This window comes from Leucobacter musarum subsp. musarum (genome assembly GCF_001273845.1).
Lineage (GTDB): Bacteria > Actinomycetota > Actinomycetes > Actinomycetales > Microbacteriaceae > Leucobacter > Leucobacter musarum.
The window spans coordinates 115,344-173,014 of sequence record NZ_JHBW01000087.1 but is presented as its reverse complement, the minus strand read 5'-3'; the positions used below and the strand labels follow the sequence as shown (position 1 = coordinate 173,014).

Annotated in this window: 51 protein-coding genes and 1 pseudogene (1 of these 52 only partly in view); 19 read left to right on the top strand and 33 right to left on the bottom strand. The window is 66.0% G+C overall.

Features of this window, described 5'->3' with window-relative positions; genetic code table 11:
- The 3 genes in view from CH42_RS09815 to CH42_RS09805 are tightly spaced (each overlapping or abutting the next) and all read right to left on the bottom strand, a layout consistent with a single transcriptional unit that may run on beyond the window.
- Positions 1-262: the 5' end (the start) of an SURF1 family cytochrome oxidase biogenesis protein gene (locus tag CH42_RS09815; protein ID WP_053353018.1), read on the bottom strand. 644 nt of this gene lie to the left of the window's left edge; only the first 262 of its 906 coding nucleotides appear in the window; the start codon lies at positions 260-262; the stop codon falls past the left edge of the window.
- Positions 255-500 (bottom strand): hypothetical protein, encoded by a 246-nt coding sequence (locus CH42_RS09810; RefSeq protein ID WP_239684008.1) that lies wholly within the window; start codon positions 498-500, stop codon positions 255-257. The genes CH42_RS09815 and CH42_RS09810 overlap by 8 nt, the downstream gene beginning before the upstream one ends.
- Entirely contained in the window at positions 497-892 is a 396-nt protein-coding gene (locus CH42_RS09805; protein WP_053353017.1) for a DUF3099 domain-containing protein, read from the bottom strand. Before CH42_RS09805 ends, CH42_RS09810 begins: the two co-directional genes overlap by 4 nt.
- Before the next feature lie 127 nt (positions 893-1,019).
- On the opposite strand from CH42_RS09805, the gene fabG reads away from it, so the two are divergent.
- A complete protein-coding gene (fabG, locus tag CH42_RS09800) occupies positions 1,020-1,730 on the top strand; it encodes a 3-oxoacyl-ACP reductase FabG (protein ID WP_053353016.1) in 711 nt (236 codons plus the stop codon).
- A 118-nt stretch (positions 1,731-1,848) separates the two neighbouring features.
- The gene (locus tag CH42_RS09795; RefSeq protein ID WP_053353015.1) at positions 1,849-2,658 is read left to right on the top strand and encodes an isocitrate lyase/PEP mutase family protein; all 810 of its coding nucleotides are present in this window, start codon (positions 1,849-1,851) and stop codon (positions 2,656-2,658) included.
- A gap of 4 nt (positions 2,659-2,662) precedes the next feature.
- Here the strand turns inward: CH42_RS09795 and serB are convergent, their stop codons facing one another.
- Positions 2,663-3,313 carry a phosphoserine phosphatase SerB gene (serB, locus tag CH42_RS09790; RefSeq protein WP_053353014.1) on the bottom strand — a complete coding sequence of 217 codons (651 nt, stop codon included), beginning with the start codon at positions 3,311-3,313 and terminating at the stop codon, positions 2,663-2,665.
- 24 nt (positions 3,314-3,337) lie between these two features.
- Here serB and CH42_RS09785 point away from each other — a divergent pair, with 24 nt between their 5' ends.
- Positions 3,338-4,135, top strand: a complete 798-nt coding sequence (locus tag CH42_RS09785; RefSeq protein ID WP_053353013.1) for an ABC transporter ATP-binding protein — start codon at positions 3,338-3,340, stop codon at positions 4,133-4,135.
- 130 nt (positions 4,136-4,265) lie between these two features.
- Positions 4,266-4,514 (top strand): type B 50S ribosomal protein L31, encoded by a 249-nt coding sequence (locus CH42_RS09780; RefSeq protein WP_053353012.1) that lies wholly within the window; start codon positions 4,266-4,268, stop codon positions 4,512-4,514.
- Between the two features lie 91 nt (positions 4,515-4,605).
- On the opposite strand, the gene CH42_RS09775 is transcribed toward CH42_RS09780, so the two are convergent.
- The gene (locus CH42_RS09775) at positions 4,606-5,304 is read right to left on the bottom strand and encodes an exonuclease domain-containing protein (RefSeq protein ID WP_053353011.1); all 699 of its coding nucleotides are present in this window, start codon (positions 5,302-5,304) and stop codon (positions 4,606-4,608) included.
- Between the two features lie 149 nt (positions 5,305-5,453).
- On the opposite strand from CH42_RS09775, the gene CH42_RS09770 reads away from it, so the two are divergent.
- From CH42_RS09770 to CH42_RS09760, 3 genes are read left to right on the top strand one after another with little or no spacing between them, the layout of a single operon-like run.
- Complete coding sequence (locus tag CH42_RS09770; protein ID WP_053353547.1) at positions 5,454-6,344, top strand: alpha/beta fold hydrolase; 891 nt, start codon at positions 5,454-5,456, stop codon at positions 6,342-6,344.
- Positions 6,341-7,186 carry a TrmH family RNA methyltransferase gene (locus tag CH42_RS09765; protein ID WP_053353010.1) on the top strand — a complete coding sequence of 282 codons (846 nt, stop codon included), beginning with the start codon at positions 6,341-6,343 and terminating at the stop codon, positions 7,184-7,186. The genes CH42_RS09770 and CH42_RS09765 overlap by 4 nt, the downstream gene beginning before the upstream one ends.
- Positions 7,183-7,977, top strand: coding sequence for a phosphoesterase (locus tag CH42_RS09760; protein WP_053353009.1), 795 nt, complete (start codon positions 7,183-7,185; stop codon positions 7,975-7,977). The genes CH42_RS09765 and CH42_RS09760 overlap by 4 nt, the downstream gene beginning before the upstream one ends.
- A 20-nt stretch (positions 7,978-7,997) precedes the next feature.
- On the opposite strand, the gene CH42_RS09755 is transcribed toward CH42_RS09760, so the two are convergent.
- The 3 genes from CH42_RS09755 to chrA form a co-directional block, all read right to left on the bottom strand.
- Positions 7,998-8,507: an FCD domain-containing protein gene (locus CH42_RS09755; protein WP_053353008.1), complete on the bottom strand. Its 510-nt coding sequence runs from the start codon at positions 8,505-8,507 to the stop codon at positions 7,998-8,000.
- A gap of 809 nt (positions 8,508-9,316) precedes the next feature.
- A complete protein-coding gene (locus CH42_RS09750; RefSeq protein WP_053353007.1) occupies positions 9,317-9,817 on the bottom strand; it encodes a hypothetical protein in 501 nt (166 codons plus the stop codon).
- A gap of 52 nt (positions 9,818-9,869) precedes the next feature.
- The gene (chrA, locus tag CH42_RS09745) at positions 9,870-11,087 is read right to left on the bottom strand and encodes a chromate efflux transporter (protein WP_075205330.1); all 1,218 of its coding nucleotides are present in this window, start codon (positions 11,085-11,087) and stop codon (positions 9,870-9,872) included.
- 169 nt (positions 11,088-11,256) lie between these two features.
- Between chrA and CH42_RS09740 the strand changes: the two genes are divergently transcribed.
- The 5 genes from CH42_RS09740 to CH42_RS09720 all read left to right on the top strand — a co-directional run bounded on the left by CH42_RS09740 (position 11,257) and on the right by CH42_RS09720 (position 19,497).
- Positions 11,257-11,880 (top strand): phosphoribosylanthranilate isomerase, encoded by a 624-nt coding sequence (locus tag CH42_RS09740; RefSeq protein ID WP_053353006.1) that lies wholly within the window; start codon positions 11,257-11,259, stop codon positions 11,878-11,880.
- 63 nt (positions 11,881-11,943) lie between these two features.
- Positions 11,944-13,950, top strand: a complete 2,007-nt coding sequence (locus CH42_RS09735) for a BCCT family transporter (RefSeq protein WP_082309386.1) — start codon at positions 11,944-11,946, stop codon at positions 13,948-13,950.
- A gap of 128 nt (positions 13,951-14,078) precedes the next feature.
- The gene (locus CH42_RS09730) at positions 14,079-17,093 is read left to right on the top strand and encodes a glycosyl hydrolase (protein WP_053353005.1); all 3,015 of its coding nucleotides are present in this window, start codon (positions 14,079-14,081) and stop codon (positions 17,091-17,093) included.
- A gap of 38 nt (positions 17,094-17,131) precedes the next feature.
- Positions 17,132-18,529 (top strand): LPXTG cell wall anchor domain-containing protein, encoded by a 1,398-nt coding sequence (locus tag CH42_RS09725; RefSeq protein WP_162231083.1) that lies wholly within the window; start codon positions 17,132-17,134, stop codon positions 18,527-18,529.
- 116 nt (positions 18,530-18,645) lie between these two features.
- Positions 18,646-19,497 carry a M23 family metallopeptidase gene (locus tag CH42_RS09720; RefSeq protein WP_082309385.1) on the top strand — a complete coding sequence of 284 codons (852 nt, stop codon included), beginning with the start codon at positions 18,646-18,648 and terminating at the stop codon, positions 19,495-19,497.
- Here CH42_RS09720 and trpD read toward each other — a convergent pair.
- A complete protein-coding gene (gene trpD / locus CH42_RS09715; RefSeq protein WP_053353003.1) occupies positions 19,478-20,554 on the bottom strand; it encodes an anthranilate phosphoribosyltransferase in 1,077 nt (358 codons plus the stop codon). The two genes, CH42_RS09720 and trpD, sit on opposite strands and share 20 nt — an antisense overlap.
- A gap of 196 nt (positions 20,555-20,750) precedes the next feature.
- On the opposite strand from trpD, the gene ctaE reads away from it, so the two are divergent.
- Genes ctaE through qcrB form a run of 4 tightly spaced genes read left to right on the top strand, consistent with a single transcriptional unit; the run spans position 20,751 to position 24,975 of the window.
- Positions 20,751-21,365, top strand: coding sequence for an aa3-type cytochrome oxidase subunit III (gene ctaE, locus CH42_RS09710; protein ID WP_053353002.1), 615 nt, complete (start codon positions 20,751-20,753; stop codon positions 21,363-21,365).
- A 20-nt stretch (positions 21,366-21,385) separates the two neighbouring features.
- Complete coding sequence (gene qcrC / locus CH42_RS09705) at positions 21,386-22,195, top strand: cytochrome bc1 complex diheme cytochrome c subunit (RefSeq protein WP_053353001.1); 810 nt, start codon at positions 21,386-21,388, stop codon at positions 22,193-22,195.
- 45 nt (positions 22,196-22,240) lie between these two features.
- The gene (gene qcrA, locus CH42_RS09700; RefSeq protein WP_053353000.1) at positions 22,241-23,353 is read left to right on the top strand and encodes a cytochrome bc1 complex Rieske iron-sulfur subunit; all 1,113 of its coding nucleotides are present in this window, start codon (positions 22,241-22,243) and stop codon (positions 23,351-23,353) included.
- Positions 23,350-24,975, top strand: a complete 1,626-nt coding sequence (gene qcrB / locus CH42_RS09695; protein ID WP_053352999.1) for a cytochrome bc1 complex cytochrome b subunit — start codon at positions 23,350-23,352, stop codon at positions 24,973-24,975. Before qcrA ends, qcrB begins: the two co-directional genes overlap by 4 nt.
- Positions 24,976-25,472: 497 nt before the next feature.
- Here the strand turns inward: qcrB and CH42_RS09690 are convergent, their stop codons facing one another.
- From CH42_RS09690 to CH42_RS09665, 6 genes are all read right to left on the bottom strand, one after another.
- The gene (locus tag CH42_RS09690; RefSeq protein WP_053352998.1) at positions 25,473-25,991 is read right to left on the bottom strand and encodes a TetR/AcrR family transcriptional regulator; all 519 of its coding nucleotides are present in this window, start codon (positions 25,989-25,991) and stop codon (positions 25,473-25,475) included.
- Between the two features lie 3 nt (positions 25,992-25,994).
- On the bottom strand, positions 25,995-26,438 hold the full coding sequence (locus CH42_RS09685; RefSeq protein WP_053352997.1) for a GNAT family N-acetyltransferase: 444 nt from the start codon (positions 26,436-26,438) through the stop codon (positions 25,995-25,997).
- A gap of 11 nt (positions 26,439-26,449) precedes the next feature.
- Positions 26,450-26,872, bottom strand: a complete 423-nt coding sequence (ctaF, locus tag CH42_RS09680; protein ID WP_053352996.1) for an aa3-type cytochrome oxidase subunit IV — start codon at positions 26,870-26,872, stop codon at positions 26,450-26,452.
- Between the two features lie 18 nt (positions 26,873-26,890).
- Positions 26,891-28,534, bottom strand: coding sequence for an aa3-type cytochrome oxidase subunit I (gene ctaD / locus CH42_RS09675; RefSeq protein ID WP_053352995.1), 1,644 nt, complete (start codon positions 28,532-28,534; stop codon positions 26,891-26,893).
- Between the two features lie 16 nt (positions 28,535-28,550).
- A complete protein-coding gene (gene ctaC, locus CH42_RS09670) occupies positions 28,551-29,399 on the bottom strand; it encodes an aa3-type cytochrome oxidase subunit II (RefSeq protein ID WP_053352994.1) in 849 nt (282 codons plus the stop codon).
- Positions 29,400-29,561: 162 nt separating this feature from the next.
- Positions 29,562-29,939, bottom strand: coding sequence for a HesB/IscA family protein (locus tag CH42_RS09665; protein ID WP_053352993.1), 378 nt, complete (start codon positions 29,937-29,939; stop codon positions 29,562-29,564).
- Between the two features lie 209 nt (positions 29,940-30,148).
- On the opposite strand from CH42_RS09665, the gene CH42_RS09660 reads away from it, so the two are divergent.
- Entirely contained in the window at positions 30,149-30,718 is a 570-nt protein-coding gene (locus CH42_RS09660; RefSeq protein WP_053352992.1) for a DUF3043 domain-containing protein, read from the top strand.
- A 115-nt stretch (positions 30,719-30,833) separates the two neighbouring features.
- Here the strand turns inward: CH42_RS09660 and CH42_RS09655 are convergent, their stop codons facing one another.
- The 7 genes from CH42_RS09655 to CH42_RS09625 all read right to left on the bottom strand — a co-directional run bounded on the left by CH42_RS09655 (position 30,834) and on the right by CH42_RS09625 (position 42,546).
- Complete coding sequence (locus CH42_RS09655) at positions 30,834-31,886, bottom strand: quinone-dependent dihydroorotate dehydrogenase (RefSeq protein ID WP_075205328.1); 1,053 nt, start codon at positions 31,884-31,886, stop codon at positions 30,834-30,836.
- Positions 31,887-31,889: 3 nt separating this feature from the next.
- Positions 31,890-32,375 carry a transcriptional regulator NrdR gene (gene nrdR / locus CH42_RS09650; protein ID WP_053352991.1) on the bottom strand — a complete coding sequence of 162 codons (486 nt, stop codon included), beginning with the start codon at positions 32,373-32,375 and terminating at the stop codon, positions 31,890-31,892.
- Positions 32,375-33,694 (bottom strand): histidinol dehydrogenase, encoded by a 1,320-nt coding sequence (hisD, locus tag CH42_RS09645; RefSeq protein WP_053352990.1) that lies wholly within the window; start codon positions 33,692-33,694, stop codon positions 32,375-32,377. The genes nrdR and hisD overlap by 1 nt, the downstream gene beginning before the upstream one ends.
- A 7-nt stretch (positions 33,695-33,701) precedes the next feature.
- The gene (locus CH42_RS09640; RefSeq protein ID WP_053352989.1) at positions 33,702-35,300 is read right to left on the bottom strand and encodes a DUF7059 domain-containing protein; all 1,599 of its coding nucleotides are present in this window, start codon (positions 35,298-35,300) and stop codon (positions 33,702-33,704) included.
- Between the two features lie 35 nt (positions 35,301-35,335).
- Positions 35,336-36,787, bottom strand: coding sequence for a glutamate synthase subunit beta (locus CH42_RS09635; protein WP_053352988.1), 1,452 nt, complete (start codon positions 36,785-36,787; stop codon positions 35,336-35,338).
- Complete coding sequence (gene gltB / locus CH42_RS09630; protein WP_053352987.1) at positions 36,780-41,414, bottom strand: glutamate synthase large subunit; 4,635 nt, start codon at positions 41,412-41,414, stop codon at positions 36,780-36,782. The genes CH42_RS09635 and gltB overlap by 8 nt, the downstream gene beginning before the upstream one ends.
- A 364-nt stretch (positions 41,415-41,778) precedes the next feature.
- Positions 41,779-42,546, bottom strand: a complete 768-nt coding sequence (locus CH42_RS09625; RefSeq protein WP_053352986.1) for an SDR family oxidoreductase — start codon at positions 42,544-42,546, stop codon at positions 41,779-41,781.
- 160 nt (positions 42,547-42,706) lie between these two features.
- Here CH42_RS09625 and CH42_RS09620 point away from each other — a divergent pair, with 160 nt between their 5' ends.
- Complete coding sequence (locus CH42_RS09620) at positions 42,707-43,066, top strand: RNA polymerase-binding protein RbpA (protein WP_053352985.1); 360 nt, start codon at positions 42,707-42,709, stop codon at positions 43,064-43,066.
- Here CH42_RS09620 and lnt read toward each other — a convergent pair.
- The 8 genes and pseudogenes from lnt to CH42_RS16920 all read right to left on the bottom strand — a co-directional run.
- Positions 43,058-44,740, bottom strand: a complete 1,683-nt coding sequence (gene lnt, locus CH42_RS09615; RefSeq protein WP_239684006.1) for an apolipoprotein N-acyltransferase — start codon at positions 44,738-44,740, stop codon at positions 43,058-43,060. The two genes, CH42_RS09620 and lnt, sit on opposite strands and share 9 nt — an antisense overlap.
- A complete protein-coding gene (locus CH42_RS09610; RefSeq protein WP_239684005.1) occupies positions 44,737-47,046 on the bottom strand; it encodes a DEAD/DEAH box helicase in 2,310 nt (769 codons plus the stop codon). Before CH42_RS09610 ends, lnt begins: the two co-directional genes overlap by 4 nt.
- A 45-nt stretch (positions 47,047-47,091) precedes the next feature.
- On the bottom strand, positions 47,092-47,913 hold the full coding sequence (gene tatC / locus CH42_RS09605; protein WP_193392081.1) for a twin-arginine translocase subunit TatC: 822 nt from the start codon (positions 47,911-47,913) through the stop codon (positions 47,092-47,094).
- Positions 47,914-47,962: 49 nt separating this feature from the next.
- Positions 47,963-48,985: a helix-turn-helix transcriptional regulator gene (locus CH42_RS09600; protein ID WP_053352982.1), complete on the bottom strand. Its 1,023-nt coding sequence runs from the start codon at positions 48,983-48,985 to the stop codon at positions 47,963-47,965.
- A complete protein-coding gene (locus CH42_RS09595) occupies positions 48,978-50,102 on the bottom strand; it encodes a helix-turn-helix transcriptional regulator (RefSeq protein WP_053352981.1) in 1,125 nt (374 codons plus the stop codon). Before CH42_RS09595 ends, CH42_RS09600 begins: the two co-directional genes overlap by 8 nt.
- A gap of 8 nt (positions 50,103-50,110) precedes the next feature.
- A complete protein-coding gene (locus tag CH42_RS09590) occupies positions 50,111-51,037 on the bottom strand; it encodes a hypothetical protein (RefSeq protein ID WP_053353542.1) in 927 nt (308 codons plus the stop codon).
- Between the two features lie 92 nt (positions 51,038-51,129).
- The gene (locus CH42_RS16925; RefSeq protein ID WP_053353541.1) at positions 51,130-52,212 is read right to left on the bottom strand and encodes a tRNA (adenine-N1)-methyltransferase; all 1,083 of its coding nucleotides are present in this window, start codon (positions 52,210-52,212) and stop codon (positions 51,130-51,132) included.
- Positions 52,213-52,329: 117 nt separating this feature from the next.
- Positions 52,330-52,902 (bottom strand): annotated as a pseudogene (locus CH42_RS16920) (HAD family hydrolase); the annotation flags it as partial.
- Between the two features lie 41 nt (positions 52,903-52,943).
- Between CH42_RS16920 and CH42_RS09580 the strand changes: the two are divergent.
- A complete protein-coding gene (locus CH42_RS09580; protein ID WP_075205327.1) occupies positions 52,944-53,978 on the top strand; it encodes a PAC2 family protein in 1,035 nt (344 codons plus the stop codon).
- On the opposite strand, the gene mshC is transcribed toward CH42_RS09580, so the two are convergent.
- From mshC to CH42_RS09565, 3 genes are all read right to left on the bottom strand, one after another.
- Positions 53,975-55,219 carry a cysteine--1-D-myo-inosityl 2-amino-2-deoxy-alpha-D-glucopyranoside ligase gene (gene mshC / locus CH42_RS09575; RefSeq protein WP_053352980.1) on the bottom strand — a complete coding sequence of 415 codons (1,245 nt, stop codon included), beginning with the start codon at positions 55,217-55,219 and terminating at the stop codon, positions 53,975-53,977. The two genes, CH42_RS09580 and mshC, sit on opposite strands and share 4 nt — an antisense overlap.
- Positions 55,216-56,112 (bottom strand): undecaprenyl-diphosphate phosphatase, encoded by an 897-nt coding sequence (locus CH42_RS09570; RefSeq protein ID WP_053352979.1) that lies wholly within the window; start codon positions 56,110-56,112, stop codon positions 55,216-55,218. Before CH42_RS09570 ends, mshC begins: the two co-directional genes overlap by 4 nt.
- 177 nt (positions 56,113-56,289) lie before the next feature.
- Entirely contained in the window at positions 56,290-57,612 is a 1,323-nt protein-coding gene (locus CH42_RS09565; protein WP_053352978.1) for a M20/M25/M40 family metallo-hydrolase, read from the bottom strand.
- Between the last annotated feature and the right edge of the window lie 59 nt (positions 57,613-57,671).

The window sequence follows — 57,671 nt, the reverse complement described above, 5'->3', positions numbered from 1 at the left end:
CGAACTGCGCGGGATCGGGCAGCTCTTCCGCGAGAGCTACCGGTACCGCGTCATAGTTGTTGTCGATCCGATCGATCTCCGCTCGCGCTTCAGCGCGACGAGCGAACTGCCAGTTGCCGAGCAGCACGCACGCGATTGAGAAGATCAGGAGCATCGCGACATAGCCCGCCCACCGACCGGACCGCAAGAAGCTCCACCCCACGTGCGTCGGGACGCTCTCCGGCCCCGCCGCATCGTCGACGGACGTGCGCAGATCAGTCATCGAGTTCTTCCACCGTTCGTACGTCGAGCGGGAAGCCGCGAGCTTCCAGGAAATCGTGCAGCACCTGACGGTGCTCCGTGCACGCCAGCCAGGTCTTGCGGCGTTCGGGCGTGTGAATCTTCGGATTGCGCCAGAGGATCGCAAATGCCGCGGCATCCCGACAGCCCGCCCGCGAGCACATGAATCGATGCTCCGGCGTGCCCCCGAGAGTCAGCGTCGGGGTGACCACGCCGCTCACGAGGCCTCCTCGGCAGCGCTCGAACCGGTGTCGGCCCCAGCTCCGGTCGCAGGTGTGCTCCGGCGTTCGGGATCGACATCGATCACGATGACCTCTGACGCCGCGCTCGGCGCTGCGGCCGGCCCCGGCTCCGTTGCAGTGAGTTCCAGCGGGTCGGGCGCATCGGGGGTCTGCTCACCGCCGTGGGCTACTGCGTTGCCCACGAGCACCGCGAACCACGGGAGGATGATCGCACCGGCAGCAGCGAGGAGCACCCACCACCCGCGCACCCAGAAGAGGGACACCACGCAGAGCACGCGCAGACTCATGGCGATGAAGTACATACGCATACGGTGCGCGCGATCTTCGACCGGGTTCACCCCGGCCGACGTCACGTCATAACTCTTCGCCATGCGCCCCTTCTCCGTACCCGTCTAGCCTACGCCGTCCGGCTGGATCCAAGCCCGACAACGCGCATGCGCGTCTGCCGAGTTGCGCGTCGGTAGGCTGGTGCGCAATTGTCCGTACGGAAGGAACCCCATGACCACTTCGCGCACTGTCCTCGTCACCGGCGGGAACCGCGGCATCGGATACGCCATCGCCGAGCGCATGATCGCCGAGGGACACCGCGTCGCGATTACGTCGCGTTCAGGTGAGGGCCCGGAGGGCTCGATCACCGTGCGTGCGGAGATGACCGATGCCGCATCGATCGATGCCGCATTCACCGAGATCGAGGCGCAGCTCGGGCCCGTTGAAGTCGTGGTGGCGAATGCCGGGATCACCAAGGACACGCTGCTGCTGCGCATGACCGAGGAGGAGTTCACGAGCGTCATCGATACGAACCTCACCGGCACCTTCCGAGTCGTCAAGCGCGCCGCGAAGGGCCTGCTGAAGGGTCGTTTCGGTCGTGTCATCCTGATCTCGAGCGTCGTTGGTCTCTACGGAAGCCCGGGCCAGATCAACTACTCCTCGTCGAAAGCCGCCCTCGTCGGCTTCGCTCGCTCGCTCACCCGGGAGCTCGGATCGCGCGGCATCACGGCGAACGTCATTGCCCCGGGGTTCATCGAGACCGATATGACGGCTGCGCTTCCCGAAGCACAGCAGCAGCAGTACCTCGCCTCGATTCCCGCTGCACGCTTCGGCCAGGTGGCGGAGATCGCGGGTGCCGCGGCCTTCCTCGCCGGCGACGACGGCGGCTACATTTCGGGCGCGGTCATCCCGGTTGACGGCGGTCTCGGCATGGGCCACTGATCCTCCTCAGCGTTCTCTGCATAAACGCCGTCGCCTGTTCGCGGAGAGCGAGCGGTCGACGGCGTTCTGTGCGTCTACCCCCTTTCGCGGTGTTCGATGCGCGCACTAGCCTGAGCGCATGAGCACTCCAGAGCAGCCCCGTACCGCCACTCGCGTCGCCGTCGACGCCCAAACCCTCGCCGAACTCTACGCCGCGCCCGAGGTACTGCGCGTCGTGAACGTCTGGGACGCCGCGAGCGCCCGCGTTGTCGCAGACCTGCCGGGCACCCGCGCAATTGCGACCGCGGGGCACGGCATCGCTGCGAGCCATGGCTATGCAGACGGCGAACAGATTCCGCTCGACTCCATGATCGCCGCAATCGCCCGAATCGCCGCGGTGACCGATCTGCCGGTCACGGCCGACCTCGACGGTGGGTTCGCCGACGCGGGGGAGACGGTGCGACGCGCGATCGGGGCCGGTGCCTCGGGGGCCAACATCGAAGACCGGCTGCGCCCACTCGACGAATCGGTCGCGATCATGCGCGCGGCGGTGCAGGCCGGTGAGCGCGAGGAAGTCTCGTTCGTGCTCAATGCCCGCACAGACGCGCTGGTGCGTGGGGGCGACCGGCCACGCGCCGAATCGATCGCCGACGCGATCGAGCGCGGCCGGGCCTATCTCGACGCCGGCGCGACCGCGATCTTCGTGCCGGGCGTGCTCGACGCCGACGACACCCGCGCACTGGTGGAGGGCATCGGGGAGCGCAAGGTGAGCGTGATCGGGTTGCCCGGGGCACTGACCGCCGCAGAGTATGAGGCGCTCGGCGTCGCACGGGTCTCGTACGGCCCGATGCCGCAGAATGTGGCGCTGACGGCGCTCAAGCACCTCGGTGTTTCGCTGCTCGACAACGGGGTGATCCCGAGCGATACCGAGGTACTCAACAACCTCTAGGCGGTCAGGAGAGCCGGTCGAGCAACGGGATCGCGAGCGACAGGTCGTCATCGATCGACACGTCGGCGCGCTCGCGGACGACCGGCTTTCCGTTGAACGCCACCCCGATCGCCGCGATCGCCATCATGTCGAGGTCGTTCGCACCGTCTCCGATGGCGATCGTCGCGCTCAGCGGAATATTCTCTGCCTGCGCCCACTCACGCAGGGCGGCAGCCTTCGCCGCTGCGTCGATGATCGGCCCGACCGTGCGGCCGGTGAGCACGCCGTCCACGACCTCCAGCCGGTTCGCTCGCCAGGCGTCGAGCCGCAGGTCACGCGCGAGTGGGTCGAGCACCTCATGGAAGCCTCCGGAGACCACGCCGACGCGGCCGCCCCGATCGTGCACCGCAGTGATCAACTCCGTGATGCCCGGGGTCGGCCGAACGCGTCGGTAGGCGTCGTCGAAGACCGTCTCAGGCGTACCGGCGAGCGTCGCCACGCGTGCCGCCAGGCTCTCGGCGAAGTCGAGTTCTCCGCGCATCGCGCGTTCGGTCACTTCGGCGACCTCGGCGCGGCTGCCCGCTGCATCTGCGAGCAGCTCGATCACCTCGTCCTGGATCGTGGTGGAGTCGCAATCGAGCACGACCAGGGGGCGTGTGGCGCCGAGAGAAGTCATGCTTCCCAGGATAGGCTGAGGGCCATGGTCAATGTGCTCCGCCTCACCGATGTCAGCTTTGTGCGCGACCGCCGGCCGATCCTCGACGGGATCACCTGGTCGGTTGACGACTCCGAGCGGTGGGTGATCCTCGGCCCGAACGGAGCCGGCAAGACCTCGCTCATGAAGCTCGCCACCGCGAACGATTTTCCGACGAGCGGCAGCGTCGAGGTGCTCGACGAGAGACTCGGCAAGGTCGACGTCTTCGAACTGCGCAACCGCATCGGCTTCGTCTCGTCGGCGTCCGCCCGCCGCATCCCGGCCTCGGAACTCGTGCGCGATGTGGTGCTCACCGCGGCGTACTCGGTCGAGGGCCGCTGGAATGAGCAGTACGACAGCATCGACGTGCGCCAGGCCGATCGCATTCTCGCCGAGTGGGACCTCGCACAGTTCGCCGATCACGCATTCGGCACGCTCAGTGATGGCGAACGCAAGCGCGCACTGATCGCCCGCGCGGTCATGACCGACCCCGAGCTGCTGCTGCTCGACGAGCCGAGCGCCAGCCTCGATCTGGGCGCTCGCGAACGCCTGCTCCAGATGCTCTCCGGTTTCGCGGCGTCGCCGGCGTCACCGGCAATGATTATGGTTACGCATCACGTCGAGGAGGTGCCGCCGGGCTTCACGCACGTATTGCTGCTGCGCAACGGCACGATCCAAGCTGCGGGCCCCATCGCCGAGACGCTCACCGCTGACGCACTCGAAGCCACGTTCGGGTTGCCGTTCGACCTGTCAGTGCACAACGGACGCTACTCGGCGATCGCGCGCCCCGCTCCGCAGGCGTAAGCACGCATGTGCGCACCGCCCAGAGAACGAGTCTGCTAAAGTAGAACGTTGGTGCGGTGAATCCGCCGATCCCAAGTCCTCAGAGCGTGCTGCTACACACTCACCCCCAGGCAAACACTAAGGAACTCCCATGAAGACCGAAATCCACCCCGAGTACAACGCGATCGTGTTCCGCGACCTCGCGTCGGGCGAGACCTTCCTCACCCGCTCCACGCTGACCAGCGAGAAGACCATCGAACTCGACGGCGAGACCTACCCCGTCATCGATGTTGAAATCTCGAGCGCATCGCACCCGTTCTACACGGGCAAGCAGCGCATCATGGACTCGGCCGGCCGCGTCGAGAAGTTCAACCAGCGCTTCAAGGGCTTCGGCGCCTAAATCGCAGTTCCGCACGAAGGGCGGGCGATCCGATCAGGATCGCCCGCCCTTCGTTGTACCCCCACGTTGCAGGCGGTGAGCACGGGAGCGCTCAGCGGAGCGGCCACCGCCCGTCGGCGACGAAGCTGGGGTCGCGCACGCGGCGCATGTAGTCCTGAAAACTGGCGGCCTGGGCAGCAGCCCATCCGATCTGAGCCTGGTGGAGTTCGTCGAGTTCGCCTGGAATCACGTCCGCGTACTTCGTCGCGATGTGCTGCAGCACACGGCCAGCAGCGATCGCATCATCACCGGCGTCGTGCGCATTGCCGATGACCACACCGTAGTGGCCGGCAACCGCCTCGAGGGTGCGCTTTCCCTTGCGGTACCGGTCGAACTGCTTATCGAGCACGAGTGGGTCGATCACGGGTGCGAGCTCGCGGGGGAGCGGCACACCGTGCCGTGCGGCTTCGGCGGAGAGCAGGGACAAATCGAAGGGTGCGTTGTACGCCACCACCGGAAAACCTCGCTCGATCATTTCGAGCAGCTGCTCGACGATCTGTCGCACGCCGACTGACGCCTCGATGCCGCTCGTGCGCGCGATTTCCGTGCTGATGCCGTGAACCTGCACCGCTGCCGCTGGAATCTCCACACCCGGGTCGAGCAACCAGTCGTAGCGCTCTTTGACGTCACCGCCATCGCCGAGCAGGGCGACCGTCGCGCTCACGATGCGGGCCTCGTTGGTGTCGATGCCGGTCGTCTCCGTATCAAAGACGGCAAGGTCGGTCGCCCAGAGCGGAAGCGTTGCGGTCACATCAGTCCTTTCGACGGCGAAAATTCGTCTCCATCGATGCTATCGAGTGCGGGGACGACGCGTGCCGCATCAGGAGGTTTGTCGGCGGCCACCGGTAGAATTTCCCTGTGATTTCCGACCCGACCGACTTCGCCGTTCCCACGCTCGGCATGCAGACGCGCGCGTGGCGATACGGTGCTGATGCCGGCGAGACCCTGGTGCTCGTGCACGGGTTCCGTGGTGATCATCACGGTCTCGCCGGCATTGCCGCCCGCATCGTCGAGCTGCGCCCCGAGCTGCGGGTCATCGTCCCCGACCTGCCCGGCTTTGGTGAGACTCCACCGGTTCCCGAACATGCGCACGACATCGAGCTCTACGGGGAATGGCTGTCGGCCTTTGTTACTGCCGTCGCGCCCGACGGTGCCGATGTGCTCGGCCATTCGTTCGGCACCCTAGTGGTCTCTGCCGCAGTCCGCGCTGGCCTCTCGCCGCGACGGCTGATCCTCATCAACCCGATTTCCGCGCCGGCACTCGAGGGGCCGCAGGCCGCACTCACCCAACTCGCGATCGGGTACTACCGCGCCGCCGATCTGCTGCCCGAGCGTGCGGCGCGGCAGCTGCTCGGCAATCCGCTGATCGTGCGCTTGATGAGTGAGGTGATGGCGAAAACCGGAGATCGCGACCTGCGCCAGTGGATCCACGGCCAGCACGCGCAGTACTTCAGTGCATTCGCGGATTCGACGACGCTGCTCCAAGCCTTCCGGGCCTCGGTCTCGCACACTGTCGCCGAGGCTGCAGCCGCGCTGACAATGCCGACACTGCTGATCGCCGGCGACCGCGACGACATCACGCCACTCGCCAAACAGCTGGAGTTGCGACGGCGTCTGCGCGACGCGAGGCTCCACATCGTGCCAGGCGTCGGGCATCTCGTGCACTACGAAGCCGTGGCCGACGCATCAGGTGCAATCGTCGATTTTCTCGCTCCGCTCATTCGTTCCACGGGTCGACCTGTCTCTGAGCTTCCAGCGACGCATCCCCACACGGGGGAGCGCACCGCGTGAAGTTGACACGAATCGACGATCTCACGGCGCCCGAGCTCGCGGACTATACGCAGCTCACCGACGTCGCACTGCGCCGCGTGCGCGAGCCCGAAGAGGGCCTCTACCTGGCGGAGTCGCCCAAGGTCATCGAGCGCGCCCTGCGCGCCGGCCACCGCCCGCGCTCGGTACTGCTGCTCGAGGAGTGGGTGCCGAAGGTCGAGCCACTGCTCGCGGCCTACCCCGATGTTCCGGTGTATGTGGGTGAGACCGATCAGCTCGCCGCACTCACCGGGTTCCACCTGCACCGCGGCGCCCTGGCGTCGATGCATCGCCCTGCTCCGCTCGACCCCGGCGAGCTGCTGCAGCAGGCGCGTCGCGTCGTGGTGCTCGAAGACCTCGCAGACCACACGAACGTCGGCGCGATCTTCCGATCCGTTGCCGCGCTCGGTGCGGATGCCGTACTCCTTACCCCGGCATGCGCCGACCCCCTGTACCGCCGGGCTGTCCGCGTCAGCATGGGTGCCGTGCTGCAGGTGCCGTGGGCCCGTCTGCCCGAGTGGCGCGAGGCTGGCCCGCTGATTCGCGACGCCGGGTTCGAGCTGACCGCCTTCGCGCTGCGAGACGACGCCGAAGATCTCGCCGACTACGCGGACGCACTCCCGGACCGGTTGGCCCTCATGTTCGGCACGGAAGGCGCAGGGCTCAGCAGGCGCGCATTGGCGGCGTCCACACGATCCGTGGTCATTCCGATGGAACACGGCGTCGATTCCCTGAACGTGTCGACTGCCGCCGCATTGGCGCTGTGGGCTGTGCGCACCGCTGATCAGCGAGCGGCCCCTCAAGAACTCGGCGCGACGCGGTGACCGGGATCCGGGTGAGCGGCCGCCGCAGAGCCGTCTGGTTCCTCATCTTCTGGTCTGCCGTCGGCATCGCCTCGTATGTGCTCGGCGTACGCAATGCGCTCGGGCAGCGCGCAGAAGACAGCGTGCTCGATGCGGCGCAATTCACCACCGACCCGCCGCCGCCACTGAATCTCGTCTCCATTCCAACCGTCGCGATTGCGCTGATCATTGTCGGCGTCATCGCGTGGATCTCGCACGGCTTCACTCGAGCGATCGCGGTGACCGTCATTCCTGCAGCCGCGATCGTCGCGTCACAGCTCCTGAAGCTCCGCCTCCTCACGCGACCCGAACTGTTCGAGCTTGATGCAGCGAACACCTTCCCGAGCGGCCATATGACGGTCTTCGCCGCACTCACGGCGGCCCTGGTCTGGGCCGTCCCTGCGGCCGCTCGGGGCTTCGTCGCGCTTCTCGGCACCGCTCTCGTTGCGGCAGTCGGTTGGCAGTTGCTCGCCTATGGCTGGCACCGCCCCAGCGACGTCTACGGCGGAATCGCGCTCGCCGTCATTGCATTCTCGCTCGCTGCCCTGGTGCGTCCTGCCGCATCTCGAGGTGCAGTGGTGCTCGGCGCAACGACATCGATCGGGCTCGCACTGGTCGGGTGGATCACGGTCGGGGGGGCGCTCCTCCTCGCTGCGATCGCGGCTGCAACGAGTAACCCCGCATTGATGCTGAGCGCAGGCGAGTTCGGGGGAGTCGCCGCTGCAGCCCTGGCCATGCGCTCGATGCTGCACTTGGCCGCCGGGCGCGTCTAGGCTCGTTCGCGGTCGCGCACTCAGTGGGCGTCTGACGGCACGTCTTCGGCGTCTCGCCAGGTCGCCGGCTCCCACGCCCGGTGTGCCAGGGGGAGTCGGTGCATGTCTTCGAATGCGAGCTCGGCCGCGATCGGATCGCCGGTGAGCAGTGCCGTGCGCATGCCTGACCATCCGTGCAACAGCAGTTGCCAGTTCGGTGTGCGCTCCTCGAGTTTGCGACCGTATCGGATCCGCATTTGGGCGAGGGTTGTCGCCGCGAGTTCCGAGAGCGTCGCATTCGGGCACCGCGTGATGAGCCAATCGTAGAATTCGAGCGCGACAGCGGTGTGCGCCGCAGCGTCTCGTTCCTCCGCGGCGATGCAGGCGCGCTCGATGATCTCGAGTACGTGGAGCTCACCGTCGACGTCGAGCTTCGGGGTCACGATACGCACGACGCCACCGAGCACGACGCCGAGTGTCTGAATAGCATCCTCCGCGTTGCGGCGGTCGTAATGGGTCGTGACCGCGCGTCGCGCGCGTTGTGCGGGCATGGAGCAGGTTCCTTCCGGTGGGGTGTCCACTCACATTCGGGTGGGTGTTGATTCAGGAAATGCAGCACTAAGGTGTCGCAGTGCGCACACCGCGAGTGCATCGTCACGCGCACCGAGAGCCACACGAAGAAGCCTCGCGCCATCGGTGGCCTGACGCGCCACGTAGGTCGACCAGCCGGGCAACAGACGTTCATCCGCGGCGAACCGCAGTAATTCTTCCGCGGCTCGGGCCAGGTCACTGCCGAACTGGCTGTGCGCAACGATCCGCATCGCGAGTCTCATGACATTGTGCGAAATTTCACTTGAGACGGCACCCGAGATTTCTCTGCAGAGCGCGAAACAATCACGCAGCAACTCGTCGACCGATACCTGAGGCCACGAGCCATCGTGTCATCCACGAGGTCAAGCGCGTCAGGTCGGCCGCGCAGCAGCACCGACATCCTTGCATCCATTCACTCACTTGTACTCTATATTTCAGATCCTAGTGCATCGGACGCACGTTGGCTACCGCAGCACACGGCGACTCGGAATACGAAACCCGGAAACTTGGCCGCTCACGACGCGCCGGCAGTCAGCACCTTCGAGACCAGCGAGCCGGTGACGCGCGTCTCGAATCGGGTGACCCGCAAGTACGGCTCCGGGCGCGACGGTCGCCAATCAATCGGCGGGATACGAACGCACCGGCCAGCGATCCGCCCGGCATGCAATTCGCACGATAATCTATATTATGTCAGCTTAAGTAAACAAAGCCTTCCCAGAGAGCTGCTCACGCCGCTCTGCACCCGCAGAGCGCACAGCGGACGACGAGCTCAGAGCAGATCGTCTGCAGCCTCCTCCAGCGGACCAGACCACCAGCACGAATCGTCGAGCGCCGCAGGGTCAGCCGCGCCCAGAGCAGCCCTGAGCGCCGCAAGACGCTGATCGTGTGATGCTGGCGCGACAACCGGCGGCGCGGGCACAATGGCGCCTGCTCGAAAGGCGGCAAGTTTCGCCGCAGCTTGTTCCGCCGTCATCATTGCGGGAGCCGTTGTCGGTGCACCGGAGTTCGCATACCTGCTAAACGCGGCGAGACAGACTTCCGCAGCGTCGCGATTGCGATTGAGGTGGTGCCACTCCCCGGTGCCGGCGTCAACGATGCGCATGGTCCGGTCGTCGATGACCTCAACGACCAGGTGTTCGCCGCCCCAGAGCGTACCGACGACGCGACCTTCCCAGGTCTCCTCGTGGTCGCCCCCGAACACTGCTGGGTACTCAGCGTCTCGGTTCAACCAGGTGAATCCGAGCACGGGTGAAAATGCATCGTCGACCATGGTGTCATCGTAGTCCGAGCATCATCGCTCCTCCCCTGGTGACCGCCCCGACTTACCCCAGCCACCCGAGCGCGCCGCTGAGCGCGCCGCCGAGCACCACACCCCAGGGCGGCACGCGCGCGTGCAGTGCAGCCACAGACGCGCCGGCCAAGATGACGGTCTGAAGACCGTCGACACCGTGCACGAGCACCGGATCGAACCACGCGGCCGCCAGCACTCCGACAACCGCCGCGTTGATACCGCCCAGCGCACCGCGCGCACGCGGCGAACGCAGCATCCGTGACCACACGGGTGCAACGGCGGTGACGAGGAGCATCCCGGGAAGGAAGATCGCGATGGTCGCAGCGCCCGCGAGCGCAATGCGCGCACCCCACGCGGCATCGGGTTCGAACACCATGCCCAGGTACGTCGCGAGGGTGAACATGGGCCCCGGCACCGCTTGCGCCGCGCCGTAGCCGAGGAGCAGGTGATCCTGAGCAATGCTCTGCCCCACGGCTGGTTCGCTGTACAGCATCGCGAGCACCACGTGCCCGCCGCCGAACACTGTGGCACCCGCCCGCGTGATCGCGTCGAGCAACTGCACCGTCGGGTCGCGCGTCAGCACGGCGAGCAGCGGGAGCGTTCCGAGCAACACGACCAGTGCGATCGCAGCACCCACCGCACGTCGAGGAGGCGCTGCGAGCGGCGACCCCGACACCGCTTCGGTCGCATCGGTGCTCCCCCGGAGCCAGACGAGGCCGGCGATGGCACCGATGACCACCGCGCCGAGGGATGCCCCAGGGCTCCCCCAGACGAGCACGAGCGTGCCGCACAGGATCGCGATGAGGGCGCGAGCCAGATCCGGCGCGAGCGCAACCGCCATGCCGCGCACGGCCAGCGCGATGACCGCGACCGCGACGGCGAGCACCCCGCGAATCGCCCCCTCACGCGCGCGTTCGAGACTCGGATCACTGAGGTCGCCCTCCGACGTCATCACCCCGAGGGCCAACGCCCCGAGCAGCAGTGCGGATGGCAATGTGAAGCCGACCCAGGCCGCGGCTCCGCCAGCGACGCCGGCGCGATACCGGCCGATCGCGAATCCCACCTGGCTCGAGGTGGGCCCGGGCAGCACCTGGCACAGAGCCACACACTCGGCGTACGCGGCATCGGTGACCCAACCGCGACGCACCACGAACTCCGTGCGGAAGTACCCGAGATGCGCGATGGGCCCGCCGAATGAGGTGCACCCGAGGCGCAGACACACGATGAACACCTCCCAGACCGCGCGCACGAGCCGATCCTAAGGTGCGAAGTAGCGCTTGCGTATTGCATTCACGAGGAGTTCATACGCGCTCTCCGGCGCACCGCCCCGACACGAACCGGAGCGATCGGGCTACGCTGAAGTGTCGAAGACGCCCGGCACTACGAGTGCAGGGCCAGGGCCAAACGAGAGACACCGGATGTACGTCAAAATTTGCGGACTGCGCGAACCGCAGCACGCCGCCCTCGCCGCAGAGTTCGGCGCCGACGCGGTCGGGGTGGTCATGAGCCCCGCGAGCCCGCGCCACGCCAGCAGTGACGAGGCGCGCAACGTACTGAGTGCTGCGCGCGCCGTCCGCGCCGGCATCGACACGGTGCTGGTCGTGAATACGTTGCCCGCCGACGAGGCCGCTCGTATCGCCGCGGACCTTGGGTTCGACGTGCTGCAGCTCCACGGCGCCTACACCGCGCGCGACGTCACCGTGGCCCAGGAGATCATTCCGCGGGTCTGGCGCGCGACGTCGCTCGCCGACGCTCCGCAGCTCCGCGCCGGCGAGCTCGGCGAGGAACGACTGCTGCTGGATGGGGCCGTGCCCGGATCGGGATCCTCCTGGAATGTCGCTCCCCTTGGCGTCCCGGGCGAACTGCGCGAACGCATTGGCGACTCGTGGCTGCTGGCCGGCGGCCTCTCCCCCGAGAACGTCGCCGACGCCATCGTCGCGGCGCGGCCGGGTGGAGTCGATGTTTCGAGCGGCGTGGAGTCGAGCCGCGGGGTCAAGGACCCGGATCGCATCGCCCGCTTCATCGCCGCCGCCCACGGCTGAGCACGCCGCAATCGACTTGCTTCACCCCGCACCGACCGCTTCGAACGGAGAGGGATCCCACGCATGAGCACCTCGCAGCCGCCCGGCAAACGCACTCGCAAAATCACACTGCCCGCGCCGCCGCCGCTCCCCCACCCCGGCCTGATTCCCGGCATCGGCGTGGAGCAGACGGGCGTGCGTTTCGCGACGAACTGGGTTGTGTTCGGCGTCGCCATGACGTTCACTCTCGGGGTCATCGTCTGGGCGTTCATCGCTCCAGATTCGATTGCGGTCGTCGGCGGCTCGTCACTCCAATGGGTCACCGAGCACTTCAGTTGGCTCTTCGGTGCACTCGCCATTTCGGTGGCGGGCTTCATGCTGGTCGTCGGTTACGGTCGCACCGGCGGAATCCGACTGGGCGCCGATGACGAAGAGCCCGAATTCACGACGACGTCGTGGATCTCGATGCTCTTCGCGGCAGGGCTCGGAATCGGTCTCCTCTTCTATGGGCCGCTCGAACCGCTCACGTACTTTCTCAACCCGGCACCGGGAGTCGACGTCGAACCGGGCAGTGCCGATGCCGCATTGCCCGCTCTGGCGCAGACCATTCTCCACTGGGGCCCGATCGCCTGGGCGTTCTACGCCCTCGTCGGCGGCGCCATCGCTTACAGCGCGTATCGTCGCGGGCGCGCGCCGCTGATTTCCGCGCTCTTCGAACCCGTATTCCCGGGCAGCAGTCATCGCGTGCTCGGGCGCGTGATCGACATTTTCGCCATCATCGTGACACTCTTCGGCACCGCGGTTTCGCTGGGTATCGGTGCGCTGCAGATCGAGAGCGGGTTCCGCCTGGTCACCGGACTCGGCCCGATGGGCAACGCGTTCATCATCGGCGCGATCGCCATTCTGACGGCGTTGTTCATCGCCTCCGCGGTCTCCGGCGTGAAGAAGGGCATTCGGCGGCTCTCGAACCTGAACATGGCGTTGACGGGCGCGCTCGGAGTCTTCGTGCTGATCGCGGGCCCGACCGTCTACATCCTGAATTTCATGCCCGCCTCACTCATCGAGTTCTTCGCGCAGGCGCCCGCCATGCTCGCCCGCAACCCAAACCAGGGAGAAGCCGCGACGACCTTCCTCTCGAGCTGGACCACGTATTACTGGGCATGGTGGGTCTCGTGGACGCCGTTCGTCGGCATGTTCATTGCCAAAATTTCGCGCGGTCGCACGCTTCGAGAGTTCGTGACCACCGTTGTGCTGGTGCCTTCGGCAATTGTGGTTGCCTGGTTCGTGATCTACGGCAGCACCGCGATCTTCCAGACGTCTCGGGGTGCCGATCTCGAAGCCGGCGGTTCGGGTGAGGCGGTCCTCTTCGAAGTGCTCCATGAGTTGCCCCTCGGCGCAATCACGTCGGTGGTCGCGATGGTCGCCGTGCTCGTATTCTTCGTAACCGCGGCCGACTCAGCCTCGATCGTCATGGCTTCGATGTCGCAGGGTGGGCGCCCGGAGCCGGCGAAGTGGGTCACGATTGTCTGGGGTCTCCTCCTCAGTCTGATCGCTGTGTCGCTCCTGCTCGCCGGCGGGCGGGATACCCTCTCAGGTCTGCAGTCACTGATGGTCGTATCGGCGCTCCCGTTCGCCGTGATCGTCATCGGGATCATGATGTCGTGGGCGAAGGATCTGCGCACCGATCCGTACCTCATCCGCCGAGCGTATGCCCGAGCCGCCATCGCGCAGGGCGTGCGTCGCGGCATCGACGAGTACGGAGACGACTTCGTTTTCGGCACCGATCAGGTGCCCGCCGACGAGGGCGCCGGTGCCGGCTTCGACAGCGACGACCCAGCCCTCACCGACTGGTACGTCGACGCGACCACCGGTCCGATCCAGCAGATCACTCCGCCAGATGTGCAGCGGACGCTCGACCCCGGGCGCATCCAGCCGCGCGGGCCCGAACGCGCTGACCACACGGCTTCGGGCGACGCGTCGCTCGCCACGGGTCGCCGCTCCCCCGACGGTCGCCCCATTGCGAAGCGCGATCTCTCCACGGCATCTGAGCACTCGCACGACATGCGTGAGGACGACGACACGCGCTCGTGACTCCCCCGAAACGTTGACGTCGTTTCCGGCCGTTCACTAAGCTGGGAGGCGCACTGTTTTGAAACGATTCAACTCAACGGCGAGTGCAGAGGTGCATTGACGCCGTTGTCGCAAGGGAGCGCACACGCATGTCTTCACCCGTCCACGGGCAGCCGTCTGGCCTGACTCGCCGACAACTGCTCAGATACTCGGCGATTACGGCCGCTGGGGTCGCGGCCGCGACATCCGCGAGCCCTGCCTGGGGCGCGCCGCCCCTGGGCGCGGGCGATAGTGCCGCCGCCACGCCCACCCTCGAAGGTTTCACGGCGCCGACGGCGGCGACCGCGCCCCGATTCCGCTGGTGGTGGCCGAATGGTCAGGTCGACCTCGATGAAATCGCTGCAGAGGTGCAGCAAGCAGCCCGTTCGGGGTTCGGCGGCCTGGAGATCTCTGACGTGCACCACAGCGTCAAGGGCGGGCTCGATCTCGACACGTATGGCTGGGGCGGCGAGCACTGGGTCGCCGCCGTCGAACGCGCGTTGCAGACCGCGGCCGAAGAAGGCATCGAGATCGATATCACACTCGGACCGTCATGGCCGGCGGCGACGCCGAACATCACACCGCAATCTGCGGCCGCGATCAAGGAGCTCGCGCACGGCAGCGTAACCCTCGCACCGGGCGCCGAGTTCAGCGGCGCACTGCCCGAACCGATCACTCCACCGGATACCGGCGTGACAGAGCGCCACTTGATCGCAGTGCATGCGTTCGAAATCGTCACCGTCGTGACCAACAAGCCGACGGTGCTCAAGCGGGGCAGTTTCATCGATCTCACCGCCCAGGCTTCCGGCGAGACGCTCTCGTGGACGGCACCCGGCACGGGCGGCAACTGGGTACTGCTCACCTATTGGGAGCGCGGCAGCGGTCAACGCCCCGAAGGCGGCGATCACACGAACCCGACGTCTTATGTCGTCGATCACTTCAGTGCGGCGGGCGCCCAGACGCTCATCGACTACTGGAAGACGAATCTGCTGACCCCGCGCATCATCGAACTCCTCGGTTCGGTGGGGGGCACGTTCTTCGAAGACTCTCTCGAAATCGAGACGCACGCCACCCTGTGGACTCCGGCGATCGCCGCCGAGTTCCAGACCCGCATGAGCTACGACATCCTGCCATTCCTCGCCGCCATCGTCGAGACCAAGGAGAAGTACCAGTACGATTTCGACGACATCGTGACGACCCGGGTGCGCGACGACTACAACCAAGTCATGAGCGAGCTGTACTCGGAACACCATCTGATCCCGCTTCGCGATTGGGCGCACTCATACGGCCTCGAGTACCGGGTGCAGGCGTACGGCCTCGAGCAGGATTCGCTCGAGCAGGCCGGCATCGTCGACATTCCTGAGACCGAGTCACTCGGGGCGAAGAACATCGACGACTACCGAGTGCTCGCGAGCGGCCGCGACATCGCCGGACGCACGCTGCTCAGTTGCGAATCCTCCGCATACCTCAATAAGGCATACCTCACGACCTGGCGTAATGAGGTGCTGTTCACACTGGCCGAAACCTTCTGCGGAGGCGTCAATCAGACCGTCCTGCACGGGTTCCCGTATGCGGCGGCACCGGGTGCCGGATGGCCGGGTTTCGCAGCGTTCTCCCCGTATAACGGAGGCGTTGGCTATTCGGAGGCCTGGGGACCCCGCACCCCGGTGTGGGGGCATCTCGATCGCGTCGCGGCAGCGATCGCACGGACGCAGTGGGTACTGCGTCAGGGGCGCGCCGAATACGACATCGCGTTCTATCGCCAAAAGGGCTGGGCGCAAACCGGCATCGGCGCGCCGTGGGCAACCGCCTCGGGAATACCGATTGGCTGGACGCACGGATTCCTGAACGAATCCGGCCTCTTCCAGGAGGCATCAGTGCTTGCCGGCGGTCGCTTCGCTCCCGACGGTGGAAACTATCGGGCCCTGATTCTCGACATCGACCGGTTCCGCGGCAACGAGGCGACGATGTCGGTGCGAGCCGGCGAACGCCTGCTGGAACTCGCGCAGGGCGGGCTTCCGCTGGTGTTCTTCGGTGACTGGAGCAAGCCGGCGTCGACAGGCTACCGCGACGCGGCGACGAACCAACGGGTGGCCGAGATCATCGCCGCGCTGCACGCGCTGCCCAATGTGGCGTCGGCTGCTGGCAACGACGACATCCCCGTTGCGCTCGCTGCGCTCGGCGTGCAGCGCACCGCCAGCTATGCGTTCTCAAACCTCAAACACATCCACCGCGTCGCTGATGGAGTGGACTACTTCTACCTCGTGAACGCGAAACACAACCCCGCAAAAGACAAGCTTGTGCGCATTGAACAGGAGGTTGCACTCACCGCCCGCTCCGAGTCGCACGTGCCGTACGAACTCGACTCGTGGACCGGGGAGGTGCGACCGATCGCGCGCTACACCCGCGACGGTGCCACGGTCTCACTCACTATTCGTCTGAACCCTGCGCAGTCCACCGTGGTCGTGCTCGCGCCGGAAGGCTGGGCCGGAACCGTCACACCCCGAGCTGTGGTCACAGCCACAACAGGTGACGCCATTGCCGTCGAACGCGACGGAACGGTTGTCTTGCATTCCACGCAACACGGAACCCACACGGTCGCGTTTGCGGATGGCAGAGAGAAGCGCACACTCGTCCCCGCCCTTCCCGACCCCATTGCGCTCAACGACTGGTCGCTCGCGCTTGAAGATTGGCATCCCGGCGGGGACGGGGTGAGTACGGAGCGTTCGACGACGCAGATCGATTCGACGCCGCTCGGCGCCTGGAAAGATCTCGGGTTCGCGGACACTGCAGGCGTCGGCACCTATCGCACCACGTTTACCCTCGACGGGGCGTGGCGCGCAGGAACCGGTGGCGTCCGACTCTCACTCGGTCAGGTGCTCGACACGTTTAAGGTCTGGGTCAACAGCGCACCAGTCGCCCACGTTGACCTCACGGACACCGAGCTCGACATCTCGGAGTATGTACGTTCGGGTCGCAACACGCTTCGCATCGAAGTCGCCTCTCCGCTCATCAATCGCCTGCGTGTAGTCAACCCCGCGGTGTACGGCTCCATCGCCAGCCAGTCGTACGGGCTCATCGGCCCGGTGTCCGTGGTCCCCTTCGGAAAGGCGCGGGTGGCCTGATCATGCATCTCATTCAGTTCATCAACAGAAAGCGCACGATGTCACTCTCCCGCACAGCGCCCCGCATCGACCACGTCATCGGCCGCCTCGCGGCGGCGTCGGGACCACGGCGGGCGATGCACAGTTCGGGTGCCGGATCGAACCGGCTCGTCGGCACCGCCGTGGTCGTCGGTCTCGCGCTGGCTGGCATCGCACTCCCGTGGAGTTCGCCAGCCGCCCACGCGGTTGATGCCACCATCGGCGGAATCGTCCGTGAGGGTGATACGGTGCTCGATCGCGTCGAGGTATCCGCCTACCGATGGGATGACGGAGTCGGGGCGTACGTGTTCGAGCAGGAAACCGAATCCGACGCCAGCGGGGCCTGGCAGCTCGGGTTCCTGCCCGACGGCGCGTACACCCTGAATTTCGCCACCGATGTCTCGAACGCCCGGTTCGCGCTGGGTGAGTCACTTGGCGGCAACGCTGACTACTCCGACGATTCTCCAGAGTTCACGATTGCAGACGGAGCAACGAACGATGGTGCATTCGCTGATGTCAGCCTCACACGACTCGGAGGCGAAGCGGTGCTGCGCGTCGTCGAAGGCGATGACACCCTCATCGACCTCGATGACGCGGCCGCACAGTTGCGCGGCATCGATGCAGCGGGTGCCTCTGTGACTTCGGCCCGCGTCTTTGCCGACGCGGATGGCACCGTGACCATTCCCCGGATTCCTTCCGGAGGGTATGTACCTTGGGTGGCAGCCCGCGGCAGTGACTTCGCACCGTCGACGACCGACGCGCTCATCTTCTCCCAGGATCACATCGATTTCGGCGACCTCGAACTCGGAACCGGCCCCGAAGCCACCCTCGAAGCCGCCGCGCCAACGCTGTCAGGCGATGCCCGAGTCGGAGCGGTGCTCACCGTCATCGACCCGGAGTTTGCCGCGGCGCCCGACTCGATCTCGCACCGTTGGAGCGCCGTCGCCCTCGAGCACGCGAGCACGGAACTCGCACTCACTGATGCACACGCCGGCGCGACAGTGTCCGCCTGGGTCTTTGCACATGCGGCCACCAGCGTCCCGTACATCGGGGTCGTCTCATCTCCCCCGGTCGCTCCGTCGACCTCGGGTGCTGCGGACGCCGGTTCAGACGCCGACTCGGCCAACGCCACCGCCGATGCCGACGCTGCAGTCGACGGCGGATCCGGCTCAGCGGGAGCCGCGACTGCCGCCAGCGACGCTAGCGCCGCGGCGAGTTCGAACGCCGCCGGAGCCGGCTCACGCGGTGCGGACGGTAGCAGCGACGGGCGTGGATCGGGAAGCGACGATCACGGGACACTCCCCATTACCGGCGGCACGGTCGCGGCAACGGCACTTCTGGGCGCGGTCCTCATCGCGGTGGGAGCTCTGGTCTTCGTACGGCGACGGCACATGCGCAGACTCGAGGAGTCCGCATAACTGCAGGTCGGGGCGGGTTTTCCGCCCCGACCTGGCACGAGGTCACCAGATCTTGTAACCTGAACGTTATCTTTCGGGTTGAAGATCAGCACCCCGATCCCAACCCGAAAGCCCGCATGACCGATCCTGAACCTCGCCCGGCGCAGCACGTTGGTACGTCCGGCACGACGCTCGGTCCTGGCGACTCCGTAGTCAGCCCGCGCGTCGCCCACGTGCCCGACGATGCCCCACTGGCAGATTCCCCTGTGCCTCGGCCGCGTCATCGCATCGCACGACTTGCCGCAGGTATCAGCGTCTGCGCACTCGTGGGCACGCTCGCACTGCCGCTGGTGCAGCAGTCGAACGCGCTCGAAACGCCTGCCGCACAGCAGAAGCTCTTCTCGGAAGTCACAGGTAACGACGTGCCTTCGACGCTCACGGAAGTCGCAATCGTCGACACGGACGAGCCCTCAACGATCGGATACGAGTTCCGCGCACGCTCCCTGGTCAACTATCCTTTCGCGTCACCGGTTCCGCTGACGGACACGTTCGGGTATCGCACCGCACCCGTCGCGCAGTTTCATGACGCGCAAGACTTCGGGGCGGGCGCTGGCACACCCGTACTCGCCATCGCCGATGGAACGGTACTCGAGGCGGGCTACGCCACCGACGGCTGCGGGTTCGGCCTGAAGCTCGAGCACGAGATCGACGGCCAAGAGGTGACCAGCCGCTACTGCCACATGCAGAACGACTCGCACACGTGGAAGGTGGGAGACACCATCAAGATGGGCGATCCCGCCGGCAAAGTCGGCGCGACGGGAATCGCCTTCGGCGCACACCTCCACCTCGCACTCCGCGTGAACGACAAACCCATCGATCCGATGCCGTTCCTTGCGAAGTACTACCGGCTCGACCGCGACGCTCCCGCTCGGTCGACGCAGAGTGCCACGGCAACAACCGAGCCAGCAACTACTGGGAAACCGGAGTAGCGCCAGCCGCCGAAGTCGCCCCGGCCCATGCTGCGAGCTTCGCCGCAGCTCGTCCGGAATCGATGGCGTCAGCGGCGACCTGCAGTTTCTCCGCGAGGCGATCGAGCAGTGCTCGCTCGACCGACTCGGGGTTCTGGGCCAAGTCGAAGGCGACAAGGCCTGCCGCCGCATTTAGCAGCACGATGTCGCGAACCGGGCCGGTCTCGCCCGCGAGAACGCGGCGCACGACCTCGGCGTTCTCCTCCGGGGTGCCGCCGACCAAGTCGCTGATCTGCGCGCGCGGGATCCCCAGATCTCTCGGGTCGATGTCGTGCTCGGTGAGCCCGCCTCGACTGACCTCCCACAGTCGGGAGTGACCGGTAGTCGTGAGCTCGTCGAGGCCATCATCTCCACGGAAGACCAGCGCGGAGGCACCGCGAAGGCGGAACACACCGACGAAAATCGGGACTCGGTCGAGATCCGCGACGCCGACTGCCGACGCCTCTGGGCGCACCGGATTGCACAGCGGCCCGAGGAAGTTGAACACCGTTGAGATGCCGAGATCTTTGCGTGCTTCGGCCACGTGACGGAAACCGGGGAGGAATCGCGCGGCGTGCACGAACGCGATCCCGGACTCTTCGAATGCGGTCACCAACTGCCGTGCGTCAAGACCGAGATAGATGCCGAGTGCGCTCAGCACATCGGACGCCCCCGACAGACTGCTCGCTGCACGGTTGCCGTGCTTGACGACCGGCGCACCAGCGGCCGCCGCGGTGATCGACGCCATGGTCGAGATATTGACGGTGCCGAAACGATCGCCACCGGTGCCCACAATGTCCAGCGACATTGCCGGAAGCTCAATCGGTAGCGCTTCCGCAAGAATGGCGTCGCGGAAACCGATGGTCTCATCGACCGTCACGCCCTTGGAGCGGAGCGCAACCAGAAACGCCCCGATCTGAGCCCCGCTGGCCTCACCCGTCATGAACCTTGACATTGCCCACTCGGCCTGAGAGACGCTGAGATCGTCGCCCTCGAGCAGTGTCGTTAGTACAGTCGGCCAGGTACGTTCGTCGATCATGGCTCGATTCTATCGAGGGCCCGAAAACCGCGTCGTGGCGCCACTTCATCGGATGAATGCGGGTCGCTTGAGGCGCTTCAGGGCCCCCGGAAGACGGTAGGCTACCGGGGAAGGATGCAGAAAGTTCGGCGCGCCGTGTCCGAGTGAAAATGCACACCTGACTTTCAGCCATAATGGAGGGGTGACAACGACCACTATGAATACCAAGTCAGCCGTGCCTGCGGTGAAGCGACCGAATATCGTCGCCGTCGGCACGATCGTGTGGCTCGGCAGCGAGGTCATGTTCTTCGCGGGCCTCTTCGCGATCTACTTCACGCTGCGCGCAATGAACCCCGAGCTGTGGGCAGAACAGACCGAGAAGCACAACTTCACGTTCGCGCTGATCAACACGCTGATTCTGGTCGCGTCTTCGTTCACTGCTCAGGCCGGCGTCTTCGCCGCCGAGCGCATGCAGCCGCGCGCCACCGGAGCGAGCCCGAAGAAGTGGGGCACCGTCGAGTGGTTCTACCTCACGTTCTTCATGGGAGCGATCTTCGTCGCGGGCCAGTCGTTCGAGTACGCGACGTTCGTTTCCGAGGGCATCACCCTCGCTTCTGATCCCTACGGTTCAGCCTTCTACATGACCACCGGCTTCCACGGCATCCACGTCTCGCTGGGTCTGGTCGCATTCCTGCTGGTCATTGGTCGCATCTACGCGGTCAAGAACTTTACGCACAAAGAAGAGACCACTGCTGTCGTGGTGTCGTACTACTGGCACTTCGTCGACATCGTGTGGATCATCCTCTTCATCGTCATCTACGTCCTCAAGTAGGGTCAGGAGTCATCGACAACATGGTTCGCACCAAGAAGAACCTGCGCAAGTCCGGCCGCCGGCACCCGCTGGCCACAGCCGCTCTCGTCGCAGTCGGTCTGCTCGTGACCGGCGCCGCGTACGCCGGCTTCAGCCAGACGTCGGCAACGGCAGAGGTCGATCTGACCTCGCCCGCCACCATCGAAGCCGGCGAGAAGCTCTTCGGCGCCAACTGCGCCACCTGCCACGGTGCCGCAGCTCAAGGAACGAACGACGGCCCGACGCTGATCGGCGTCGGCGCGGCCTCGGTGAACTTCCAGGTCGGCACGGGGCGTATGCCGCTTGCTTTCCAGGGCCCGCAGGGCATGGTGAAGCCTCAGCAGTTCACCGAGGAGCAGACGCTGCAGATGGCGGCCTATGTCGCCTCGCTCGCTCCCGGCCCGGCACTGCCTGAGACGCAGTACCTCCAGGCCGACAGTGACGACGAGGGCGTTGCGAATGGCGCCGAGCTCTTCCGCATCAACTGCGCGATGTGCCACAACGTGGCCGCGGCAGGCGGTGCGCTCACCGAGGGCAAGTTTGCGCCGAAGCTCACCGGGGTGGCCCCGACGCACATCTATGAGGCCATGATCACCGGTCCGCAGAACATGCCCGTGTTCAACGACGCGAACATCTCTCCGCAGGACAAGGCCGACATCATCTCGTACCTCAAGTACATCGAGAACCAGCCGGCCGTCGGTGGATTGACCCTTGGGTCGATCGGCCCGGTCGCAGAGGGCCTCTTCATCTGGGTGATCGGACTGGGTGCCGTGATCGGCCTCACGGTCTGGGTCACCGCGAAGTCGAACTAGTCGACGACGCACACAGCATTCATGAGTCAGGAGTCAAGGAGCAACATGGCAGAGGAAGCGAAGCACAACGGCGAACACGCCGTTGTCGCCGCGGACGGCCACGGCTCGGTCGAAGCCGCCGTCGGTACCGCGGTGATCTCGTCCGACGCCGTGCAGAATCCGGGCCTGCCCCCGCATCGCAAGCGCGTCACGGATCTTGATCCGAAGAAGGCGAAACGTGCTGAACGCACCGTTTACACCCTCTTCTACCTCTCGATCGCCGGCAGCCTCGGCGCCGTGCTTGCCTACATGTTCTTCCCGATTGAAACGGGAGATCTCATGGCGGTGCGCCTGCACACCATGTTCGTCGGCCTCGGCATGGCACTCGCCCTGCTCGCCGTCGGCATCGGTGCGGTGCACTGGGGCAAGGCCATCATGGCCGACCACGAGTCGATCGACATCCGCCACGACGTTGCCAGCGATACGCCGACCCGCGAGGCGTCGGCCGAGGTCTTCAAGCTGGCCGATGAGGAGTCGGGCTTCTCCCGTCGCTCGCTGGTGCGCAACAGCTTGATCGGCGCATTGATTGCGTTCCCGCTGCCGGGCATCACGCTGCTTCGCGGCTTGGCGCCGCAGGATCGCGACGCCGTGGAACTGCTGCATCACACGATGTGGACGGAGGGCGTGCGTCTTGCGCGCGATCCCTCTGGCGTTCCTATCAAGGCCAGCGAAGTTACGATCGGTTCCGCCTTCCACGTCATTCCCGAAACCCTCAATCACGAGGATTTCGAGAAGATGACGCTCGACGAGCGTGGTGGCAGCACCCATCTGCTTGATGCCAAGGCCAAGGCCATCGTTCTGCTCATGCGACTCGATCAGAAGGACCTCAAGGAGCTTCCCGAGCGCGAGGGCTGGTCGTACAACGGCATCGTCGCCTACTCGAAGGTCTGCACCCACGTCGGTTGCCCGGTGGCGCTCTACGAGCAGCACACGCATCACCTGCTGTGCCCCTGCCACCAGTCGCAGTTCGATGTCTCCGAGCACGCCAAGGTGATCTTCGGGCCGGCGAAGCGACCGCTTCCCCAGCTTCCGATCACTGTTGACGACGAGGGCTACCTCGTCGCGCAGAGCGACTTCCACGAACCCGTCGGCCCGAGCTTTTGGGAGCGTCTCAAGTGAGCAGCACCGTCACCGAAACACCGTCGAGCCAGCAGGCTCAGAGCGGATCGAGTCGCTTCACCGCCGCTGCGGCGAACTACATCGACGAGCGCACCAAGATTGGTGTCGCCGTCAAGGAGTTCGGACGCAAGGTCTTCCCCGACCACTGGTCGTTCCTGCTCGGTGAAGTCGCGCTCTACAGCTTCGTCGTCATCCTGCTCTCGGGCACCTTCCTGACGCTGTTCTTCCAGGCGTCGATGGTTGAAACGCACTACACCGGCCCGTACGTGCCGATGAAGGGCGTGGAGATGTCGGCCGCGATGGCGTCGACGCTCGATATCTCGTTCTCCGTGCGCGGCGGCCTGCTCATGCGTCACGTGCACCACTGGGCAGCGCTCCTCTTCGTCGCCTCCATCGGCCTGCACATGCTCCGTATCTTCTTCACGGGCGCATTCCGCAAGCCGCGCGAGCTCAACTGGGTGATCGGCTTCGTGCTCTTCATCCTGGCCATGGCAGAGGGCTTCACCGGCTACTCGCTCCCCGACGACGTGCTCTCCGGCAACGGCCTCCGCATCATCGACGGCATCATCAAGGCGATCCCGGTCGTGGGCACCTACCTGTCGTACTTCTTCTTCGGAGGCGAGTTCCCGGGTACTGCCATCGTCGGTCGCCTCTACATGCTGCACATCATGGTGCTGCCCGCCCTGGTCATCCTCTTCGTCGCGATGCACCTCGCGTTTGTGATCATTCACAAGCACACCCAGTACCCTGGCCCGGGCAAGACGCAGCAGAACGTGGTCGGCTTCCCCATCCTCCCGGTCTACGCAGCGAAGGCCGGCGGCTTCTTCTTCATCGTGTTCGGTGTGATCGCGTTGATCGCATCACTCGTCGGCATCAACCCGATCTGGAACTACGGACCGTACGACCCATCCCCCGTGTCGGCGGGTACGCAGCCTGACTGGTACATCGGCTTCGCCGACGGCATGCTCCGTCTCGTACCTCCGGGCCTCGAGACCGAGTGGTTCGGTTGGACATGGTCGTGGAACATGTTGCTGCCGCTGGGCATCATCGGCCTGTTCATCGTGCTCGTCATGGTCTACCCCTTCATCGAAGCTTGGGTCACCGGCGACAAGCGTGAGCACCACATCCTGGACCGCCCCCGCAATGCGCCGACGCGTACCGCAATCGGCGCTGCCGGTGTCACGTTCTACGCAGTGATGTGGGCCGGTGCGAGCTCCGACCTGATGGCGACGCACTTCCAGCTGTCGATGGAAGGCGTCATCCACGCGCTGCAGTTCCTGCTCATCTTCGGGCCGATCTTCTCCTACCAGGTCGCGAAGCGCATTTGCCTCGCCCTGCAGAAGAAGGACCGCTCAATCGCGCTGCACGGCTACGAATCCGGTCGCATCGTCCGAATGCCCGGTGGTGAGTTCATCGAGGTGCACAAGCCGCTCGACGCATACGAGTCGTGGCAACTGGTGAGCTACCACGACTACGCGCCGCTGATGCTCCGCCCGAACGATGATGGCCGCATCCCGTTCTCCAAGCGACTGCGAGCCGGTTTCAGCCGTTGGTTCTTCGAAGACCGCATCGTTCCCCCCAGCAAGGGTGAACTCGAGCAGGGACACCACGAGGGCCACTAACCCCTCAGTCCCGCTCCGCGGCTCACAAGAACGCCCCATCCGAACATTTTCGGATGGGGCGTTCTGCGTTCTCCACCCCCACGGCGAATGCGGTTCACGAAGCCGCAGTACCGACTCAATCCAACATGCCGAGCCGCCAGAGGTGCACACGTTACCGGCTGCCGGCAAACGAACCCCTCGCGCACGCGTGACATCATCCAAACCACTACAGCGCGGTAGCTTCGCGAGCAGCTGCTGCCCTGGCTCATGCACACCGCCGAGTACGGTACGTGGCAGGTCAGTCTGGCTCCTGCGCTGCGCGGGGACGACCCGGGGCCGACACACGATTCGACGGTAAAGCACTCCTCCGCATACCTTGCGCGTACCGAAAGTTCCGCACCAGCTTTGCCGCACTCGTTCAAGACACGGGCGGGCGCCGCACGGTTCAACTCGCGATCAGTGACCCTCGCGTCCCGCTTTGAGGCACGCGGATACGTCGTTCGAGCGATGTTGAGGCGTCAGCTGATGTCGCAGAGGGCACGATCCAGAGAATCGATCGCAACACTCCCGAACCGAGCAGTCATCCAAGCAGATCCGAGACGATCTCGTAGTTCTGCGAGAATCCGTGCGAGTGGGGCACGAAGCTCGGCGACACCTAACGCTGCGAATGCCTGCAACACGCACTGAAGCTCGGCCGGCGTCGTGATATTGCTGACTACTTCCATGGCGCCACAATGCGCCTGAGGGCTGACTCGAGGAAGCTCTGCGTCTTGCCCAGAGACGTCGACGTCCCCTATGACGAGGCTGGGCACGACGAGCCCGGTGAGTATCTGCGATGCGAGGGTGCAGCATTCGAGAAAAAGAGCCTGCTTCGTCGCAAAGCTCGCGTAGACGTGTGGTTGGGGCACATCTGCCCGCGCGGCAATGCCGGCGGTTGATGCCCCTTGAAAGCCAAAGAGGCCGAACTCGATGAGTCCGGCCTCTCGGAGACGTTGACGGTTCTCGCCGGGCTTTCGCCGCGCACGACGTTCCGTCATGCGCTATCCCAGTTCGAGAATCTTGCGATAGTGCTCACCAACCGCTTCAAAGCCGCGGTGATTGTAGAAGGACCCGAATCGAGCGGTCGAGGCCGACAGCTGTCGCACGCCACGTCCCATGCAGTAATGCTCGTTAGCCTGCATCAGTCGATCGCCGACTCCGTGGCCGCGTGAACCTTCGTCGACCACGATCTCTTGGAGATGTGCGGTAAGACCCGGGGCGTGCAACAGCCGAGAGACCGTCATCAACGAGTAGCCGACCACACGATCTTCGAGCTCCGCAACGAAGAGCACGTTCGCTTCCTGGTCGCGGTGCCGCAGCACGTTGTCGAAGGCGACGGTGAACTCATCGCGACCGATGGGCTCGCGGCCCGTGGTGAACTGGCGCGCCAGTCCAAGAACGTCTGCGCCGTCTTCGCTGCGACCGCGTCGAATGATGATTCCCAATTGCAACCGCCTTAGCGCGCGAAGTTACCGCGGTAGTACTCGTACACCCAACCGACGACACCGACGATGACGATGGGCAGAGTCAAGAACGACAGCCAGAAGTTGAACCCGATGCAGAGGCCGAGTACCACGATTGCGGCGCCGAACGCGAGCACGAGCGGCCACCAGCTCCAGGGGCTGAATTCGCCGAGCTCCGGGTCTCCATCGTCGATATCGGAGTCCTCGAGATCTTCGACGAGCACGCCGCCCTGCTTGCGCTGCACAAGCACAAGGTAGGAGGCAATGAAGCCCGTCAAGGCACCCGACAACAGAATCGCGGTGGAACCGACCCATTCGACATAACCGTGAGCAATGATGTTCCACACGGTGTACACCGCGGCAAGCACGACCAAGTAGACCGTGAGAATCCAGAAGATAACGATATTGGATTTCATAACTGGTGACTCCTCAGCTCACTGCTTGTCAGCGAGCTCGCGCTCGGTCTGCCGAATCGGCTGCTCCACACCGCTGATCTCGGGGTGGTTGAGATCGAATGCGGGCGACTCCGAACGGATGCGCGGGATCGACGTGAAGTTGTGGCGCGGCGGCGGGCAGGAGGTCGCCCACTCGAGCGAACGTCCGTAGCCCCACGGATCATTGACCGTGACCTTCGGTGCGCGGCGCGCGGTGATGTACACGTTCAGCAGGAACGGAATCATCGATGCGCCGAGAATCATCGCGCCAACGGTCGAGAGCTGGTTGCCCCAGGTCACGCCATCAGAGGGCAGGTAGGTGTAGTAACGACGCGGCATCGCCATGACGCCCAACCAGTGCTGCACGAGGAACGTGGTGTGGAACCCGATGAAGAGTACCCAGAAGTGGATCTTGCCGAGACGCTCGTCGAGCATCTTGCCGGTCCACTTGGGCCACCAGAAGTAGAAGCCCGCGAACATCGCGAACACGACCGTTCCGAAGACCACGTAGTGGAAGTGCGCGACCACGAAGTACGTATCCGACAGGTGGAAGTCGAGTGCCGGCGACGCGAGAATGACGCCCGTGAGACCGCCGAAGACGAAGGTGACCAGGAAGCCGATCGACCAGAGCATGGGCGTTTCGAACGTGATCGATCCGCGCCACATGGTGCCGAGCCAGTTGAAGATCTTCACGCCCGTCGGCACGGCGATGAGCATCGTCATCAGTGCGAAGAACGGCAGCAGTACCGAGCCGGTCACGTACATGTGGTGAGCCCACACGGTCATGGAGAGCGCGGCGATCGCAATGGTTGCGTAGATCAGCGTCTTGTAACCGAAGATCGGCTTGCGGCTGAATACCGGGAAGATCTCGGACACGATGCCGAAGAACGGCAGCGCGATGATGTACACCTCGGGGTGACCGAAGAACCAGAAGAGGTGCTGCCAGAGAATGGCACCGCCCTCACCGTTGTAGATCTGAGCGTGGAAGATTCGGTCGGCGGCGAGGCCGAACATCGCCGCAGCGAGCACCGGGAACACCAGCAGCACCAGGATCGAGGTGATCAGCGTGTTCCAGGTGAACACGGACATGCGCCACATCGTCATGCCCGGAGCGCGCATCGTGATGATCGTCGTGATGAAGTTCACGCCGCCCATGATGGTACCGAAACCGGAAACGCCGAGGCCAAGCACCCAGAGATTGCCGCCCACACCTGGCGAGTACGTCATGTCTGACAGCGGGGCATACGCGAACCAGCCGAACGAAGCCGCTCCCTGCGGGGTGAGGAAGCCACCGACGGCGATCAGCGAACCGAACGTGTAGAGCCAGAACGCGAAGGCGTTGAGTCGCGGGAAGGCGACGTCAGGAGCGCCGATCTGCAGAGGCATGATGACGTTGGCGAAGCCTGCGAACAGCGGGGTCGCGAACATCAGCAGCATGATGGTGCCGTGCATGGTGAACAGCTGGTTGTACTGCTCTTTGGTCGGAATGACTTCGAGGCCCGGCGCAAACAGCTGCGCACGGATGACGAGAGCCATGAGGCCGCCGATCAGGAACCACACGAAGGAGCTGATCAGGTACATGTACCCGATCACCTTGTGGTCCGTGGACGTCAGCCACGAGACAATGACATTGCCCTTCTTCATGTTTTCGTATCCCTCGTTACTCGTTCTGAGCCTTGGCCTGGTCGCTCTGGAACTTCTCCTGGTTCGGGTTCAGATCTTCAGAGACCTGCCCCTCGTTCCCGGCTTCGCGGAGCGACTTGACGTAAGCGTCGTACTCGTCTTGTTCGACGACCTTGACCTGGAAGAGCATCATCGAGTGGTACTCGCCGCAGAGTTCGGCGCACTTGCCCATGAAGGTGCCGGTCTTGGTCGGAGTGAAGCTCATGTAGTTCGTCTGACCCGGGATCATGTCCTTCTTGTAGAGGAACTCCACCACCCAGAAGGAGTGAATGACATCGCGGGTCTCGAGACGGATCTCGGTGGTCTTGTCGACCGGCAGGTAGAGCACCGGCATGGTGTCGGCCTCGGCCTCGCCGTCGTCATCGGTCTGCACCTGGACGCCCTGGAAGTAGACATCGTCGTTGACGTAGTTGAAGTCCCACGACCAGCGCTTGCCCACAACCTCGACAATGTTCTCGGGGTTGTCGTAGCGCGCCTCGATCTTCGACTGTTCCTGTGCGGTGAACGCGAAGAAGCCGATCACGAGGATCACGGGAACGACCGTGAAGAACGTCTCGATCGGCATGTTGTAGCGCAGCTGCACGGGCAGACCGGTCTGACCCTTCCGGCGCCGGTACGCGATGGTGGCCCAAATGATGAGCCCCCACGTGATGACGCCCACTGCAAGCAGCACGATCCAGGAGGTGACCCAGAGGCCCGTCACTCCATCGGTGTGGTTCGTGGCCCCCTCGGAGCCCGCAGGGAGGAAGCCTCGCTGCTGCTCGGGAGTACAGCCCGCCAGGAGCAGCGCTGCGGAGAGCGCTACCGGGGCCGCGACCCATTTCATTCGACGATTGGAACGCACCGCATACCTTTCGAAAACATTGTTTCGCTTCGATTCGCACGCATGCGAGCGAAGCTGATGACTCCCTGACAGCTTAGCGCGAACACGACCGTTCCCCGAACCACGAAGGGGTGTCGCGGATACTGGTGTCGCGCGGGCGCGGATTCAGCTGAAGCTGTCGCCACATGCGCAGCTACCCTGCGCGTTCGGATTGTCGATTGTGAAGCCCTGCTTCTGAATCGTGTCCTCGAAATCGATCGTGGCACCGTTGAGATACGGAATGCTCATCGCATCGACGACCACGCCGACACCGTCAAAGTCGACCACTGCATCGTTGTCGAGCTCGCGCTCATCGAAGAACAACTGGTAGATCAGACCCGAGCAGCCGCCGGGCTGCACGGCGATGCGCAATCGCAGGTCGTCTCGCCCCTCCTGGGCGAGCAGGCTGCGCACCTTGTCTCGTGCGTTTTCGCTCAGTGCGACGCCGTGCGCCTGTTCTGCTGCGGCCGCGGTACCCGCCGGTGCGATCGTATCGATGCTCATACGTAACTCCTCGCTCACGTCGTGATCGTTCGCAAGCAGTCTACCGCGCCGGGCGCGTCGTGAACGCGGAGCCGAGCACGGTACTCTGGGGGTATGTCGGTTCCGGCCGATCACCCGCATGCACCGAGCGCGTGCAGCACCACCGGGCGCAGCGTTTGCGTGCAGCCCACGACTTCCGCGCCTCGGCGCGGCCAACGGAGAGGATTCGCGTGGCAGAGAAGGGCGCTGCGAACGAGCAGCAGGCATCAGGTGGCGACGACGCCGTCGTAGGCAAGGGCCGCCCGACGCCCTCGCGCAAGCAGGCCCAGGCCGCGAACGCTCGCCCGATCGTCGGCTCACGCGACAAGTCCGCTGTCAAAGAGCAGCGTCGTCAGCAGGCAGAGACTCGCGAGCGGATGCGCGTCGGCATGATGCAGGGCGATGAGCGCTTCCTCGGTCCGCGCGATCGCGGCCCGCAGCGCCGCTACGTCCGCGAGTATGTGGACGCTCGATGGAACGTCGGCGAAATGCTGATCCCGATGATGCTCGTGGTGCTGGTGATGACGTTCATCCCCGGCCCCATTCAAGTCGTGAGCCTCTTCGTGATCTGGGCGTTTGTCGGTCTCGCCGTGCTCGACGCCGTCTTCCTCGGTATGCGGTTGAAGCGCAAGCTGGGCGACAAGTTCGGTGAAGATCGCGTGCAGCCAGGTTTCCGCTGGTACGCAGCGATGCGCGCGTTCCAGTTCCGCCCGCTCCGCGCACCCAAGGCGCTCGTCAAGCGAGGCTCATTCCCCAGCTGAGGTTCATCCCCCATACGCAGTGATCCCCGCACCCTTCATCTGGGGTGCGGGGCTCACTGCGTTGCAGAAGAACCGAGGCAATGCAGTAAGCGGGGGTTGTTGGGAACCCGCCGGGTCACTTCGGGGCAGCACTCCCCCGGTAGCCGGCGCGTCGCAGTCCCCGGTTGATTGCGCGGGCCCACAGCGGCCCTTCGTAGATGAAGGCCGTGTACCCCTGGACGAGTGTTGCACCGGCCCGCAAACGCTCGAGCACGTCGAACGCACTCGTCACGCCGCCGACGGCGATGACGCAGAATTCGGGATCGGGCTCAATCGCTCGGATGCGTCGCAGTACATCGAGTGCACGATCGCGCAGCGGCTCGCCCGAGAGGCCGCCGGCCCCGATGCGCTCGATCTCCGCCGAAGATGCGCTGAGCCCGTCGCGAGAGATGGTGGTGTTCGTCGCGATGATGCCGCTCAGTCCGGTCTTGCGCGCCAGCGCGACGATGCCATCGATCTGTTCGTCGACCATATCGGGGGCGATCTTCACGAGTACCGGAGTTGTTCCGGCGGCATCACGCACTGCCGCGAGCAGAGGCTCGAGCATTTCGAGCTCTTGGAGCCCGCGCAGGCCCGGGGTATTCGGCGAACTGACGTTGATCGCGAGGTAGTCCGCGATGGGGGCGAGACGCTCGGTGCTCCACACGTAGTCGTGCACGGCGTCTTCGACTTCGGTCACCCGGCTCTTGCCGATGTTCACCCCGATGATCGGCCGGTGGCGTGCGAGTCGCGCACGTTCGATCCGCGGCACGGCCGCTGCGGAGCCACCGTTGTTGAATCCCATGCGGTTCACGAGCCCTCGGTCGCCGACGAGTCGGAACATGCGGGGCTTTGGGTTGCCGGGCTGCGCGTGTCGCGTCAGCGTGCCCACTTCGACGTGGCCGAAGCCGAGCGCTCCGAGCCCCGCGATCGCGGTCGCATTCTTATCGAATCCGGCGGCGAGCCCGAACGGGCTGGGAAACACGGTACCGAGCGTCGCGACACGCAGCGACGGATCGGCACCAGTCACGCGGCGCGCGATTGCACCGGCGAACGGAATCGCCTGAATCACACGGAACGCGAGGTGATGCGCCCGTTCGGGATCCATGCGGCGGAGCACGGTCTGGAACAGCAACGGGTAGCAGCGCACGGGTCAGGCCTCCGGATCAGTTGTGGATGCAGTAGCCGCCGCGGCCGGGCGAGCACGCAATTCTTCGATCGCGGCATCGAAGTCTTCGAGCGACTCGAACGCCTGGTACACGCTCGCGAAGCGCAGGTAAGCGACTTCGTCGAGCTTGCGCAGATGGGGCAGGATCGCCAGCCCGATCTCGTTGGCATCGAACTGGGCGATGCCGCTCGAGCGAACCGATTCCTCGACCTGTTGGGCCAGCACGGCGAGGTCTGCCTCGGTAACGGGGCGCCCCTGACACGCTTTGCGCACGCCGCTCATCACTTTCTCGCGGCTGAACGGCTCGACGACGCCGGATCGCTTGATCACGGTCAAACTTGCCGTCTCAGTGGTGGTGAATCGTCGCCCGCACTCCGGGCACTGGCGGCGGCGACGAATCGACAGTCCGTCATCAGCGGTGCGCGAGTCGATGACGCGCGAATCGGGGTGGCGGCAGAACGGGCAATGCATCAGCGGGTCTCCATTGCTGATTCGAATCGAACGCTCACGGCGTCTCCGTGGGCAGGAAGGCCTTCGGCCTGCGAGAGTGCGCGCAACGGTTGCTCGACGGACTGGAGCGCGTCACGGTCGTATCGGATGATCTGCTGCGGGCGCAGAAACGTGTGAGCGCCGAGCCCCGAGGCAAAACGGGCGGTACCACCCGTCGGGAGCACGTGGTTCGAGCCGGCGAGGTAGTCTCCGAGGCTGACCGGCGTGTAGGCGCCCAGGAATATGGCACCGGCATCGGTGATCTGTGCCACTACGGCTTCGTCATCGCGGGTGTGGATCTCGAGATGCTCGGGTCCGTACGCGTTGCTCACCCGCGCTGCTGCCGCGAGATCGTCGACCAGAATGATGCCCGATTGCGGGCCGCGAAGAGCCGTCGCCACGCGTTCAGCGTGGAATGCCAAGACTGCGCGATCCGCGATCTCGGCCGCGACTCGATCAGCGAGTTCAGGCGAATCCGTCACCAGCACCGAAGCCGCGGCTTCGTCGTGCTCGGCCTGACTGATGAGATCGGCCGCCACGAATGCGGCATCAGCCGAGTCATCGGCGATCACGAGAATCTCGGTCGTCCCGGCCTCGGCGTCGATGCCGACGAGGCCGCTCACCACGCGCTTCGCCGCAGCGACGAACACATTGCCCGGTCCTGTCACAACGTCGACCGGGTCAAGGCCGATCTCCGGCACACCGTGCGCGAATGCGGCGATCGCTCCTGCGCCGCCGATGGCATAGACCTCGGTGATGCCGCACAACGCGGCCGCCCACAGCACCGCGGGGTGCGGCAGGCCGCCGTTTTCGAGTTGCGCCGGAGACGCAAGCGCCAAGCTGGGCACACCAGCGGTCTGCGCCGCCACCGCATTCATCACGACCGAGGACGGATAGGCGGCTTTTCCACCGGGTGCATAGAGCCCCACCCGGGACACCGGCTGCCAGCGCTGACGGATCACCGCGCCATCTGCGATGCGCGACTCTCGTGCTTCGGGAACCTGAGCGGCCGAGGCGACTCTCAGCCGCGCGATGAGCGCTCGCAGCGCCGCTTCGACGTCAGGCGGGCAGTCGTTCAACGACGCACGCACCGTTTCTGTCGGCACGCGGAGCGCATGATCTGCGACTCCGTCGAAGCTGCGGGCCTGGTCTCGCAGCGCCGCTTCGCCGCGTTCCGCGACGTCGGCGACCAGCGGCCGCACTCGCTCCACTGCGACATCAGCGCTGACTGCTGCACGCGGCACGAGGTGCAGCAACGCAGATCGCGACAGGTCGGAGCCGCGCAGGTCGATCGTTCGCATCACCGAATCAGTCTACCGGCGCAGCTTCGCTGCCCGGCACGACCTCACTCACGGGTGCGACCATTCCGAACCACGCGAGTTCGGTGATTCCGGCGACGAGCGCGTCGGCGGCCGCGGCTGCGTCGACTTCGAGGAGGGTCGCGAGCGCGTCGGCAATCTGCCGCAGCGTGAGCTCTCCGTCGCAGGCTCCGACGGCGGCGGCCAACAGTGCATCGGCGGCAACTTGTCGGGCGATGGGCTGATCAGTGGTTAGGGTGATGCGGCGCGGGGATTCTTCGCCCGGGCGATGCTCCCGCTCTTCGACCACGGCGTCGTCGAGCACCCAGCGAGTCGCAAGCACCGTCGCGGCGTCGGCCGCCGCGGTGGCCGCGCCGACGGAGAAGGCGCGCTGCAGCTGGTCCCCAGGTGCCGCAGAGAATGCGCCCAGCGCCGAGTCGAGTTGGACCACGGATTCAGCGGTCGCGGGGCGTCGTCGCACGCGCACGGATCCCAGACCGATCGCCGTGATGCGTCGAGCCGTGAAGTCGGCGAGCCAGTCGTCAAGGAGTGTTTCGAACGCGGGATCTCCCGGTCGCGCTCCCCCGTCGCGCACCCAGGTTTCGGCGTACGTCGCTGGCTCGACGCGATCCCGCTCGAGCACCCAGGCCGCGAGTGGTCCGGCGATCCCGATCGCGCGTTCGATCCAGTCGCCTACCCGCCCGAGCCCGTTGGTGCCCCACGGCGACTCCCAGTTCGCCAGGCAGAGGAGCGTGCCCCCTATTTCGAGGTGCTCGGGCCCCTGCGTGATCACCCGCTCTGCGAGCGCGTCACCCGTAAGTCCGCCGTCGCGATACTCGTACACAGGTGTGCCGGCGCCACGGGGCGTGATGACGAACGGAGGATTCGACAGGATCAGGTCGAACTTCTGGTCGAGCACCGGCGCGAACAGATCTCCCTGCCGAAACTCGATCTGATCGGCAACGTCGTTCAGTACGGCGTTCATGCGGGCGAGCGCGAGGGCCCGCTCCGAAATGTCGGTCGCGACCACGCTCGAGGCGAACCGCGTCAGCTGCATCGCCACGATGCCGCAGCCGGTGCCGAGATCGAGCGCTCGTTCCACCGTTCGGCGGGGCGACTGCGCGAGCAACGAGCGCGTAGCGCCGCCGACACCCATGACGTGGTCGGGCTGGGCCGGGCCGCGACGCAATTGGTCGTCGAGATCGGAGAGCACCCACCACTCGGCATCGGCGTCGACGACCACGGAGTTGAGCGAGAGTGCCGCACACCATGCCGATGACTGGACTACACCGCCATCGGACGCGTCAAGGGTCTGCTCCGCCGCCACACCGTCGGCCACAATCAGGCCGAGCTGGTGCGCGCCGATGGCGCCGAGTGCAGGGAATGCAGCCTCGATGTCGCGATCCGGCACCGCCTCACCGAGCAGAAAGACGCGAACGAGCGTCGCGAGCGCACCGTGCGCACCCGCGAGAGCCTGGCGCGCTGGCGCGAACACGCCGCGCTGGCGAGCGTCGTCGGCCACGGACCCGAGCAGGGCGGAGACGGCCGCGGCGCGGTACGGCGCCGCAGCGAGGTCGGTTCGAAGACGTTGAGCGAGTTCATCGTGCACCTGCTCAGCGTAGTCCGCCCCGCGGCGGTGTCCGTTCAGACGAATGCGCGGTCGTGCGCGGTGACCGGGCTCGGCAGCACGGTGTCGCCCGTGAGGTACCGATCGACCGACGCGGCGGCGGCACGGCCCTCGGCAATCGCCCAGACGATCAGCGACTGACCTCGGCCGGCGTCGCCGGCGACGAATACACCGGGAAGCTCGGTGGCGTAGTCGCGTTGCCGTTCGAATGCGCCGCGCTTCGAGCGCTCCAGACGATGCGCGGGGTCTTCGATCTCCTCGGGGCCGGTGAATCCCATCGCGATGAGCACGAGATCTGCATCGAGCAATTCTTCGGTACCGGCGATCGGCACGCGGCCCTCGTCGGTGAAGCCGGTCTCTGCCACGCGAAGCCCGATGACCTGACCGCCCTCGCCGGCGACGAATTCGACGGTCGACGCGAGGAACTTCCGCTCTCCGCCCTCCTCATGCGAACTCGACACCTCGAACAGCGTGGGGTGCACCGGCCACGGCTGACCCGTGCTGCGGAACTCGGACGGTTTCTTGCCGATCGCGAGATTCGTGACCGACTTCGCTCCCTGACGGTGCGCGGTGCCGATGCAGTCGGCGCCGGTGTCGCCGCCGCCGATCACGATCACGTGCTTGCCTGCTGCGTCGAACGGCGTCTCGGCGAGCGCGCCCGACTGCACACGGTTCGAGGCCGACAGGTACTCCATCGCGGGCATGATGCCGGCGAGTTCGCGGCCGGGCAGCGGCAGTTCACGGGGCACCGTGGCGCCGGTCGCGACGATGACGGCGTCGTAACGTCGACGAAGCTCGCTCCACGACATGTCGCGGCCGATCTCGATGCCGCACCGGAACCGTGTGCCTTCGGCTTTCAACTGCTCCACGCGGCGCGCGACGAGCGTCTTCTCGAGTTTGAAGTCGGGGATGCCGAACCGGAGCAGGCCGCCCGGCTCCTCATCGCGCTCGTAGACGGCGACCGTGTGACCGGCACGGGTCAGCTGCTGCGCCGCGGCGAGGCCCGCGGGCCCCGATCCGACAACCGCCACGGTCTTGCCCGTGAGTCGCGACGGCGGCTGCGGCACGACCCAGCCGTTCATGAACGCTTGGTCGATGATGCTGTTTTCGATCTGCTTGATCGTGACCGCGGGCTGGTTGATTCCCAGCACGCAGGCAGACTCGCAGGGTGCCGGGCAGGCGCGACCTGTGAACTCGGGGAAGTTGTTCGTCGCGTGCAGACGCTCGATGGCTTCCCGCTCCCGACCGCGGAACATCAGGTCGTTCCACTCGGGAATGAGGTTGCCGAGCGGGCAGCCCTGGTGGCAGAACGCGACGCCGCAGTCCATGCAACGAGACGCCTGCTTGGCGACGAGTTTCGGGTTCGCGGGGTCGACGACCTCGCTCCAGTCCTTGAGTCGCAGTTCGACGGGTCGCTTCGGCGCGAGTTCGCGCTCGCGCACCTTCAGGAATCCGCGGGGATCAGCCATGAGTCGCCTCCAAGATCTCGGACCAGACACGGTCGCCATCGGGGTCGATGCCCTGTTCACCGGCGCGCACTCGAATCTCGAGGACGCGCGAGTAGCCGCGCGGGATCAGACGCGTGAATCGGGCAAAGGTGCCCTCGGGGTCGCGCTCGATGCTCTCGAGCAGTTCGGCGGCGACCGAAGAGCCGGTCTGCTCGCCGTGCCGCTTGACGAGCCCGACGATCTTCTCCCGCAGCGCGCGCTCTTCGCCGTCGGGCAGCCCCGGGCCGAGGTCGTCCGCTCCGCCGAACCGCTGCAGCAGCAGCGAGCCCGACGCGAGTTCGGCCGAATTGACGTCGGCCGGGTCGAGATCGAGCAGGATCGCCTCTCCACCCGACATACCGGCACCGATATTGCGGCCCGTGGGCCCGAGGATCAGCGCGAAGCCACCGGTGAAGTACTCGAGCGCGTGGTCACCCGTGCCCTCGACTACGGCGGTCGCTCCCGAGCCGCGCACCAGGAACCGCTCACCGACGACGCCCGCGATCCAGAGCGAACCGCTCGTCGCCCCGTACCCGATCACGTTGCCGGCGATGACGTTGCCCGAAGCGGGGTGCCCGGATTCGGGGTGCGGGCGAATCACGACCTCGCCGCCAGAAAGTCCCTTGCCGACGTAGTCGTTCGCGTCTCCCACCAGTCGCAGCGTGATGCCTGCGGGCATGAAGGCGCCGAGCGACTGCCCGGCCGAACCGGTGAGGGTGATGTCGATGGTTTCGGGGGCGAGCCCCTCCGCGCCGAAGCGCTTGGTGACCTCGTGGCCGAGCGTGGTGCCGACGGCCCGATCGATGTTGCGAATCGGTAGGTCGATCACCACAGGGTCGCGGCGCTCGAGCGCATCCGCCGCCATCGGCATCAGCTGCACGTCGAAGTGCTCGCCCAGCTCGTGATCCTGCTCGCGTCCGTGACGGCGCGGCTCACCCTCGGCGAACACCGGTCCACGCAGGATCGGCGTCAGGTCGAGCCCCGATGCCTTCCAGTGCGAGATCGCATCGTCGACGTCGAGCGCCGAGGTATCGCCCACGGCTTCGTCGATCGAGCGGAACCCGAGCGAAGCCAGAATCTCGCGCACCTCTTCGGCGATGAAGCGGAAGAAGTTCACCACGTGCTCGGCTTGACCGGTGTAGCGCGCACGCAGGTCGGGGTTCTGCGTCGCGACGCCCACCGGGCAGGTATCGAGATGGCAGACGCGCATCATGATGCACCCGGAGACCACCAGCGGAGCGGTCGCGAAGCCGAACTCTTCGGCCCCGAGTAGCGCAGCGATGACCACATCGCGGCCCGTCTTGAGCTGCCCGTCGGCCTGGAGCACCACGCGCTCCCGCAAGCCGTTGAGCATCAGCGTCTGCTGCGCCTCGGCGAGGCCGAGCTCCCACGGCGATCCGGCGTGCTTCAGAGAGTTCATCGGGCTCGCGCCGGTACCGCCGTCGTGACCCGACACCAGAATCACGTCGGAGAGGGCTTTGGCGACACCGGCCGCAACCGGCCCGATGCCGCTCTGCGCGACCAGCTTCGTGCTGATCCGCGCAGACGGGTTCGCACGCTTCAGGTCGAAGATCAGCTGCTTGAGATCTTCGATCGAGTAGATGTCGTGGTGAGGCGGCGGAGAGATCAAGCCCACGCCCGGCGTCGCGTGACGGGTACGGGCGATCCAGGGGTACATCTTGGTCGGCGGCAGCTGCCCGCCCTCCCCCGGCTTGGCGCCCTGCGCCAGCTTGATCTGGATCTCATCGGCGTGCGTGAGGTACATCGAGGTGACGCCGAAGCGACCGGAGGCGACCTGCTTGATCGCGCTGCGACGCTCGGGGTCGAGCAGCCGATCGTCAGATTCGCCGCCCTCGCCCGTGTTCGACTTCGCGCCGAGCCGGTTCATCGCGATCGCGAGTGTTTCGTGCGCCTCGGGTGAGATGGAGCCGTAACTCATCGCGCCAGTCGCAAAACGCTTCACGATGTCGCTGACCGGCTCGACCTCGCCGAGCGGCACTGCGGGCCGCTGCGGTGCGAACTTGAACAGGCCGCGCAACGTCATCAGCCGCTCTTGCTGCTCGTTGACCCGTGCCGTGTACGCCGTGAAGATGTCGCGACGCCCGGTACGGGTGGCATGCTGCAGCTTGAAGATCGTCTCGGGATCGAAGAGGTGCGGCTCTTCCCCGCGTCGCCAGCGGTATTCTCCGCCGGTCTCGAGGGTGCGATGCGCGTGGGCCGCGACATCGTCGGGGTACGCAGAGCGATGCCGCGCCGCGACTTCAGCCGCGATGACGTCGAGCCCGATTCCGCCGAGCCGCGAGGTCGTACCGGTGAAGTAGCGATCGACCACCTGCTGCGACAGGCCGATGGCCTCAAAGGTCTGTGCACCGCAATACGACGCGACCGTGGAAATGCCCATCTTGGACATCACCTTCAGCATCCCCTTGCCGAGCGCCTTAATGAGCCCGGCAATCGCGGCGTCTTCAGACACCTCCGGAATCGACCCGTCGCGCACCAGAAGTCCCACGGTTTCCATCGCGAGGTACGGGTTCACCGCAGCCGCACCGTAGCCGATGAGCGCAGCCACATGGTGCACCTCGCGCACGTCTCCGGCCTCGGCGACGAGAGCGACGCGCAGTCGCTTGCCCTCGCGAATCAGGTAGTGATGCACCGCCGACACGGCGAGCAGGGAGGGCACGGGGGCCTGATCCTTGTTCGAATCGCGGTCGGAGAGAATGATGAACTCGGCGCCGGCATCGATCGCGGCGTTCGCCTCGCGGCACATCGCGTCCAGTCGGTCGGCGAGTCCTCGGGCACCCGAATCAACCGGGTAGAGCCCGCGAATCGTGACCGCGCGCTCCCGCTCCGGGTCGTCACCGAAGTGCTGGATGCGCGCGAGTGCGTCGTTATTGATCACCGGGAAGTCGAGGATCACCTGGCGCGCATGATCGGCCGACTGCGTGAGCAGATTCTCCTGCGGCCCCAGACCGGCGCGCAGGCTGGTGACCAATTCTTCGCGAAGCGCGTCCAGCGGCGGGTTCGTCACCTGCGCGAACTGCTGCACGAAGTAGTCGAAGACGAGGCGCGGCCGATCCGACAGCGTCGCAATCGGGGTGTCACTGCCCATCGCGGCGAGCGGCTCGATCGCGTCCCGAGCCATCGGAGTGAGCAGCACACGGAGCTCCTCCTCGGTGTATCCGAAGGTGCGCTGGCGTCGCTCGATCGAGGCGGGAGGATGCACCAGGTGCTCGCGCTCCGGCTGCTCAGAGAGCCGGATGCGCCCCTCGGCGAGCCAGTCGCCCCACGGCTGCGATGCCGCGAGTTCTGCTTTGACGGCCTCGTCATCGCGGATGACGCCGGTCGTGAGATCAACCGCCAGCATGCGGCCGGGCTGCAACCGACCGCGCTGCACGACGCGTTCGGGCGCAATGTCGAGCACCCCGGTCTCGCTCGCGATCACGAGCACCCCGTCGGAGGTCACGAGATACCGACCCGGGCGCAGACCATTGCGATCCAGCAGCGCGACGAGTTCGGTGCCGTCAGTCGCGATCATGGCGGCCGGCCCATCCCATGGCTCCATGACGAGGGAGTGGTACTCGAGGAAATCGACGAGTTCGGGTGACAGACCCGACTCCGACTCCCACGCTTCCGGCACCATCATCGCAAGTGCATGCGGCAGTGACCGTCCCGCCTGCACCAGGAGTTCCAAGACCTCGTCGAAACTGGCAGAGTCGCTGCCCCCTTCCGAACAAATCGGCAGCAGCGGCGAGATGTCGCCGAGTCGCTCCGATTCGAGCTGTGCTTCGCGCGCACGCATCCAGTTGCGGTTGCCGCGCACCGTGTTGATCTCGCCGTTGTGCGCGACCATGCGCAGGGGCTGGGCGAGGTGCCAGGACGGGAAGGTGTTCGTGGAGTAGCGGGAGTGCACAATGGCGAACCGGCTGGTGAATCGCGCATCGGAGAGCTCCGGGTAGAAACCGGGCAGCTGCAGCGTCGTCACCATGCCCTTGTAGACGATGGTGCGCGCGCTGAGCGACGGCAGGTAGCAGCCCGTCTCATGCTGCACGCGCTTGCGCGTGCGAAATGCCTGACGCTCGAGGTCGTCCGTACTGAGCGTCGTCCCTGCCGCGGCGACGAGCACGAGCTGTTCGATGACCGGGCTCGCGATGCGCGCGCTTTCACCCAGCACGTCGGGGCGCACCGACACCGGGCGCCAGGCGAGCACGCTCAGCCCCTCTTCAGCGGCGATCGCCGCGATGCGATACTGCACGGCACGGCGTTCCGTGGTCGCCTGCGGAAGGAACGCGAGGCCGGCAGCATATGCGCCCGGCTCGGGCAGGCGCAGTGAGGCATCTTGCGCGTGGAGCTCCCCGCGGATGAGGAGGTCGGGCAGGTCGCTCAAGATGCCGGCGCCGTCGCCGGTTCCCGCATCTGAGCCGACCGCGCCGCGGTGCTCCAGATGCTCGAGTGCTTCAAGCGCCTGTTCGATGATCGTGTGGCTGGCCTGACCGGTCAGCGCGACCACGGAGGCGAGCCCGCAGGCATCGCGCTCGTCTGCGGGATCGTAGAGTCCGACAGGGGCGGGGAAAGTCGAGCCCGGGTGGGTGATCGGCGAGCGCTGCGGCATCGACGTCCTCTCGATCGTCGGGACGTCGTGCGCCCCGGTGCGGTCATGCGCTCACCGAGGCACCCAAAGGCTCCCCGGTTGTTGCGCGGTGGCTGAGCCCAAAATGTAGCACTCTGTTTCTTCGGCGAAATGCAAACGACATCGCAGTTCCTGCCTCGCGTGCGGGGACGCGCGGAAGATTGCCGAATTTTTGACGGAACTTATTGACTTTTGCCGCAGACGTTTCCGATTCGTAACACCCCGGAAACACAGCGCCCCGGAGTCACTACTTTGATAGAACAAACGCGGTGTTCGATAATCGAACCCGGTAGGGGGTACCGTTCGATTATCGAACACCGCGTTGATGTTCTGGGAGGATGTCAGGCTATGCGTCTGCACCGAAGCTCGACGTGTCACCCACGAGTCGCGTATGGTCTGCAGGCACCGGGTCGACGGCCGCGCGCGCCACTTCAGCCGCAAACTCCGAAACGTTGTACAGCTTGCCCGCCTGCTCACGACGCTCTTCAATCGCGCCGGGATTGAGACGATTGAGCAGCGTTGCGGTCACCGTGCCCTCGATCATGTCGCCCGACACGACGGTGAAGCCGATGCCACGCGATTCGAGCTCGGGGATGCGCGCTCGAAGTGCATCCTCACCCGCGCGCTTCGACTCCGCAACCGGCACATACTCAGGCATCGTCGGTGTCGTGCGAATGAAGTGCGCCTGGTGGCTGGTGACGAACACCACACGCGATCCTTCACCCAACAATGGGAGCGCGGCGTCGAGCACCGAGAGCTGCGCATCGCGGTTCAGCAGCAGTGCGTAGTCTTCGCCCATCCCGCTCTCCATGCCACCCGACGCGTTGAGCACCAAGATGTCCAGGCCACCGAATTCCTCGCGCACAGCGTCGAACATCGACTGCACTGACTCGGGATCCGTCAGATCAGCGCCCTGCACCAGCGCGCGAACGCCCAGTTCACGGAATTCGTTCGCGAGTTTCTCGGCCCGAGGGGCCTTGTTGCGGAAGTTGACAACCACGTCGGCGCCCGCCTCAGCGAAGTAGCGCGCCGTGTCCGCGCCGATACCGCGGGATGATCCCGTTACCAGGGCGCGTCGGCCGGCGAGACTGCCGGCCTCGAGAATCTGGGTCACATGTACTCCTCAATCGTGGTGATACCTGCATCCAGGGTACTGGACGGCCAGTCAATCCCCAGGTCGGGGGTATCGCGCAGCCAGGCGCGAGCGGTACTCTGCCACTGGAGGCACCGGCGCCACGACGCGACGTGGACGGCACACACGAGGGGGTTCCCACATGGCCGATCGAACACTCCGAGGAACGCGCATCGGCGCGACCAGCCTGCAGGGCGAGGCGGGCGTCGAGCTCTCCCCACGCCGTTCGATCGAGTACCTCACCGATCGCGGCGTCCGTTTCACCGTCATGTTCGATGCCGATGCGGAGCCACCCGCAGAGTGGGTCGATCAGAAAAGCGGTGAGATCGGGTTTCTCGACGACGAAGCCGGTCGAGCCGCACGTGCGGAATTCGAAGAGAAGGGCGCCTCGCAGCGCACGCCCTGGGACATGCTGATCGAGCGTCGCACGCGCGAAGAGCTTGAGGAGTTGCTCGAAGAGCGACTCCAGCTCTTGCGGCAGCGCCGCGGCACCTCAAGTTAGCGTGCGCCGCGGCCGCCCCAATCCGACGATTCCGGCGATCACACCCGCGATTCCCAGCCCGGTCGCGACCCACGCAATCGCTGCGCCGAAACGCAAGGCCGGGGTCTCCCCGGTCACCAGCGGCACTTCCGCCACCATCGCGTCTGCCGTGAATGCGCGCAGCCGCGCGAGATCCGATCCGTCCGGGGCAATGATGGCGCTCGTGCCGACGGTGGAATCGTTGACGACTGCGCGCCCCGTCTCCACCGCGCGCGTTCGCGCGATCGCCAGTTGCTGCACGCTTTCATCGGTGTGTCCGAAATCGGCGTTGTTGGTCTGGGCGAAGATCACTTGGGCTCCGTCGCGCACCATCTCCACCGCCTGCGGGTCGAAGATGATATCGAAGCAGATGGCGATGCCTGCCTGCACGACCCCCGCGGGCGTCTCAACGTCGAGCGCGGCCGGCCGGGTGCCCGGCGAGTACTCAAGCTGAACGAGGTCGACCAGGTCGGGCACGATGGCGTGGAAGAACGGCCGGTTGGGCATGTACTCCGCGAACGGCACCGGGTAGCGCTTGTCGTAGCGGTCCCCCGTCGGGCCGTCTTGCTGCCAGATGAGTGAGCTGTTGCTGTAGGTGCCATCCGGGTTCGCGAGCACCGATCCCACGACGATCGGCGCGCCAGCGCGCTGCGACAGCTTCGCAAGCCGTTGACTGCGAATGAGATTCTCCGGCAGACCGAACTCCGCACTGTTCTCGGGCCAGACGATGACGTCGACTGATTCGCCCGTCGCCTCCAACCGATCGAGCAGATGCTCCGTCGCGTCGAAGTGATCCCGGATCACGCCGCCCGCTTCACGGTCGTCGAAGATTCCGGATTGCGAATTGCCCTGTACTGCGGCGACGCGCAGCGTCCCCGTCTGCTCGAGTGGTGCCGCGGGCAGGAGCGCCAGCACGACGAGCAGGGCGAGCCCGGCCCCCGTGCTCACCATCAGCGGTCGCCGCAGCAGGCCGCGACGCGCGGAACCCGCAACAGACATCTCAGTCAAGCGCGAACGACGGTTGAACGCGACCGCGACGGGGAACGCGCACACCACGGCAATGCAGGCACCCAGACCCGCGAATCCGAACCACGATACCGATTGCAGCAGCGGGCTATCGGCCTGCGTCGTCGCCAAGCGCCCCCAAGCGAACCCGCCGTAGGGCCACGCTCCCTGTACTTGCTCGCGCAGCACCCACAAGCCGGCGACCGTGACCGCCTGCGCAATCGAGATCGCCCAGGCGAATCGATAGTCACGCCCCGACGCGCGCGGGTCGCGGCCGAAGCGGGCGAGCCCGCGCGTCGCGATGGCGGCGAGCATTCCGAACAGGCCGAACCAGAGCAGCATGAGTGAGCTGAGCGCCGCCCACGGAATCGGCCCGAGATACAGGGTCAGCCACGAAATGTGCGGCATCCAGAACGCTGCGCCGGCAGCGGAGCCGCTCAGCAGCGCCCACGCTGCAGGCTGCTGCCAGACTGCAGCGCAGATGAGCGCGACCGCGGGGAAGACGAGCGGCCACCAGGCGAGGCCCGGCGTCGCCGCATCGAGCAGCAGACCGCCCGCGACCGCACTCAGGATGGCGACCCACCGTCGCAGCGCGACCACACCACTGCGGTCGGCGCGGAGCAGCACCGACCGGCGTACCCACCGCGTCACGATGAGCTCGACGCTTCGACGATGCCGCGCTTTACTGCGCGCTTGGCCTCCCGCGCCAGCCGAGCGAGCGCACCGAGCCGGTCTTCATCGAGCTCGTCGAGCACGGCGGCTTCGCACGCCTGAGCGACCTGGTCGAGCAGGTCGATCGTCTGCTTCGCCCAGCGCACGAAATCACCCGCGCCAATACCTGAGGCCTCGAGTACCCGCTCGATCGGCCGACCTGTGGCCCAGCCATGCATGGTCGCGGCGAGCCCGGCGTGTGGCAGCTCGCTGCGCGTGAGTCGGGATCGCTCGGCGAGATCATCGAGACGCACCCAGAGGTCGAGCACACGATCGTAGGCAGCCGCGAACGCCGGGCCACCCGGGAGTCGCGGTTCTCCCTCATCATCTCGGCGAGGCTCGTAGCTGAGTACACAGGCCATGGCAGCGAGACCGGCGGCATCCAGGCCGCGCCAGGTGTCTTCGCGAATGCACTCGGCGATCAGCAGATCGCGGTCGCCATAGATTCTGCGCAAGAGGTTGCCCCACTGCGTCACGTTCACGTCACCATTGCGATCCGCCTCGACGTACTTGAGCTCGAGCAACTGATCGACGACACGGTCGAACGTGCGAGCGATCGTGCCCGTGCGCGAGGCGATCTGACGCCGTCCGCGCTCGACGCGTCGACGCAGTTTGCGCGCGCGATCCTCCCATCGCTTCCGATCCGATCCCTGAGCCCTGGCGGCGGCCTCGTCGTACCCGGCGAGCGACTCCTGCTCCGCGCGCAGCTCGCGCGCCTGATCGACGACAGCGCGGTCGGCTTGGAACTGCGCGAACGACAGCTCCAGCGTGTCGCGCGCCCGCGTGAGATCCATGCGCTGCAGGAGGTTCACCGCCATGTTCGCGGTGGGGCGAAAACTCGAACGCACCGGGAACGAACGGGCTCCGGCCAGGTGCGCCAGTGCTTCGAGGTCGACCCCATCGCTCCACACGACAACGGCGTGCCCTTCGTGGTCGATGCCCCGTCGCCCAGCGCGGCCGGTGAGCTGTGTGAACTCCCCTGAGGTCAGCGACACACGCTGTTCGCCGTTGAACTTGTCGAGGCGCTCGATCACCACGGCTCGAGCCGGCATGTTGATGCCCAGCGCCAGGGTCTCGGTCGCGAACACGAGCTTCACGAGTCGTCGCTGGAACAGTCGTTCGACGACCGCTTTGAAGGCGGGCAGCAAGCCGGCGTGGTGGGCCGCGACGCCGCGTTCGAGGCCGGCCAGCCACTCGCGGGCACCCAGCACACGCTGCTCTTCGTCGGTCATGCCGGCGATCTCGGCACGGGCGATACGACGGATCTCGTCGCGTTCCTCCCGGGTCGTCAGTGCGATGCCCTCGTACAGGCACTGCTTCACGGCCTGGTCGCACCCGTTGCGACTGAAGATGAAGACGATGGCGGGGAGCAGTTCGGTCTCGTCGAGTGCTCGGGCGATGTCGGATCGCGAGATCCGCTTCGACCGCCGCACGGGGGGCCGCCCGCGCGTGCGATCTCGGCCCGAGTCGTAGCCGTGACTGCCCCGACCGGATCGCCCGTCGCGACCCCCGCGACCACCGCGAGCCCCGCCGCGACCATCGAGCGCGTGCAGCTCCGGGTTGATGCGACCTCCGGTCGCGAGTTCACCTGCACGGTCGACGTACAACGGCAGCAGCGCGCGCGAGGTGAGGACGTGCTGGTACAGCGGCACCGGACGGTGCTCGGAGAGAATCACGTCGGTGTCACCACGCACCGCGTGCATCCAGTCCCCGAATTCCTCGGCGTTCGAAACGGTCGCGGAGAGCCCGACGATGCGCACCCGCTGCGGCAGATGCAGGATGATCTCTTCCCAGACCGCTCCGCGGAACCGATCACCGAGGTAGTGCACCTCGTCGAGCACCACGCACTCGAGCTCATCGAGCGCGTGCGAGCCCGCATAGATCATGTTGCGAAGCACTTCCGTCGTCATGACAACGATCGGCGCGTCGCCGCGGACGTTTACGTCACCGGTAAGGAGCCCCACTTCGTCCTCGCCGTATGTCGCGCAGAGCTCGCGAAACTTCTGGTTCGACAGCGCCTTGATGGGTGCGGTGTAGAAGATTCTGGCATCTCGCGCGCGACGGGCAAGATAGACCGCGAACTCCGCGACCGTGGTCTTGCCCGACCCGGTCGGTGCGGCAACCAGCACGCTGCGCCCCTCTTCCAGGCGCTCGCACGCGGTGCGCTGGAACGCATCGAGCGGATACTGCAGCGACGCGGCGAACGCATCCACGGCGGTCTCGATCAGCGGCGCCTCATTTGGCACGGTGTCCCCCTCTGTCGCGCCGGTCATCGCTCAGCGATGGCCGGGCTAGTTCGTATCGTTCGCGCGTTGCGGCGCATCGAGGTCGTAGGCCGCGAACTCCTCGGCATGGCGCCTGTCGACGCGCCGGTCGTGCAGAATCGAGATTCCTGCGGCCGCAAAGTACAGCACGATGATGGGTGCGGCGAGCAAGAACATGCTCATCAGATCGGCAGCCGGCGTCGCGATCGCGGCGAAGAGAATGATGGCCAAAATCGCAATCCGCCAGCTCCGCAAGATCGACGCGCCTCTGAGCACACCGATGAAGTTCAGCATGACGAGCAGCACCGGCATCACAAACCCGACGCCCACAGCGAGCACCAGCTTGATCGCGAAATCAAGATAGCTTCGTGCGTTGAGATTGAAGGTGTCTTCGGTGGGCTGGAAGCTTGCCAGCAATCGAACGATGTTCGGCAAAACGAGCCAGCCAGCGTAGGCGCCGCCGAGGAACAGCGGCACCGCTGCGGCGAGAAAGCCCACACCGGTGAGCTTCTCCCGGCGGGTCAGCCCCGGCGCCAGGAACGCCCAGATCTGGTAGAGCCACACTGGCGAGGCAAGAATGACGGCGATAAACAGCGCGATCTGCACCTTGGTGTCGAACCCGCTCGAGATGTCACCGTAGGAGATCTGCGCGTCGCGCCCGACCGCAGCAAGATCTTGCACCGGGCTGCGCAGCATGTTCCACACCCAGTCGGAGAGGAACCAGCCGGCGACCAGCGCGACGACGATCGCGACAGCGGAGATAAGCAGGCGCTTACGGAACTCGACGAGGTGCTCCCCGAGGCTCATGCGCCCCTCGGGATTGCGCCGCTTCCGCGCCTGTTCAGCCATTGCCTCAGTGTATCTCAGCAGATACCGAGAACCCGCCGTCTGCGCCCCGTCACTCGTCGTACGACGCCAGGGCGCGTTCCGCCCATTCCGCCACGCTGGCGCGCGCTGACGCTGGCGCGACGATCTCGATGTCACCGGGGAGCACCTGCACGACCTGCACCGCGGCCCACGGGTGCCACGCAGCGATCTGCAGACGCAGGCGTCCGTCGTCGAATTCCTCGATGATCTCGGGGGCGAATCCTCGCAGCCGGGCAGCAGCCTGCGGTGAGGCGAGCGCTTCGATGACGATTGCCGGAGGATCCTGATTGGCCGGCCGAATCGCAGCGGATTGGCGCGACGTGGCGATGCGCGGGCCGGATACTGATGTCTCAGGCAACGGCGCAGCCGTGACCTGGCCAGCGGGCAGGTCTGCATCGACCAGGCGGAGCCCCGAGATTTGATCAAGCCGGAACGTACGCTCCGCGGCGCGCTCAAAGCAGTATCCGCGTAGATACCAGGTACCCGTCCCCTGCGTCAGCAATCGAGGGAGCACCGTGCGGCTCGTCTCCGCACCCGCCGCATCGCGATAGCGGAACGAGAGACGTCGCCCCGCTTCAATTGCGGAGAAGATGACCGCGACCTCCGGACGCTCCGTCGACGGCGCAATCGAGACCGCGGCGAGGCCAGACGACCCCAGAGCCGAACCCAGTTTCTCTGCGGTGCTGCGGGCCAACGCCGCGTCTTCGGGCCCGAGCATGGCGGTGAGCGCCTGTAACCCGGCCACGAGTGCCGCGGTCTCCTGTGGCGCAAAGCGAGGCGCTTCCTCAACGGCGACCGTGCGCGTGAGGCTGACCGTGTCATTCAGCTCGAGCGCGTCCCAATCGATGTCGAAGAGGTCTTCATCTTGGTAGCTCAGCGTCTCGCCGGGCACGCCGGCGGTGCCGAGAAATCGAACGAGGGTGCGGAGGAGCCGCGGGGCGACCCCGAATCGCTCGGCGAGTTCCGGCACCGGCACGGGGCCAGCCTCGCGCAAGTAGGCGACGAGTGCCAGGAGCAGCGTGACGCGATCGGGGCCGAGGAGCGCGCTACGCACGGTGGCCTCCTTCGTGGGGTTCGGCGCTTGACTGGTCGAGGCCGGCACCTCGGCCGTGCGCTGCCGCGATGCGCCGGAGTCCCGCGACGACGAGCGCCCGCAACTCCGGCGGATCGCACACCGTCACATCAGGGCCGAAGCCGATGAGTTCAGCGGCGAGCAGATGCGTATCGAGCACTCCGACTTCGACGTCACTCGTGCCGTTCTCCGCGTCGGCGTCGGCGGGAGCCTCGGTTCGCGTCACCGGAGCTCCACGCGAGGTCAACCGTGCCTCGGCGATACTGCCGCGTCGCACCCGCAGCACGGCACGGCGCTCAACGCGCAACCGTTCGAGGTCGGCGATCGCGGTGTCGACGACCGGCGAGAGGTCATCAGGAATGCGCTCTTCGAGCACGTGCACGGTGCCCTCGATGCGCGCGAGCAAGAACGTGCGCGGCGCGGCGCGGTCCAGATCCCACGACACCAAATGCCAGCGACCTTCGGCGCGATGCAAGCGCAACGGGGCGACGCGGCGTTCAAGCGCCGTGTCGCGATCCGGCATGCGATAGGCGAACGTCACCACCAGGCCAGCGTCGATCGCGGATTGCAGTGGCGCGGCCGAGGGCTCCACTGAACCGAGTCGCGGAGCAATACCGAGGTGCTGCACGTCGAGTCCGGCCCCTAGCGCCTCAAGCTTCATGGCCGCGCGTCGCGATTCGGCACTCAGGCTTCCCTCGCTCCAGGCGAGCGCTGCAAGACGGAGCAGCATGAGCTCGCGCTCGCTGAACCGCAGGTCGGCCGGAAACTGCAGCAGATCCTTGGCGATCCGATACCGCGTGAGCTGGTTGTTGCCGATCTCGGAAGGATCGTCGAATGTCTCGATAGCAATGCCGAGTTCGCGCAATTGCTCCTTGTCGCGCTCGAACTGCTTCTCCAGCGACGCACTGATGTCGCCATGTGAGTAGCGATCGGCGTACCCGTACACCGACGAGAGGAGCTCGCGCTTCGTCGAGCCGTTCGGGCTGACGACGAGCGCGAGTACGAGGCTGAAGAGTCGCTGCTCGCTCGGCACGCGCGATCGCTGCGCGGACGCGCCGCGATCCGCACCCGCCGTTGTACCGGACGAGCCGCCTGCCATTGCCGAACTCAGTTGACTCCGACGATGTCGACGACGACCACGCGTGCAGTCGACCCCGACTCGTGTTCGAGCACGACCACCTGCGAGCCGACCTTCGCGCCGGTGAGTTCCGTGCGGTAGGTGTTCCCGGATTGAGCAATGTCGGCTTCCGACCCCACGCGGATCACGCTGGAATCCCAGGTGTTCTGCTGCACGGTGCCGCTCCAGTCGACCGAGAGCACCTGAGCAATCACGCTGTCGTCCGCGGTGACCTGCTTGCCGTCGCCTTCGATGCGCACTGCGGAAGTCGTCGAACCCGGCGCTTCCGTGGGCGGCAACACCAGGCCGGGGCGACCGCCCTCGGTCGTCACGATTGCGGGGTACCCGTTGGGCAGGCCGCGCACCGGACCATCGGCGCGAAGCGGACCGGTCGTCTCGACGTCGATCACGCCCACAATGGAGGCACCGGTCGGAGCACCCAGCTGCCCAGCGAGCTGCGCACTGTCATCTGGCGACAGCGCAAGCACGACCCGGTCACCCGGCACCGTGCACCGCACCGCTTCACTCAGTGGGTTCGAAACATCAGCGGAGACGAGCAGCAGTTCTGGGCTCGCAGTGTCATCCGAGAACCCAGCGCTTTCGTAGAGCGGATCGCCGCCCGTCGACGCGAAGAACGCCATGTTAACGCCCACGACCGTGCCCTCGTCGGCAACGTGACCATCTGCGTCGCCGGAGTCGACGACGGTGCGCTGTGTCGTGTCGATCGAGACATTCTTCGGCACCGAGACCTGCGGCTGCTCACCAAAGGCGCCGAGCACCGTCGTTCCGTCGCTGAGCGCGCCGGGCTGCAGCACCGACGAGCAGTCGGCCGCCTGCGCCTGCTGCGCACTGCAGCCGGTGACCCCGGCCAGAAGCAGCACGGCGGCTGCGGTTGCGGGAACGATGCGACGAAGCATGAGCACCTCTCGAGGAAGCCGATGTGAACCCGGCCATCTTATCGAATCGGCCCTGGGCACGAGCACACGGAACGCTCGCACCCGGGCCCGAATTATTCGGATTCAGACAGTTCAGCGCCGCGCTCATCCGCGAACTGACGCGCCTCGCGCACCTTCTTACGCAGGATCTTGTCGCTCTTGACCCGCTCGCCCACAGCCTCCGGCGTCCAGACCTCAGCACTCGCGGGCGCCTCGCCCTCGGGGCCGAGATCGGGTAGCCAGTTGCCGAGATCAGCCGCACTGAAGTCACTCTTCGACGCACGGCGCTTGAGTTCGGGAAGCACGGTGCCCGGCGCCAGCCGGCGCGCGGTCACCAAGAAGCCGGTGTGCGCCACCATGCGGTGATCCGGGCGCACCGCGAGCCCTTCGACGTGCCAACCGCGCACCAGCGTCTCCGACGCTTGGGGGTGCGCGAATCCGCCGTGTCGACGAATTTGTTCGACCGTGCGCGACAGCTGGGTCACGGTCGCGACGTAACAGATGATGACGCCGCCGGGCGCCAGAGCATCGGCAGCGACGTCGACGCACTCCCAAGGCGCAAGCATGTCGAGCACGACCCGGTCGATCGTTCCGCCCTTGCAGACCGCGGGCAGCGTTTCCTGCAGATCACCGACGGTCACCGTCCAGTTCGGTGGGATCGAGCCGGCGAACGCCGCCACGTTGCCGGTGGCGACATCGGCGAACTCCTCGCGACGCTCGAACGAGAACAGCTCCCCCGTGGTGCCGACACCGCGCAAGAGATGCAGGGAAAGTGCCCCCGAACCCACACCAGCCTCGACCACTCGAGCGCCCGGGAAGATGTCGGCAAGTGAGAGGATCTGCGCCGCGTCCTTCGGATACACGATCGCCGCGCCGCGGGGCATCGACATCACGAAGTCAGAGAGCAGCGGGCGCAGCGCCAGGTACTCCTCTCCGCTGCTGTTCGCGATCACCGATGCGTCGGGGAGCCCGACGATATCGGCGTGGGCGATGACGCCGCGGTGGCTGTGGAACTCGCCTCCAGTCACCAGCGTGATCGTATTGATGCGGCCCTTCGGGCCGGTCAGTTGCACGCGGTCTCCGTAGACGAGCGGGCCGCGGAGTGCCGGTGATCCGGAATCCGAACCTTCGGCGACAGCACCCGCAGACGGGTGCACATCGCGCAACTCGGCGAATCGGGCGCTCAGCGCATCGGCGTCGATGCCCGCGAGCGTCGGCCAGATCTCGTGCGCCGGAGAGGTCGAGAGGTCGAGCAGATTCGGGATGCCAATCGCAACGGCGCCGGATGCCTCTGCCGAAGTCACACCGGTGACCGAGTCCTCGAGCGCGAGACAATCAGAAATATCGACGCCGACGAGCGCTGCTCCGCGCAGATACGGATCGGGGTGCGGCTTCTCGTGAGCGACCTCGTCACCGCCGATGATGTCGACGAAAAGACCTGCAGGGAGCATTGCGACAACGGCGTCCGCAATCTCGCGCACCGCCATCGTGACGAGTGCACTCGGAATGCCCGCGTCGCGCAGCGAATGGAGCAGCTCGACAGCGCCGGGGCGCCAGAGCGGTTCGGATGACGACAGGCCTGCGATGACTGAGGTCGTCCACTCGGAGATGATCTCGTCGGTGCTCAGGGGCACCCCGAGTTCCTGAAAGCGTCGCGCTGCGGCCTGCAGCCCAGACCCGACTAGGGCGTCGCGGATCTCATCGGTGAACTCGATGCCGTAGCGGTCGAGCATGCCGATTTCGGCTTCGAGCCAGACGGGCTCCGAATCGATCAGGGTGCCATCCATGTCCCACAAGACGGCGGCGGGGCGGGTGGCGGGAGTCCGCTCAGAGAGGAATGCATTCATCAGCACCAGTCTACCGATGCACAGCCGATACCCTGGATGCTATGTCTGTTCCTCCTGCACGGCCCCGAGTGCTCATTCTTGCGTTCCAGGGCTGGAGCGATGCCGGCGACGCAACGACGGAGGTGCTGCAGCACCTCGGAGGGCTGATCGATTCCGAAGTTCTGCATGTCATCAGCGCCGAGGGGTACGTCGACTTCCAGGTGCATCGCCCCAAACTCGTGTTCGATGACGCGGGCAAGCGTCAGCTCGAATGGCCGGACACGCGCCTCTACGGTCCGGTCCAGCGTCCGGGCGAGAACCCGGCTCCCGGTGACGATGCAACTCGCGAGACCGTGCGACGCATCGACGGCACCCCAGTCACCGATCTCTTCCTGCTGGCCGGCGTCGAGCCGGCCCGCGACTGGCAGAACTTCGCCGACAAGATCGTCGAGCTGGTCGATGTCTGGGCGATCGATTTTGTCGTGATTCTCGGCTCGATGTTCTCGGATGCGCCGCACACTCGCCCGATCGTGACCACGATGACGTCGGAGAATGAGGCACGAAGAGCGGAAACCGGGGCGGTGCGCAGCACGTACGAGGGGCCGGCTGGCATCTCATCGGTGATCGATCTCGCACTGGGCGACGCAGGCATCGAGACGCTCTCGCTGTGGGCGCAGGTGCCGCACTACGTGCACAGCACGCCGTCACCCAAGGCCACACTCGCACTGCTCGACAAGCTCGAAGAACTCCTCGACATCGTGATTCCCCGCGGGGAGCTGCTCGTGCAAGCCAACGAGTGGGAGGCGAACATCAACCGCATCGCTGAGTCCGACGACGAGATGACGCGCTATATTCGCAAGCTCGAAGAGAATCGCGATGAGGAGCTCGCCGCGGAGACGACCGGCGACGCGATTGCGCTCGAATTCGAGAAGTTCTTGAAGGGCGGTTCGCGGTTCGCGCGCGATGTCGACGCCGTTGCGACGGCTCCCGTGCAGGATCGCACGGCACCCGACGAGTCCGGAACCGAAGCTGGCGGCGCGCCCCCCGAAGACGACAAGAATGACGACTCCGAGGAGCGGCCGGGAGCGCAGCCCTAGAGGCGCACTCCCAACAGCGCGAGCACTGCGTCAGAGATGAGGCCGGGCGAGTCCACGCCCTGATCGAGCGCAGCATCGAGCGTCGCCAACATGACGGGCGTATCGAGGTCATTGGCAATCGCCGAGCGTAGCTGGCGCAGCACCGCCGCCGCAGCCGCGGGCTCCGCGCTTTCCCGCGTCAGGCCGGCACGCCAGGCATCGAGACGTCGCTGAGCGGTCTCCAGATCGGCGTCGTGCCACTCCCATTCCGAACGGTAGTGGTGCGCGAGCAAACCGAGTCGGATCGCCGAGGGGTCGGCGCCCCCGTTCAGGAGCTTGGAGACGAAGACCAGGTTGCCCCGAGACTTCGACATCTTGTGCCCCTGGTAGGCGACGAGGCCGGCGTGACAGTAGGCGTGAGCGAGCGGCGTTCCCGAGAGCGCTGTCGCGTGTGCCGCGGTGAACTCGTGGTGCGGGAACACGAGGTCGGAACCGCCGCCCTGCACGGTGAACGCACCGCCGAGAGCGCCGCGAGCGATCACCGAGCACTCGATGTGCCAGCCGGGTCGCCCTTCGCCAACCGGGCTCTCCCAGCAGGGCTCTCCCGCGCGCGCCGCGCGCCAGAGCAACGGGTCAAGCGCACCGCGCTTCCCGGGCCGCTCAGGGTCACCGCCGCGCTCCGCACTCAGACGTAGCATGAGATCCCGGTCGTAGGGCGCCACGTCACCCAGGCGCCACTGCGACTCGCGCTCCGCGGCCGCGGTGTCGAAGTAGATATCCGATCCGGCGGCGTCCTCGGTCAGCACGTGGTACGCAAACCCCCGGTCGAGCAGCTCCCGCACGGCCTCGGCGATCTCGTCGATCTGCTCGGTCACTGCGACATAGTGCTCGGGCGGCAGCATGCCGAGGCGATGCATATCGGAGCGGTAGAGCCCGATCTGCTCGTCAGCCAGCACTCGCCAATCGACCCCGGTATCGTTCGCACGCTCGAGGAGCGGATCGTCGACGTCGGTGATGTTCTGGGCGTAAACGGTCTCGATGCCGGCATCGCGCCAAGCGCGCTGCATGATGTCGAACGTGAGGTAGGTGAAGGCGTGCCCGAGATGCGTCGCATCGTACGGCGTGATGCCGCACACGTAGAGGTGCGCGCGGCCCTCCGGAATCGCGGGGTGCTCGAGGCGCTCTGTCGCGGTGTTGAAGAGCTTGGGTGCGACGCCCTCACCGGGCAGGTCGGGCAGTTCCGGAGGAGTCCAGGTTCTCAACGCAGTGCTCCCGCCACGAGCACGGACTGGCCGGCATCGGCCGCACCCTGCGCGACGGCTCCGCCGTCGGCCGAGAGCACACCGGTCGAGAGCAGCACAATGATGACCGCTCCGATGACGACACGGTAGATCACGAAGGGCAAGAAGCTGCGCTTCGAGATGTACTTCATGAACAAGCCAATCACGAACAGGGCGATGATGAAGGCGACGACGGTGGCGATGAGCGTCAGCCCCATCGGAGTTTCACCGGCCGGCGCGCGCAGCGCCTTGAACACCTGATAGAAACCGGAGCCGAGCACTGCGGGGATGGCGAGCAAGAAGGAGTAGCGTGCCGCAGCCTCACGACGGTAGCCCATGAAGAGACCCGCGGTGATGGTGCCGCCCGATCGCGAGACGCCCGGAATGAGCGCGAGCGCCTGCGCGAACCCGTAGATAAGCCCGTGCTTCCAGGTGAGCTTCTCGAGCGGGCGCGTGTTGCGGCCGACGCGATCGGCGATCCCGAGCAGCAGGCCGAAGACGATGAGGCTGATCGCCACGAACCACAGCGACCGCAGCGTGGTCTCGATCTGATCCTGGAAGAGCAATCCCAGCACGACGATGGGCAGCGTGCCGATGATGATCCACCAGCCCATCAGTGCGTCGGGGTCGTTGCGCGGCACGCGCTTGCCGCCGAGCGACTGAGCCCATCGGCCGATGATGCGCACGATGTCCCGCCAGAAGAACACGATGACCGCGGCCTCCGTGCCGATCTGGGTGATCGCGGTGAACGCTGCCCCGGCATCACCGATGCCGAGCAGCTCGCTCGCGATGCGGAGATGCGCACTCGACGAGATGGGCAAGAACTCGGTGAGCCCCTGGATGATACCGAGGAGGATCGCCTCGAAGATTCCCATGATTCCTTTCCTGGCTGCGCGGCCTCGTCAATCGGACGCGCGGCATGTGGACCGCGGACCAGAATAACCCACCGGCCGGGAGAAGTCCCCGACCGGCGGCGCGCGGCGCGGCTCGCGGACGATCGGTCGCCGCTCGTGAGCGACGGCGCGGTCACCGTCGCGACCGCGCGACCCGTCTCAGTAGGTGCGGAGCAGGTCGACAAGCACGGCATGGCCGAAGTCGAGCGCATCGAGCGGCACGCGCTCATCGACGCCGTGGAACATGCCCGGGAAGTCGAGGTCGGCGGGGAGCCGAAGCGGAGCGAATCCGTACCCGGTGATGCCGAGACGCGCGAGCGACTTGTTGTCAGTGCCACCGGAGAGCAGGTACGGCAGCACGCGGGCGTCGGGGTCGGCACGGCGCAGGCTGGCCGTCATCGCCTCCACGAGCTCACCGGCGAACGGCACCTCGAGACCGATGTCGGAGTGCACCTGCTCCACTTCGATGTCGTCGCCCACGATGGCGCGAATCTGGTCGAGCACGGTGTCTTGGTCGGCGGGCAGCGCCCGGACGTCGACGAGGGCCTCTGCCGTATCAGGGATCACGTTGTGCTTGTAGCCGGCCTGCAGCACCGTCGGGTTGCTCGTGCTGCGTAGGCTCGCCTGGATAAACCCGCCCGCCTTGCCAAGACGCAGAATGAGTTCCTCCGGGGCGACTTCGTGCGGGTCCGCCCCGAGGATGCCCGCGATCGCGTCAACGAGTTCGCGCGTGGTATCGGTGAGCGTCACCGGCCACTCGTGGCGACCGAGCGTGGCGATCGCTTCGGCCAGTCTCGTCACCGCATTGTCGTGCCACACGCGAGAGCCGTGCGCAGCGGTGCCGCGCGCGCGCAGACGAATCCATTCGAGCGACTTCTCCCCCGTCTGAATCAAGTAGGCGCGCGTTCCCGAGATATCGATCGAGTACCCGCCGACCTCGCTGATGGCAGTGGCCGCACCGGCGAAGAGTTCGGGGTGCTGGTTGACAAGGTACTGGGCGCCATAGACGCCACCGTTCTCCTCATCCGCGAAGAAGGCGAGGATGACCTCTCGCCGCGGCCGCTCGCCAGCGCGCAGCAGTTCGGCGATGGCGGTCAGGATCATGGCATCCATGTCCTTCATGTCGACGGCGCCTCGCCCCCACAGCATGCCGTCCTTGATCACTCCGGCGAACGGATCGACGGTCCAGTTCGCCGGATCCGCGGGCACGACGTCAAGGTGGCCGTGCAGCACCAGCGCGGGCAGCGACGGATCCGAACCGGCGACGCGCGCGATCACGCTCGCCCGGCCCGGATTGGATTCGAAGATCTCGGGCTCGAGCCCGAGATCGCGCAGGTAGGCCGCGACATATTCGGCGGCTGGCCGCTCGGGCTCCGCGTCGCCACCGCCACGATTCGTCGTATCGATGCGAATCAGGTCGCGGGCGACTCGTGCCGTTTCTGACAGCTCGTGCTCGGCGCTTTCGGGGGTTTCGACGGTCATGCTCCCAGCGTAGTCTGCACGAGGGTGAGCGGCCCGGAGATGACGCCCAGGGGCACGTT

Excerpts from the sequence above, each read along its gene's own strand:
- CH42_RS09805 (WP_053353017.1), bottom strand. The coding sequence starts at position 892 with ATGGCGAAGAGTTATGACGTGACGTCGGCCGGGGTGAACCCGGTCGAA.
- fabG (WP_053353016.1), top strand. The coding sequence starts at position 1,020 with ATGACCACTTCGCGCACTGTCCTCGTCACCGGCGGGAACCGCGGCATC.
- CH42_RS09795 (WP_053353015.1), top strand. The coding sequence starts at position 1,849 with ATGAGCACTCCAGAGCAGCCCCGTACCGCCACTCGCGTCGCCGTCGAC.
- serB (WP_053353014.1), bottom strand. The coding sequence starts at position 3,313 with ATGACTTCTCTCGGCGCCACACGCCCCCTGGTCGTGCTCGATTGCGAC.
- CH42_RS09785 (WP_053353013.1), top strand. The coding sequence starts at position 3,338 with ATGGTCAATGTGCTCCGCCTCACCGATGTCAGCTTTGTGCGCGACCGC.
- CH42_RS09780 (WP_053353012.1), top strand. The coding sequence starts at position 4,266 with ATGAAGACCGAAATCCACCCCGAGTACAACGCGATCGTGTTCCGCGAC.
- CH42_RS09770 (WP_053353547.1), top strand. The coding sequence starts at position 5,454 with ATGCAGACGCGCGCGTGGCGATACGGTGCTGATGCCGGCGAGACCCTG.
- CH42_RS09755 (WP_053353008.1), bottom strand. The coding sequence starts at position 8,507 with ATGCCCGCACAACGCGCGCGACGCGCGGTCACGACCCATTACGACCGC.
- CH42_RS09750 (WP_053353007.1), bottom strand. The coding sequence starts at position 9,817 with ATGGTCGACGATGCATTTTCACCCGTGCTCGGATTCACCTGGTTGAAC.
- CH42_RS09740 (WP_053353006.1), top strand. The coding sequence starts at position 11,257 with ATGTACGTCAAAATTTGCGGACTGCGCGAACCGCAGCACGCCGCCCTC.
- CH42_RS09735 (WP_082309386.1), top strand. The coding sequence starts at position 11,944 with ATGAGCACCTCGCAGCCGCCCGGCAAACGCACTCGCAAAATCACACTG.
- CH42_RS09730 (WP_053353005.1), top strand. The coding sequence starts at position 14,079 with ATGTCTTCACCCGTCCACGGGCAGCCGTCTGGCCTGACTCGCCGACAA.
- CH42_RS09725 (WP_162231083.1), top strand. The coding sequence starts at position 17,132 with ATGTCACTCTCCCGCACAGCGCCCCGCATCGACCACGTCATCGGCCGC.
- CH42_RS09720 (WP_082309385.1), top strand. The coding sequence starts at position 18,646 with ATGACCGATCCTGAACCTCGCCCGGCGCAGCACGTTGGTACGTCCGGC.
- trpD (WP_053353003.1), bottom strand. The coding sequence starts at position 20,554 with ATGATCGACGAACGTACCTGGCCGACTGTACTAACGACACTGCTCGAG.
- ctaE (WP_053353002.1), top strand. The coding sequence starts at position 20,751 with ATGAATACCAAGTCAGCCGTGCCTGCGGTGAAGCGACCGAATATCGTC.
- qcrC (WP_053353001.1), top strand. The coding sequence starts at position 21,386 with ATGGTTCGCACCAAGAAGAACCTGCGCAAGTCCGGCCGCCGGCACCCG.
- qcrA (WP_053353000.1), top strand. The coding sequence starts at position 22,241 with ATGGCAGAGGAAGCGAAGCACAACGGCGAACACGCCGTTGTCGCCGCG.
- CH42_RS09690 (WP_053352998.1), bottom strand. The coding sequence starts at position 25,991 with ATGACGGAACGTCGTGCGCGGCGAAAGCCCGGCGAGAACCGTCAACGT.
- ctaF (WP_053352996.1), bottom strand. The coding sequence starts at position 26,872 with ATGAAATCCAATATCGTTATCTTCTGGATTCTCACGGTCTACTTGGTC.
- ctaD (WP_053352995.1), bottom strand. The coding sequence starts at position 28,534 with ATGAAGAAGGGCAATGTCATTGTCTCGTGGCTGACGTCCACGGACCAC.
- ctaC (WP_053352994.1), bottom strand. The coding sequence starts at position 29,399 with ATGAAATGGGTCGCGGCCCCGGTAGCGCTCTCCGCAGCGCTGCTCCTG.
- CH42_RS09665 (WP_053352993.1), bottom strand. The coding sequence starts at position 29,939 with ATGAGCATCGATACGATCGCACCGGCGGGTACCGCGGCCGCAGCAGAA.
- nrdR (WP_053352991.1), bottom strand. The coding sequence starts at position 32,375 with ATGCATTGCCCGTTCTGCCGCCACCCCGATTCGCGCGTCATCGACTCG.
- hisD (WP_053352990.1), bottom strand. The coding sequence starts at position 33,694 with ATGCGAACGATCGACCTGCGCGGCTCCGACCTGTCGCGATCTGCGTTG.
- CH42_RS09635 (WP_053352988.1), bottom strand. The coding sequence starts at position 36,787 with ATGGCTGATCCCCGCGGATTCCTGAAGGTGCGCGAGCGCGAACTCGCG.
- gltB (WP_053352987.1), bottom strand. The coding sequence starts at position 41,414 with ATGCCGCAGCGCTCGCCGATCACCCACCCGGGCTCGACTTTCCCCGCC.
- CH42_RS09620 (WP_053352985.1), top strand. The coding sequence starts at position 42,707 with ATGGCCGATCGAACACTCCGAGGAACGCGCATCGGCGCGACCAGCCTG.
- tatC (WP_193392081.1), bottom strand. The coding sequence starts at position 47,913 with ATGGCTGAACAGGCGCGGAAGCGGCGCAATCCCGAGGGGCGCATGAGC.
- CH42_RS09595 (WP_053352981.1), bottom strand. The coding sequence starts at position 50,102 with ATGGCAGGCGGCTCGTCCGGTACAACGGCGGGTGCGGATCGCGGCGCG.
- CH42_RS09590 (WP_053353542.1), bottom strand. The coding sequence starts at position 51,037 with ATGCTTCGTCGCATCGTTCCCGCAACCGCAGCCGCCGTGCTGCTTCTG.
- CH42_RS09580 (WP_075205327.1), top strand. The coding sequence starts at position 52,944 with ATGTCTGTTCCTCCTGCACGGCCCCGAGTGCTCATTCTTGCGTTCCAG.
- CH42_RS09570 (WP_053352979.1), bottom strand. The coding sequence starts at position 56,112 with ATGGGAATCTTCGAGGCGATCCTCCTCGGTATCATCCAGGGGCTCACC.
- CH42_RS09565 (WP_053352978.1), bottom strand. The coding sequence starts at position 57,612 with ATGACCGTCGAAACCCCCGAAAGCGCCGAGCACGAGCTGTCAGAAACG.